Origin of the sequence: Kribbella monticola (assembly GCF_003261635.1) — a bacterium.
Classification (GTDB): Bacteria; Actinomycetota; Actinomycetes; order Propionibacteriales; family Kribbellaceae; genus Kribbella; species Kribbella monticola.
The window spans coordinates 340,737-393,965 of sequence record NZ_QFXK01000033.1; the positions used below are offsets into that span (position 1 = coordinate 340,737).

The 53,229-nt window shown below is 67.8% G+C and carries 61 protein-coding genes and 1 riboswitch (2 of these 62 running past the window's edge); of the genes, 36 read left to right on the forward strand and 25 right to left on the reverse strand.

Translation table 11 applies throughout. The features are described from left to right. On the forward strand, window positions 1-391 hold the final stretch of the coding sequence (locus DIZ26_RS24235; protein WP_112245270.1) for a trans-sulfuration enzyme family protein. 761 nt of this gene lie to the left of the window's left edge; only the last 391 of its 1,152 coding nucleotides appear in the window; the start codon falls outside the window, past its left edge; the stop codon is at window positions 389-391. Window positions 392-397: 6 nt separating this feature from the next. Here the strand turns inward: DIZ26_RS24235 and DIZ26_RS24240 are convergent, their stop codons facing one another. After that, a complete protein-coding gene (locus DIZ26_RS24240; RefSeq protein ID WP_112245272.1) occupies window positions 398-973 on the reverse strand; it encodes a ClpP family protease in 576 nt (191 codons plus the stop codon). Between the two features lie 123 nt (window positions 974-1,096). Here DIZ26_RS24240 and DIZ26_RS24245 point away from each other — a divergent pair, with 123 nt between their 5' ends. From DIZ26_RS24245 to DIZ26_RS24255, 3 genes are read left to right on the forward strand one after another with little or no spacing between them, the layout of a single operon-like run. Further along, on the forward strand, window positions 1,097-1,456 hold the full coding sequence (locus DIZ26_RS24245) for a helix-turn-helix domain-containing protein (protein WP_112245274.1): 360 nt from the start codon (window positions 1,097-1,099) through the stop codon (window positions 1,454-1,456). Next, entirely contained in the window at window positions 1,457-2,470 is a 1,014-nt protein-coding gene (locus DIZ26_RS24250) for a pyridoxal-phosphate dependent enzyme (RefSeq protein ID WP_112245276.1), read from the forward strand. 18 nt (window positions 2,471-2,488) lie between these two features. Then, on the forward strand, window positions 2,489-2,881 hold the full coding sequence (locus DIZ26_RS24255; RefSeq protein WP_112245278.1) for a GNAT family N-acetyltransferase: 393 nt from the start codon (window positions 2,489-2,491) through the stop codon (window positions 2,879-2,881). Here DIZ26_RS24255 and DIZ26_RS24260 read toward each other — a convergent pair. Then, window positions 2,868-3,746, reverse strand: a complete 879-nt coding sequence (locus DIZ26_RS24260) for a hypothetical protein (protein ID WP_112245280.1) — start codon at window positions 3,744-3,746, stop codon at window positions 2,868-2,870. The genes DIZ26_RS24255 and DIZ26_RS24260 overlap by 14 nt on opposite strands. 105 nt (window positions 3,747-3,851) lie before the next feature. On the opposite strand from DIZ26_RS24260, the gene DIZ26_RS24265 reads away from it, so the two are divergent. Beyond that, window positions 3,852-4,427, forward strand: coding sequence for a DUF4865 family protein (locus DIZ26_RS24265; RefSeq protein WP_112245282.1), 576 nt, complete (start codon window positions 3,852-3,854; stop codon window positions 4,425-4,427). A gap of 91 nt (window positions 4,428-4,518) precedes the next feature. Beyond that, entirely contained in the window at window positions 4,519-5,703 is a 1,185-nt protein-coding gene (locus DIZ26_RS24270) for an MFS transporter (RefSeq protein ID WP_232828562.1), read from the forward strand. Here DIZ26_RS24270 and DIZ26_RS24275 read toward each other — a convergent pair. Next, window positions 5,689-6,501, reverse strand: coding sequence for a hypothetical protein (locus DIZ26_RS24275; protein WP_112245286.1), 813 nt, complete (start codon window positions 6,499-6,501; stop codon window positions 5,689-5,691). The genes DIZ26_RS24270 and DIZ26_RS24275 overlap by 15 nt on opposite strands. Before the next feature lie 78 nt (window positions 6,502-6,579). Between DIZ26_RS24275 and DIZ26_RS24280 the strand changes: the two genes are divergently transcribed. Beyond that, a complete protein-coding gene (locus DIZ26_RS24280; RefSeq protein WP_232828563.1) occupies window positions 6,580-7,578 on the forward strand; it encodes a DMT family transporter in 999 nt (332 codons plus the stop codon). On the opposite strand, the gene DIZ26_RS24285 is transcribed toward DIZ26_RS24280, so the two are convergent. After that, window positions 7,503-8,207 (reverse strand): TetR/AcrR family transcriptional regulator, encoded by a 705-nt coding sequence (locus DIZ26_RS24285; protein ID WP_112245288.1) that lies wholly within the window; start codon window positions 8,205-8,207, stop codon window positions 7,503-7,505. The two genes, DIZ26_RS24280 and DIZ26_RS24285, sit on opposite strands and share 76 nt — an antisense overlap. 50 nt (window positions 8,208-8,257) lie before the next feature. Here DIZ26_RS24285 and DIZ26_RS24290 point away from each other — a divergent pair, with 50 nt between their 5' ends. Continuing rightward, the gene (locus DIZ26_RS24290) at window positions 8,258-9,169 is read left to right on the forward strand and encodes an SDR family oxidoreductase (RefSeq protein WP_112245290.1); all 912 of its coding nucleotides are present in this window, start codon (window positions 8,258-8,260) and stop codon (window positions 9,167-9,169) included. Here the strand turns inward: DIZ26_RS24290 and DIZ26_RS24295 are convergent. Continuing rightward, on the reverse strand, window positions 9,160-9,957 hold the full coding sequence (locus DIZ26_RS24295) for an MBL fold metallo-hydrolase (protein WP_112245504.1): 798 nt from the start codon (window positions 9,955-9,957) through the stop codon (window positions 9,160-9,162). The genes DIZ26_RS24290 and DIZ26_RS24295 overlap by 10 nt on opposite strands. Before the next feature lie 25 nt (window positions 9,958-9,982). Further along, entirely contained in the window at window positions 9,983-10,582 is a 600-nt protein-coding gene (locus DIZ26_RS24300) for a LysE/ArgO family amino acid transporter (protein ID WP_112245292.1), read from the reverse strand. 72 nt (window positions 10,583-10,654) lie between these two features. On the opposite strand from DIZ26_RS24300, the gene DIZ26_RS24305 reads away from it, so the two are divergent. After that, window positions 10,655-11,542 (forward strand): LysR family transcriptional regulator ArgP, encoded by an 888-nt coding sequence (locus DIZ26_RS24305; RefSeq protein WP_112245294.1) that lies wholly within the window; start codon window positions 10,655-10,657, stop codon window positions 11,540-11,542. On the opposite strand, the gene DIZ26_RS24310 is transcribed toward DIZ26_RS24305, so the two are convergent. Then, complete coding sequence (locus DIZ26_RS24310; protein WP_112245296.1) at window positions 11,493-12,704, reverse strand: FAD-dependent monooxygenase; 1,212 nt, start codon at window positions 12,702-12,704, stop codon at window positions 11,493-11,495. The genes DIZ26_RS24305 and DIZ26_RS24310 overlap by 50 nt on opposite strands. A 98-nt stretch (window positions 12,705-12,802) precedes the next feature. Between DIZ26_RS24310 and DIZ26_RS24315 the strand changes: the two genes are divergently transcribed. Then, window positions 12,803-13,390: a TetR/AcrR family transcriptional regulator gene (locus DIZ26_RS24315; RefSeq protein WP_112245298.1), complete on the forward strand. Its 588-nt coding sequence runs from the start codon at window positions 12,803-12,805 to the stop codon at window positions 13,388-13,390. 30 nt (window positions 13,391-13,420) lie between these two features. Next, window positions 13,421-13,618 (forward strand): hypothetical protein, encoded by a 198-nt coding sequence (locus DIZ26_RS24320; protein WP_112245299.1) that lies wholly within the window; start codon window positions 13,421-13,423, stop codon window positions 13,616-13,618. An 85-nt stretch (window positions 13,619-13,703) separates the two neighbouring features. On the opposite strand, the gene DIZ26_RS24325 is transcribed toward DIZ26_RS24320, so the two are convergent. Next, window positions 13,704-14,573, reverse strand: a complete 870-nt coding sequence (locus tag DIZ26_RS24325) for an SCO6745 family protein (protein WP_112245301.1) — start codon at window positions 14,571-14,573, stop codon at window positions 13,704-13,706. A 12-nt stretch (window positions 14,574-14,585) separates the two neighbouring features. Beyond that, entirely contained in the window at window positions 14,586-15,092 is a 507-nt protein-coding gene (locus DIZ26_RS24330) for a GNAT family N-acetyltransferase (protein WP_232828564.1), read from the reverse strand. A 72-nt stretch (window positions 15,093-15,164) separates the two neighbouring features. Between DIZ26_RS24330 and DIZ26_RS24335 the strand changes: the two genes are divergently transcribed. After that, window positions 15,165-16,289, forward strand: coding sequence for a calcium:proton antiporter (locus DIZ26_RS24335; RefSeq protein ID WP_112245303.1), 1,125 nt, complete (start codon window positions 15,165-15,167; stop codon window positions 16,287-16,289). On the opposite strand, the gene DIZ26_RS24340 is transcribed toward DIZ26_RS24335, so the two are convergent. Next, window positions 16,279-17,733: an ankyrin repeat domain-containing protein gene (locus tag DIZ26_RS24340; RefSeq protein WP_112245305.1), complete on the reverse strand. Its 1,455-nt coding sequence runs from the start codon at window positions 17,731-17,733 to the stop codon at window positions 16,279-16,281. The two genes, DIZ26_RS24335 and DIZ26_RS24340, sit on opposite strands and share 11 nt — an antisense overlap. A 196-nt stretch (window positions 17,734-17,929) precedes the next feature. Between DIZ26_RS24340 and DIZ26_RS24345 the strand changes: the two genes are divergently transcribed. From DIZ26_RS24345 to DIZ26_RS24360, 4 genes are all read left to right on the forward strand, one after another. Beyond that, the gene (locus DIZ26_RS24345) at window positions 17,930-18,964 is read left to right on the forward strand and encodes an amidohydrolase family protein (protein WP_112245307.1); all 1,035 of its coding nucleotides are present in this window, start codon (window positions 17,930-17,932) and stop codon (window positions 18,962-18,964) included. Between the two features lie 91 nt (window positions 18,965-19,055). Then, window positions 19,056-19,553, forward strand: a complete 498-nt coding sequence (locus DIZ26_RS24350; protein WP_198676254.1) for a hypothetical protein — start codon at window positions 19,056-19,058, stop codon at window positions 19,551-19,553. Between the two features lie 3 nt (window positions 19,554-19,556). Then, window positions 19,557-19,988 carry a thiol-disulfide oxidoreductase DCC family protein gene (locus DIZ26_RS24355; RefSeq protein WP_112245308.1) on the forward strand — a complete coding sequence of 144 codons (432 nt, stop codon included), beginning with the start codon at window positions 19,557-19,559 and terminating at the stop codon, window positions 19,986-19,988. Further along, a complete protein-coding gene (locus tag DIZ26_RS24360; protein WP_112245310.1) occupies window positions 19,960-20,628 on the forward strand; it encodes a TetR family transcriptional regulator in 669 nt (222 codons plus the stop codon). Before DIZ26_RS24355 ends, DIZ26_RS24360 begins: the two co-directional genes overlap by 29 nt. Here the strand turns inward: DIZ26_RS24360 and DIZ26_RS24365 are convergent, their stop codons facing one another. Beyond that, window positions 20,629-21,144 carry a DinB family protein gene (locus tag DIZ26_RS24365; protein ID WP_112245312.1) on the reverse strand — a complete coding sequence of 172 codons (516 nt, stop codon included), beginning with the start codon at window positions 21,142-21,144 and terminating at the stop codon, window positions 20,629-20,631. A 251-nt stretch (window positions 21,145-21,395) separates the two neighbouring features. Between DIZ26_RS24365 and DIZ26_RS24370 the strand changes: the two genes are divergently transcribed. Further along, window positions 21,396-23,111 carry a DEAD/DEAH box helicase gene (locus DIZ26_RS24370; RefSeq protein WP_232828565.1) on the forward strand — a complete coding sequence of 572 codons (1,716 nt, stop codon included), beginning with the start codon at window positions 21,396-21,398 and terminating at the stop codon, window positions 23,109-23,111. 93 nt (window positions 23,112-23,204) lie between these two features. Here DIZ26_RS24370 and DIZ26_RS24375 read toward each other — a convergent pair whose 3' ends face one another. Then, window positions 23,205-23,714, reverse strand: a complete 510-nt coding sequence (locus DIZ26_RS24375; RefSeq protein ID WP_112245314.1) for a hypothetical protein — start codon at window positions 23,712-23,714, stop codon at window positions 23,205-23,207. Between the two features lie 64 nt (window positions 23,715-23,778). Between DIZ26_RS24375 and DIZ26_RS24380 the strand changes: the two genes are divergently transcribed. The 3 genes from DIZ26_RS24380 to DIZ26_RS24390 all read left to right on the forward strand — a co-directional run bounded on the left by DIZ26_RS24380 (window position 23,779) and on the right by DIZ26_RS24390 (window position 26,550). Then, a complete protein-coding gene (locus tag DIZ26_RS24380; RefSeq protein WP_198676255.1) occupies window positions 23,779-24,702 on the forward strand; it encodes a phosphotriesterase family protein in 924 nt (307 codons plus the stop codon). Next, window positions 24,699-25,067, forward strand: coding sequence for a DUF1304 domain-containing protein (locus DIZ26_RS24385; protein WP_112245318.1), 369 nt, complete (start codon window positions 24,699-24,701; stop codon window positions 25,065-25,067). The genes DIZ26_RS24380 and DIZ26_RS24385 overlap by 4 nt, the downstream gene beginning before the upstream one ends. A gap of 79 nt (window positions 25,068-25,146) precedes the next feature. Further along, the gene (locus tag DIZ26_RS24390) at window positions 25,147-26,550 is read left to right on the forward strand and encodes an MFS transporter (protein ID WP_112245320.1); all 1,404 of its coding nucleotides are present in this window, start codon (window positions 25,147-25,149) and stop codon (window positions 26,548-26,550) included. A gap of 3 nt (window positions 26,551-26,553) precedes the next feature. On the opposite strand, the gene DIZ26_RS24395 is transcribed toward DIZ26_RS24390, so the two are convergent. Further along, window positions 26,554-27,192, reverse strand: coding sequence for a LysE family translocator (locus DIZ26_RS24395; protein ID WP_112245322.1), 639 nt, complete (start codon window positions 27,190-27,192; stop codon window positions 26,554-26,556). 126 nt (window positions 27,193-27,318) lie between these two features. Between DIZ26_RS24395 and DIZ26_RS24400 the strand changes: the two genes are divergently transcribed. The 6 genes from DIZ26_RS24400 to DIZ26_RS24425 all read left to right on the forward strand — a co-directional run bounded on the left by DIZ26_RS24400 (window position 27,319) and on the right by DIZ26_RS24425 (window position 31,467). Beyond that, window positions 27,319-27,942 (forward strand): hypothetical protein, encoded by a 624-nt coding sequence (locus DIZ26_RS24400; protein ID WP_157979801.1) that lies wholly within the window; start codon window positions 27,319-27,321, stop codon window positions 27,940-27,942. Window positions 27,943-28,050: 108 nt separating this feature from the next. Then, a riboswitch (cobalamin riboswitch) is annotated at window positions 28,051-28,117 on the forward strand. Window positions 28,118-28,170: 53 nt separating this feature from the next. After that, window positions 28,171-28,374 (forward strand): CbtB domain-containing protein, encoded by a 204-nt coding sequence (locus DIZ26_RS24405; RefSeq protein WP_112245326.1) that lies wholly within the window; start codon window positions 28,171-28,173, stop codon window positions 28,372-28,374. Window positions 28,375-28,440: 66 nt separating this feature from the next. Next, window positions 28,441-29,217, forward strand: coding sequence for a CbtA family protein (locus DIZ26_RS24410; protein WP_112245328.1), 777 nt, complete (start codon window positions 28,441-28,443; stop codon window positions 29,215-29,217). Further along, window positions 29,214-29,768: a histidine phosphatase family protein gene (locus DIZ26_RS24415; protein WP_112245330.1), complete on the forward strand. Its 555-nt coding sequence runs from the start codon at window positions 29,214-29,216 to the stop codon at window positions 29,766-29,768. Before DIZ26_RS24410 ends, DIZ26_RS24415 begins: the two co-directional genes overlap by 4 nt. A 77-nt stretch (window positions 29,769-29,845) precedes the next feature. Continuing rightward, complete coding sequence (locus DIZ26_RS24420) at window positions 29,846-31,093, forward strand: alpha/beta hydrolase (protein ID WP_112245332.1); 1,248 nt, start codon at window positions 29,846-29,848, stop codon at window positions 31,091-31,093. Beyond that, window positions 31,090-31,467 carry a hypothetical protein gene (locus DIZ26_RS24425; protein ID WP_112245334.1) on the forward strand — a complete coding sequence of 126 codons (378 nt, stop codon included), beginning with the start codon at window positions 31,090-31,092 and terminating at the stop codon, window positions 31,465-31,467. Before DIZ26_RS24420 ends, DIZ26_RS24425 begins: the two co-directional genes overlap by 4 nt. 61 nt (window positions 31,468-31,528) lie before the next feature. On the opposite strand, the gene DIZ26_RS24430 is transcribed toward DIZ26_RS24425, so the two are convergent. The 4 genes from DIZ26_RS24430 to DIZ26_RS24445 are packed head-to-tail and all read right to left on the reverse strand — an operon-like array spanning window position 31,529 to window position 34,202. Beyond that, window positions 31,529-31,906: a VOC family protein gene (locus tag DIZ26_RS24430; RefSeq protein ID WP_112245336.1), complete on the reverse strand. Its 378-nt coding sequence runs from the start codon at window positions 31,904-31,906 to the stop codon at window positions 31,529-31,531. A 21-nt stretch (window positions 31,907-31,927) separates the two neighbouring features. Then, window positions 31,928-32,602: a class I SAM-dependent methyltransferase gene (locus tag DIZ26_RS24435; protein WP_232828566.1), complete on the reverse strand. Its 675-nt coding sequence runs from the start codon at window positions 32,600-32,602 to the stop codon at window positions 31,928-31,930. A gap of 34 nt (window positions 32,603-32,636) precedes the next feature. Then, the gene (locus DIZ26_RS24440) at window positions 32,637-33,485 is read right to left on the reverse strand and encodes a fumarylacetoacetate hydrolase family protein (RefSeq protein WP_112245340.1); all 849 of its coding nucleotides are present in this window, start codon (window positions 33,483-33,485) and stop codon (window positions 32,637-32,639) included. 21 nt (window positions 33,486-33,506) lie between these two features. Then, entirely contained in the window at window positions 33,507-34,202 is a 696-nt protein-coding gene (locus DIZ26_RS24445; protein WP_112245342.1) for a GntR family transcriptional regulator, read from the reverse strand. 141 nt (window positions 34,203-34,343) lie between these two features. Here DIZ26_RS24445 and DIZ26_RS24450 point away from each other — a divergent pair, with 141 nt between their 5' ends. From DIZ26_RS24450 to DIZ26_RS24475, 6 genes are read left to right on the forward strand one after another with little or no spacing between them, the layout of a single operon-like run. Then, a complete protein-coding gene (locus DIZ26_RS24450) occupies window positions 34,344-35,438 on the forward strand; it encodes a sugar ABC transporter substrate-binding protein (RefSeq protein ID WP_112245344.1) in 1,095 nt (364 codons plus the stop codon). Window positions 35,439-35,458: 20 nt separating this feature from the next. After that, on the forward strand, window positions 35,459-36,571 hold the full coding sequence (locus DIZ26_RS24455; RefSeq protein WP_112245346.1) for a mandelate racemase/muconate lactonizing enzyme family protein: 1,113 nt from the start codon (window positions 35,459-35,461) through the stop codon (window positions 36,569-36,571). Then, on the forward strand, window positions 36,568-37,653 hold the full coding sequence (locus DIZ26_RS24460; RefSeq protein ID WP_198676256.1) for an ABC transporter permease: 1,086 nt from the start codon (window positions 36,568-36,570) through the stop codon (window positions 37,651-37,653). The genes DIZ26_RS24455 and DIZ26_RS24460 overlap by 4 nt, the downstream gene beginning before the upstream one ends. Then, the gene (locus tag DIZ26_RS24465; RefSeq protein ID WP_112245348.1) at window positions 37,650-38,657 is read left to right on the forward strand and encodes an ABC transporter permease; all 1,008 of its coding nucleotides are present in this window, start codon (window positions 37,650-37,652) and stop codon (window positions 38,655-38,657) included. Before DIZ26_RS24460 ends, DIZ26_RS24465 begins: the two co-directional genes overlap by 4 nt. Further along, complete coding sequence (locus tag DIZ26_RS24470) at window positions 38,654-40,168, forward strand: sugar ABC transporter ATP-binding protein (RefSeq protein ID WP_112245350.1); 1,515 nt, start codon at window positions 38,654-38,656, stop codon at window positions 40,166-40,168. Before DIZ26_RS24465 ends, DIZ26_RS24470 begins: the two co-directional genes overlap by 4 nt. Beyond that, window positions 40,165-41,013 (forward strand): amidohydrolase family protein, encoded by an 849-nt coding sequence (locus tag DIZ26_RS24475; protein ID WP_112245352.1) that lies wholly within the window; start codon window positions 40,165-40,167, stop codon window positions 41,011-41,013. Before DIZ26_RS24470 ends, DIZ26_RS24475 begins: the two co-directional genes overlap by 4 nt. A 79-nt stretch (window positions 41,014-41,092) precedes the next feature. Here DIZ26_RS24475 and DIZ26_RS24480 read toward each other — a convergent pair whose 3' ends face one another. The 3 genes from DIZ26_RS24480 to DIZ26_RS24490 form a co-directional block, all read right to left on the reverse strand. Then, window positions 41,093-41,731 carry a hypothetical protein gene (locus tag DIZ26_RS24480; RefSeq protein WP_112245354.1) on the reverse strand — a complete coding sequence of 213 codons (639 nt, stop codon included), beginning with the start codon at window positions 41,729-41,731 and terminating at the stop codon, window positions 41,093-41,095. Window positions 41,732-41,896: 165 nt separating this feature from the next. Next, window positions 41,897-42,952: a DNA polymerase IV gene (locus tag DIZ26_RS24485; RefSeq protein WP_112245356.1), complete on the reverse strand. Its 1,056-nt coding sequence runs from the start codon at window positions 42,950-42,952 to the stop codon at window positions 41,897-41,899. Window positions 42,953-42,992: 40 nt separating this feature from the next. Beyond that, window positions 42,993-43,454, reverse strand: a complete 462-nt coding sequence (locus DIZ26_RS24490) for a GNAT family N-acetyltransferase (protein WP_112245358.1) — start codon at window positions 43,452-43,454, stop codon at window positions 42,993-42,995. Window positions 43,455-43,683: 229 nt separating this feature from the next. On the opposite strand from DIZ26_RS24490, the gene DIZ26_RS24495 reads away from it, so the two are divergent. Further along, window positions 43,684-46,077 carry an immune inhibitor A domain-containing protein gene (locus DIZ26_RS24495; RefSeq protein ID WP_112245360.1) on the forward strand — a complete coding sequence of 798 codons (2,394 nt, stop codon included), beginning with the start codon at window positions 43,684-43,686 and terminating at the stop codon, window positions 46,075-46,077. Window positions 46,078-46,269: 192 nt separating this feature from the next. Then, on the forward strand, window positions 46,270-46,584 hold the full coding sequence (locus DIZ26_RS24500; protein ID WP_112245362.1) for a WhiB family transcriptional regulator: 315 nt from the start codon (window positions 46,270-46,272) through the stop codon (window positions 46,582-46,584). 30 nt (window positions 46,585-46,614) lie between these two features. On the opposite strand, the gene DIZ26_RS24505 is transcribed toward DIZ26_RS24500, so the two are convergent. Further along, window positions 46,615-47,022, reverse strand: a complete 408-nt coding sequence (locus tag DIZ26_RS24505; protein ID WP_112245364.1) for a nuclear transport factor 2 family protein — start codon at window positions 47,020-47,022, stop codon at window positions 46,615-46,617. Between the two features lie 79 nt (window positions 47,023-47,101). On the opposite strand from DIZ26_RS24505, the gene DIZ26_RS24510 reads away from it, so the two are divergent. Then, entirely contained in the window at window positions 47,102-48,823 is a 1,722-nt protein-coding gene (locus tag DIZ26_RS24510; RefSeq protein ID WP_112245366.1) for an AAA family ATPase, read from the forward strand. A gap of 31 nt (window positions 48,824-48,854) precedes the next feature. Here DIZ26_RS24510 and DIZ26_RS24515 read toward each other — a convergent pair whose 3' ends face one another. Further along, on the reverse strand, window positions 48,855-50,762 hold the full coding sequence (locus DIZ26_RS24515) for a penicillin-binding transpeptidase domain-containing protein (RefSeq protein WP_112245368.1): 1,908 nt from the start codon (window positions 50,760-50,762) through the stop codon (window positions 48,855-48,857). Window positions 50,763-50,835: 73 nt separating this feature from the next. Beyond that, on the reverse strand, window positions 50,836-51,603 hold the full coding sequence (locus tag DIZ26_RS24520) for a VOC family protein (RefSeq protein ID WP_112245370.1): 768 nt from the start codon (window positions 51,601-51,603) through the stop codon (window positions 50,836-50,838). Between the two features lie 126 nt (window positions 51,604-51,729). Between DIZ26_RS24520 and DIZ26_RS24525 the strand changes: the two genes are divergently transcribed. Beyond that, on the forward strand, window positions 51,730-52,053 hold the full coding sequence (locus DIZ26_RS24525) for an L-rhamnose mutarotase (protein WP_112245372.1): 324 nt from the start codon (window positions 51,730-51,732) through the stop codon (window positions 52,051-52,053). A gap of 19 nt (window positions 52,054-52,072) precedes the next feature. Here the strand turns inward: DIZ26_RS24525 and DIZ26_RS24530 are convergent, their stop codons facing one another. Next, complete coding sequence (locus tag DIZ26_RS24530) at window positions 52,073-52,786, reverse strand: pirin family protein (protein WP_112245374.1); 714 nt, start codon at window positions 52,784-52,786, stop codon at window positions 52,073-52,075. 15 nt (window positions 52,787-52,801) lie between these two features. After that, window positions 52,802-53,229, reverse strand: partial view of a DinB family protein gene (locus DIZ26_RS24535; RefSeq protein ID WP_112245376.1) — the 3' portion only. 88 nt of this gene lie beyond the right edge of the window; the window shows 428 of its 516 coding nt (coding positions 89-516); its start codon lies beyond the right edge, outside the window; its stop codon occupies window positions 52,802-52,804.

A 53,229-nucleotide genomic window follows, 5' to 3' on the forward strand; every position in this document is an offset into this window, starting at 1 on the left:
GACCTTGCCGGTTCGCGTGCGGGCGCAGCAGTCGGTGGCGTCCAAGGTTGCCGGTTGGCTGTGTGATCACCCGGCTGTGGACAAGGTGTTCTACCCGGGTCTGCCCGAGTGCGACCCAATGGGACTGGTCGGACGGCAGCAGGCCGGGCCGGGCGCAGTACTGGCGTTCACCACGAAGGAAGCGGCGCGGGTGGCGGCGTCGCTGCGGTTGATCACCCATGCGGTGTCGCTGGGTGGGGTGGACACGCTGATCCAGCACCCGGCTGGGCTGACGCATCGGCTCGTAGCGCCCGAGGCCCGGCCGGATCAGAACCTGCTGCGCCTCAGCGTCGGCCTGGAAGACGCGGAAGACCTGATCACCGACCTGGCCCAGGCACTGGACACCCCGTAGTACCGGTCAGCTCACAGGCACCGGCGCAGTGAGCACCTTGTCGACGATGCCGTACTCGAGTGCCTGGTCGGCGGTGAACCAGCGGTCGCGGTCGAAGTCGGTCTCGATCCGGTCCAACGGCTGGCCGGTGCGTTCGCTGATCAGCTTGGCGAGGTTCTGCCGGGCCAGGATCGCCTGTTCGGCCTGGATCTTGATGTCGGTCGCGGTACCGCCCATGCCGCCGGTCGGCTGGTGCATCATGATCCGCGCGTGCGGCAGGGAGAAGCGCTTGCCGGGGGCGCCGCAGGTCAGCAGCACCTGGCCCATCGACGCGACCAGACCCATCGCGTACGTCGCCACGTCGTTGCTGATGAAGCTCATCGTGTCGTAGATCGCCAGCCCGGCCGAGACCGAGCCGCCCGGCGAGTTGATGTAGAGCGAGATGTCCGCCTTCGGGTCCTCGGCGTTCAGCAGCAGGAGCTGGGCGCAGAGGGCGTTCGCGTTCTCGTCCTTGATCTCGTCGCCGAGCACGAGGATCCGCTGCCAGAGCAGCCGCTGGTAGATGTGGTTGTCGAGGGCATTCGGAAGGTTCGTCTCGCTCATACTCTCCAGCGTGGCCTCGGCGGGCGCGGGAGTCGCGGGAATCTGCCCGTGGCAGATCTGCCCACCGCAGACCTGCCGGGGATGGCACACTCGGTACAGGACCAGAGACCAGGAGGGCCAGACGTGTTGCTACGCCAGGTGATCGGGAACGTCTTCCGCCGGCTGCGGCGCGAGCGGGGGATCACCCTGCGCGAGCTCGCCGAGCAGGCCCAGGTGTCGGTGCCGTACCTCTCCGAGATCGAGCGCGGCCGCAAGGAGCCTTCGTCGGAGATCCTGGCGGCCATCTGCCGGGCGCTGGACCTGGAGCTGGCCGACCTGCTGCACGAGGTCCAGTACGACCTGGCCACGGTCGCCCGTACTGCGCTGCCGATTCGCTTGCAGACCGCGGCGATCCAGGTGCGCGAGTCGGAGTCGGTCCGCGTCTCCTCGTCCGTGTCGAACTCGTACTCCACCACCGCGCAGGCGTTCGCACTGGTCGCCTAGGTGCTCTGGTACCACCACGCTGCCGCCCGGGACTGGCGGTGCGCGGCCGCGCCTACCGAAGTACAGGCGTTTCATCAGGGTCTGGCCGGTTATGCGCCGACGCCGTTGACCGACGTGCCGTCGTTCGCGGCTGAGTTAGGCGTCGGCCGGGTCCTGGTGAAGGACGAGTCCGAGCGATTCGGGCTAGGAGCCTTCAAGGCGCTCGGAGCGTGGTGGGCGATCCACTGTGCAGTCGAAGAACACGACGGACCTCTGGAGTTCGTGACTGCCACCGATGGCAACCACGGTCGCGCAGTAGCGAGGATGGCTGCGATGCTCGGCCTGCCGGCTCATGTGTTCGTGCCGGACGTCATCAGCGACCGCGCTGTCGACGCCATCCGGGCAGAAGGCGCGACGGTCACGGTCGTACCTGAGTCGTACGACGCTGCGGTGGCTGCCGCAGCCGCCTCCGCAACGGGTAGCCGGGTGCTCATCCAGGACGCGGCCTGGCCGGGGTACGAGGTTGTGCCGCAGCGCATCGTCGACGGCTACTCGACCTTGTTCCGGGAGATCGACGTGGAGCCGGATCTCGTCGTGGTGCCGATGGGAGTCGGCTCTGTCGCGCAGGCGGCAGTGACGCACTACCGAAGCGGCGCGACAGCGTCCGTAGTACTGGGTGTAGAGCCTTCGCGTGCCGCGTGTGTCACCGAGAGCCTGCTGTCAGGCGAACTCGTCTCTGTGAGCACAAGCACCACTGTGATGGCCGGCCTCAACTGCGGTACGCCGTCCAGCCTCGCGTGGCCCGTACTACGTGCAGGGCTAAGCGCGGCGGTAACGGTCGAGGAGGACGGAGCGCTGAGTGCCGAGCGAGACCTTGGGGCAGCAGGAATCTCGTCAGGCCCCAGTGGAGCCGCCACCTTGGCCGGCCTCCGTGCGGCGTTGGCTGCGGATCACCGTGAAGAGCTGGGGATCACTGCAGCCAGCACTGTCGTTTTGATCAGCACCGAAACCTCACCTGGACACGTCACGAGCTGACCAGGCAGGCTCGTAACCGTGGAGATCAGAGTTCGGTTTGCTGTGGACGACCGCGAGCTGTCGCGATTGCATGCGCTCGCGTTCGGGTCCGCCGTCGAGGTGCAGCCGTGGGGCGCTCGGCTCGAACGGCACGCTCTCACATGGGTCGGTGCCTTCGACAACGACTTGCTGGTCGGGTTCGTCCAGGTGTGCTGGGACGGCGGTGCCCACGCGTTCGTGCTCGACACTGCTGTGCATCCGGAGTACGGCCGCCAGGGCATCGGCAAGCGGCTGGTGTGGGCCGCCGCCGCGGAGGCGAGGGCCGCGGGATGCCAGTGGCTGCACGTGGACTTCGAGCCGCACCTCGCCGACTTCTACCTCAAGGCCTGCGGCTTCTCGCCCACCGACGCCGGACTGCTCAAGCTGCGGTGAGTGCGGTCAGCCGTTCTGTCGAGGCGCACGAGATCAGGCATCGCTCCTTGGCGTCGCCGAGCAGGTCGGCAGTCCAGCGGGTGAAGCCGCCGTCGCCGAGCTCGGCTCCAGCCTGGCCGATGCCGAGCGCGATGCCGGCGTAGTAGTTCGACCCCTTGGTCCGCTCCCGATCCTCCAGGAAGTCCACCTTCAGCTGTGGCCGTACGGTGTCGTCGATGCGCTCTCGTACGGCGGTCGGCGCCAGCGTGGTGAACCTGAGCTCCGCCCGGTCGCCGAGGACATCGGCCCAGAAACCGAGGTGATCGAGCAGCATCTCGGCCTGCGCCCGGCCGGACCCGGTGTCCCGGGTGCTCGACACCAGCACGAACAGCTCGAAGTGCGCGGACATCCCCGGTGCGTCGAACGACTGGGCCCGCACGACCCGCTGGCACGCGGCCAGATCTACCCGCGCCTGGCCGGCCTTCCGGCGTACGGCGGCTTCGATCGCGAGCTCGTTGGTGGGGTCGCTGGCCACCTCCGTACCGCGGTTGGTCGTCACCACCTTGTTCTGGTCGACCGTCGCGATGGCTGAGCACGTTCCGAGTGGGGTCAGCGGCGACAGTTCGACGCCGGCGATCTTGTCCGGCAGCCGGTCCCACAGCATCGCCTGGGTCTTCACCAACTGCCGCGGGTCGACAGTGGACGGCTGGACGAAGCGGTCCTGGCGCCAGCGCTGCATGACCCGGGCCGGCGTCACCTTGGCGGCCCTTGCGCGGCTCACGTCCAGGAGGGCGCTCTGTAGCTCCGACTGGCTCAGACCGTCGACCAGCGCCTCACGGCTTCCCGCCGGTAGCCGCCGCCAGATCCGCTCGGTCACGTCACTCATCACCCAAGCTTGCCGGGCATCGCTGCTCTCCGCCTGCTATTTCTTGCCTTCTCGGGCTCTGTACCTACTAGTATGTATGGCAACGCCTGATGCAGAGGAGTGGCCATGTACGCGATGCAGTACGAGATCAATCTGCCGACCGACTACGACATGGGGATCATCCGGCACCGGGTGGAGACGCTGGGAAACCGTACGGACGACTTCGACGGTCTGGGGATCAAGGCGTATCTGGTCCAGGACCGGGCGAACGGCGCGATGGTGAACCAGTACGCGCCCTTCTACCTGTGGAACGATCCGGCCGGGATGAGCAGATTCCTGTGGGGAGGCGGATTCTTCACCGGCATCTGCAACTCCTTCGGGCGGCCTCTCGTTTCGCACTGGACCGGTGTGGAGGTCCGGCCGGGCGAGGCGGTCGACCGGCCGGCGCTGGCGGCGACGAAGCAGGTTCAGATGCTGCCGCCCGATGTGGATCCGGCCGAGCCGGTGGCGGCCGCGCTCTCGCTGTTGGAGAAGACCGTGGGTCTGGAGGGCGTCCACAGTTCGGCGATCGCGGTGGATCCGAGTCGGTGGGAGCTCGTGCATTTCACCTTGTGGAGCGGCGAACCGGGCATCGTGCCGGGCACGCGGTACCAGGTGCTGCACTTGTCCACACCCGGCACGAAAACTCTTTTGAGCCGGTGACTTCGCGGATATCTTCTAAGGCATGAGATATCCGAGCCCGCACCTTTGACGCCCTGACCGCCTGACTCTTCGCGTCGTCGCCTATGCGGCGTTGCAGGACTTCATCCCGTTGTATCCGCTGTACCAGTTGCTGTTCACGGATCACGGGCTGTCGGCATCGCAAGTGTCGACGCTGTTCATCATCTGGTCGACGACCTCGTTCCTGTTCGAGGTGCCGTCCGGCGCCTGGGCGGACACGTTCTCGCGCCGCAAACTGCTGATGCTCGGTTCAGCGCTGAGTGGCCTCGGCTACGCCAGCTGGATCGTGCTGCCCACGTACGCCGGGTTCGCGCTCGGCTTCGTCCTCTGGGGCATCAGTTCCGCGCTGATCTCGGGAACCTTCGAAGCATTCGTGTACGACGAGTTGGCCGCGCGTGGGCGCACCGGCAGCTACGCCGGGCTGATCGGCCGGACCAAGGCGGCCGCGCTGGTCATGAATCTGGCGGCAACCGCGCTGGCAGCTCCGCTGTTCAAGCTCGGTGGGTATGCCCTGGCGGGCGCCGTCAGCGTGCTCAGCTGTGTCGCCCAGCTGTTGGTCGCACTGTCATTACCCGAGGCGGCGCCCGTCGCCACGGCCGACGAAACGGAGGAGGTGGAGTCTGGAGCCAGTGCCCTTGGAAGGTACCGGTTGATGCTGGTCTCGGGATTGTCCGAGGCGGGGAGCAGCCGGACGGTTCGCAAGGCCGTTGCCCTGGTCGCGTTGCTGGCCGGATTCCTGGCGTTCGACGAGTACTTTCCCTTGCTGGCCAGGGATGTCGGAGCGTCGACGACGCTGGTGCCGTTGCTGATCGCCGGCACGGTGGCCGCGCAGGCGATCGGCGGTGCGCTCGCGGGAGCGGCGTACAAGTTGCGGGCATCGGTGTTCGCCGTGGGGCTGGCGGCGACCGCTGGGTTGATTGCCTGGGGGTCGCTGAGTGGGACGGCGCTCGGGTTCGTGCCGATCGCGGTCGGCTACGGGGTGATGCAGTTGGTCATCATCGTTGCCGAGGCGCGGTTGCAGGACGCGATCACCGGACCGGCCCGGGCGACGGTGATCTCGGTGTCGGGACTGTTCGCCGAGGTGTTCGCGGTGGCGGTGTACGCCGGGTTCGCGGTCGGGTCGGTGTGGTTCACGCTGCCGGTGCTGGTTGCCGGTCTGACCGTCCCGGTGGTGCTCACCGCCTTTCTGACCCCGTTCGCCCTGCCGGCACCAGCTGGTGAGGATGCGGAAGTCGGTGGGGTCTCAGAGCGCGAGTAGGGCGGTGAGGGATCGGGTCATGCGCTGGACGAAGCGGGTGCGGATGGTGTCGTCGGTGAGTTCGAGGGACAGGAAGGGGTTGAGGTCTTCGAGTTCGACCAGGAGGAGTTCGCCGGTCGCGGTCCGGCAAGCGTCCACGCGCTGGATGCCGTGGTCGATCGCGTTCCAGTCGACGAACCGTTGGGCGAAGGCCCGGTCGGCGTCGGTGGGTTCATAGCGTTCGAGTTCCCAGCGCTTGGCGGGATCCGGTGCGTACAAGGCGTACTGGAGATCGTGATCGACGAAGTAGAACGAGACCTCGTAGCGGAAGTCGATCAAGGGCTGGGCGAGCATGCCGTCCAGCGAAAGGGTGGTGAGTTCGTCGCGGGAGACCTTCCGTAGTCCGATCGAGTCGGAGCCCAGCTTCGGCTTGACGACATAGGTGGTTGCCTCAGGCAATGAGTCTGGTGCGCAGTCGGTCGTCGGAATGACCGGATAGCCGGCCTCGCTCAGGTCCACGAGGTACTGCTTGCCGATCATGTCTGCCTTGCCGGTCAGCTGGGTGAACACGCGAGTACCGCGGTCGATCGCGGCTGCCCGGAACTCGCCGTACGCGCTTTGGTAGTGGATCGCCGGTCCGCTGTTGCGTACGACGACGGCGTCGAAGGCGTCCATCAGCGAGGCGGCGTCGAGCGGGTGGCAGAGCGCGAGGTCGAAGTGTTCGCGGAGTCGGCCGGTGAGGTAGACGTCCTCGTCGCCGTACCGCCTGCCGTTGGCGGGGTAGGTGAGGTCGGTGACGTACAGGATCTTCGCGCGCATACGAGCCTCCGGTGCGGTGGACGGTCGAGGAGTGATTATTCGGTGTCGGCCGAAGCGATGGGCGCATACGGTCGGCTGGTGATCAGGACTGAGAAGCGGCAAGGTCTGCTGGCTGCGGGTGCGGCGGCTGTGACGGTGGTGCTCTGGGCCTCGGCTTTCGTGGCGATCAGGCATGTCGGTGCGGAGTTCTCGGCCGGTGCACTGTCACTCGGGCGACTGCTGGTCGGCAGCCTGGTGCTCGGCCTGTTCGTCTTCGTCCGGCCGGGCGGCTCGGGCGACCGTCTGGCCGGCCCGGCTTCCCGACGGCCGCGGATTCGCCGTACGCCGCAATGGCCGGTCAAGAGCGACTGGAAGCTGCTGCTTGTTTGTGGGCTGTTGTGGTTCGGGGTCTACAACGTCGCGCTGAACGCGGCCGAGCAGCGGCTCGATGCCGGTACGGCGGCCATGCTGGTGAACATCGGCCCGCTGTTGATCGCGTTGCTCGCCGGGCTCCTGCTCGGCGAGGGGTTTCCGCGCCAGTTGGTGATCGGCAGCATTGCCGCCTTCGCGGGTGTGGTCGTGATCGGCACGTCGTCGTCGGACGGCAAGGCGGAGACCTGGGGCGTGGTCCTCTGTTTGGTCGCCGCGATCGCTTACGCGATCGGGGTGGTGGCGCAGAAGCCGTTGCTCGGTCGGCTTCCGGCGCTCGAGGTGACCTGGCTGGCCTGCACGATCGGCGCCTTGGCCTGCCTGCCCTTCGCCCCGGCGTTGATTCGGGAAGTCGGTGCTGCTCAGCCGTCGGCGATCTGGTGGGTCGTGTTCCTGGGCGCCTTCCCGACGGCGCTGGCGTTCACGACCTGGGCCTATGCGCTGGCCAGGACGAGCGCGGGGAAGATGGGCGCGACGACGTACCTCGTACCGCCGTTGGCGATCTTCCTCGGTTGGCTGCTCCTCGGCGAGACGCCGGCGCCATTGGCCTTCGCAGGTGGCGCGTTGTGTCTGTGCGGGGTCGCGGTGTCCCGCTACAAGCCGAAGCGCGTGGCGATGCCGTCGACGAACACGCTCAACCCTGTCTCGAAGCCGTCGTCGAACTCGTAATGCAACCCGTCCGCGCCGAGGGCCCCGACGATCCTCGCCAGCGTCGGAGCCTGGCCGGGCTGGAGTTTGCTGACTCGCTCCAGTAGGTCGGGCGCGAGTTCGAAGGTGTCCGCGCGGACCGACGCCTCACCGAGGGTGAAGCCGTGGATGAAGTCGATCAACGTGTTGACGGCTTCGAAGATCTGCCGAGGTGGCAGGCCGGCTCGATCGAGAGCGCGGTAGAACGGCTCGACCGTCACCACGACCACCTCCGACACGGCTGCGGTGTCTGCCAACACCTGCAGCGCCAGATTCGGATGGGCCCGCAAGGCGTTCCGGTAGGCGTGCGCCGCACGCGTCAGCTCGGTTCGCCAGTCCACGTCGTCGTCCGGTGCAGTGGCGTTGTCCATGCCGGCGAAGACGAGTTCGGCCAGGCCTGCGAAGACTGCCGCCTTGTTCGGGAGGTGGTGGTAGAGCGACATCGGGTTCACGCCGAGGGCGGCAGCGAGGCGGCGCATCGTCATCGCCTCAAGTCCCTCGTCGTCGACGATCCGCAGCGCGGCCTCGAGGATCGCCTGCCGGCTCAACCGCTCCTCGCCCGCCCGCGGCCGTCCCGAACGCCCGGCACCCGGCTTGTCCGCATTAACCATACGTCGTATGGTAGCGAAATCGTACAGCGTATGGATGATTGGGAGGCGAGATGAAGACGTTGGTGGGGAAGGTCGCGTTGGTGGCGGGCGGCACGCGGGCGGCTGGGCGCGGGGTGGCGGTGGAGTTGGGCGCGGCGGGCGCGACGGTGTACGTGACCGGCCGGAGCACCCGGGCGGAGCGGTCGGAGATGGATCGGCCCGAGACGATCGAGAAGACGGCCGAGCTCGTCGACGCGGCCGGCGGGCGAGGGATCGCCGTACGGGTTGATCACACGGATCCGGAGCAGGTTCGGGCGCTGGTCGAGCGGATCGAGCAGGAGCAGGGTGAGCTGCACATCCTGGTGAACGACATCTGGGGTCAGACCGGTGAACGCGACTGGGACAAAACCGTCTGGGAGTCGTCACTCGACAGCGGACTCCGGCTGCTGCGGTTAGGCGTCGAGACGCACGCGATCACCAGCCACTTCGCGTTGCCTCTGCTGCTCAAGACGCCGGGTGGGCTGATTGTCGAGATGACCGACGGCACCGACGAGTACAACGCGTCCCGCTATCGCGTCTCGTTCTTCTACGACGTCGCGAAGGGCGCGGTCAGCCGGATGGCGTTCGCGCTGGCGCACGAGGTCGGTCCGCGCGGCGCGACGGCCGTCCTGCTCACGCCGGGCTGGTTGCGGTCGGAGGCGATGCTCGACGGCTTCGGCGTCACCGAGGAGAACTGGCGGGACGCGACGAAGAGCATCCCGCACTTCGCCATCTCGGAAAGCCCTTCGTACGTCGGACGCGCGGTCGCCGCCCTCGCCGCGGATCCGGACCTCGCCCGCTGGAACGGCAAATCCACCTCCAGCGGCGAACTCGCGAAGCTCTACGGCTTCACCGACCTCGACGGCAGCCAGCCGGACGCCTGGCGCTACCTCGTCGAAGTACAAGAGCCCGGGAAGCCGGCCGACACCACCGGCTACCGCTGACCCAGCCGACAGGTGAGAGCGGACAGGTTCAGCACAGGCCCACTACCAGTCAAAGCGGTCTGGGGATGGGCGGCGGCGATGGGAAGGCCGGTGGCGGCGGCAAGGGTCAGTACGTCGTGGCGCGAGGTGACGGCGACAGCGGGGTCGCGTTCGTAGACATAGGTGAGCTCGGGCCAGCGAGCCTGGGCGGGGTGGACCAGAACGTCTCCGCCGAGGATTGCGACGTCGGTGACGACGCATTGGTGGCCAGGAGTGTGTCCAGGGGTCAGGTGCAACCGGAACTCACCCAGAGCGCAGGAGCCCGACACTGCGCGCAGTTGGCCGGCAGTGGCGATCGGTTTCAGATAGCGCTCGTACGTCGGTCCGTCGCCGAGGTGGTCCAGCTCCGCCTGCTGCACCACGTACGTCGCGTTCGCAAAGCGCGGCCGGTCGGACGAGGTCGTGTTCCAGCCCGCGTGGTCCAGGTGGACGTGGGTCAGGATCACTGTGTCGATCTCGTCGGCACCAACGCCAGCATCGGCGAGCAGCGTCGGCAGCCTGCCCCTAGTACCGAGCCACTGCGCGGCCTCACTACCGGCAGGACCGATTCCTGTGTCGACCAGAACCGCGCCGCGCTCCGAGGTCACCAGGTAGCTGTGGAAGTGCAGCAGCCACCCACCGTCGGCGGCCACGTTCCCTGGCAGGTTCGCTGCCGTCCATGCCTGGTGTTCGGCGGACCAGCCCGGCAGCGCCCTCTGCACGGGTTCCGGAAACACAGCAACGGCATCGCACAGCACGGTGACGTCCACCTCCACAGTGTGCTGCGACAGCCGGTCAAGCAGGGATGACCATCCAGGTCGCGAGTGTCGCCATCACCAGTGCGATTCCGCCGTCCAGGAACTGCCAGGCGCGCGGACGGGCGAAGATCGGCCCCAGCTTCCGAGCGAGAAACCCCAGCGCGAAGAACCACCCGAAGCTGGCCGCGACCGCACCGAGTCCGTAGAGCCACCGCCCGTCGGCGCCGCGCTGGTTGGCCAGCGACCCGAGCAGTACGACGGTGTCGAGGTACACATGCGGATTGAGATACGTGAACCCCAGACAAGTCAGTACTACGCTCCGCAGCGCGGCCGGTGCATGGTCTGCGGGCTTCATCGCCTTCGGTTGGAACGCCCGCCGTGCGGCGATCGCCGCGTAGGTGAAGAGAAAGGCAGCACCGCCGTACTTCGCGATGTTCAGGGCCAGTGGGCTGCTCTCGATCAGCGCGCCGAGGCCCGCGATGCCGCCCGAGATGAGCAACGCGTCCGAGAGTGCGCAGGTCAGCACCACCGGCAGGATGTGCTCGCGACGCAGCCCCTGCCGCAGTACGAAGGCGTTCTGCGCTCCGATCGCGACGATCAGGGAAAGCGACGTGGCAAAGCCGGCTAGCAGGGGCATGCCTCGACGGTAGGTGCGCGAACGCGAACAAACCAGCTAAAGATTCTTCAGCAGGATTAGCATGGCTTCATCATGCAGATCGACTCGGCACAGCTCGACACCTTCGCCGCGGTGATCGACGAGGGCAGCTTCGAAGCGGCGGCCCGGCGGCTGCGGATCACGCCGTCCGCGGTGAGCCAGCGGATCAAGGCGCTGGAGAGCCGACTCGGTCAGGTCTTGATCCAGCGGACCAAGCCGACCCGCAATACGGAGGCGGGTGAAGCGCTGTTGCGGCTGGCCCGGCAGGTGGACCTGTTGGAGGTCGAGGCCATCGCCTCGGCCAAGGGGAAGGTCGAGGGGCTTCGGCTGCCGGTTGCCGTGAACGCGGACTCGCTGAACGGCTGGTTCCTGCCAGCCCTGCTCGACGTGCCGCCGGAGTTGGTGACCGCCTTCGACCTGCGCCAGGAGGACCAGGATCATTCGGCCGAGTTGCTCCGCAACGGCACCGTGCTCGCGGCGGTGACGGCCGACCCGCGGCCGGTGCAGGGCTGTCGCGTGCGAGCGCTGGGGAAGATGCGGTACCTGTCGATCGCCACGCCCGAGTTCGCCGAGCGCTGGCTGACCGGGCGGCCGCTCGCCGAGGCGCTCGCGGCCGCTCCGATGATGGCCTTCAATTCCAAGGACAAGCTGCAGGAACGGCTGGTCCGCAAGGTGACCCGGCGCCGCCTCGATCCACCGGTCCACTCGATCCCCGCCTCGGGGCCGTTCGTGCGGGCGATCCGGCTCGGCCTCGGCTGGGGCATGATCGAGGAGGAGGCCGTCGAGGCGGACCTGGCCGCCGGCCGCCTGGTAGAAGTTGCCCCCGGCAAGCATGTCGACGTACCGCTGTACTGGCAGCACTGGAAGCTCGACTCCGCCGTGCTGGAGGCACTCACCGCTGCCGTACTGCGGGCTGCCGCGGCGGGGCTGCGTAGTCCCTGAGGTCGACCTTGTTGCCGACCTTCAACGGCAGTTCCTCGATCATCTTGCGCCAGGGCAGGTAGGGCAGCAGCCGGAAGTTCAGGTTCCGGAACGCCGCGAACCAGCGGCTGGCCGGGATGAACCACTTCGCCCCGTCCACTCCTTGCTTCTGGCAGGCCTCGACGAACTCGCGCATCACCTCGTCGTACTCGCTGAACGCCCGGACGTGATCGCCGTCCGCCGCGTGGAGTTCGCCGGCCAGCACGTAGGCGCCGACGATGCCGAGGCTGGTGCCCATGCCGGACAGCGGTGAGGCGCAGTACCCGGCGTCGCCCACCAGGGCGATCCGGCCGGTGGAGTAGCTGTCCAGCTTGATCTGGCTGACCGAGTCGAAATAGAAGTCGGGTGCTCTCCGCATCCCTGCCAGCAGGGTCGGCACCTCCCAGCCTTCGCCTTCGAAGGTCTGGGTCACGATCTGCTTTTGAGCCGCCAAGTTGCGGCGGTCGTAGTCGAGTGGTTCGGAGGCGAAGTAGAAGAGGGCCTTGGCTTCACTGTTTCCCCGTGCGCTGTACATGCCGGCGGTCTTGCCGGGCGAGTTGATCAACCGGCCGATGTGGTCCAGGCCGAGGTGGTTCTCGACGGTGGCGACCGAGGCGTAGAAGCCGAGATGGTGGATGAAGTCCCGCTCGTCCCCGAAGGCGAGTGCGCGCACCTTCGAGTGCAGGCCGTCCGCCCCGACGACCAGGTCGAACCGGCGAGGTGCACCGCGCTCGAAGGTCACGTCGACACCCATCGCGTCCTGGCTGATCGTGGCGATCGAGTCGTCGAAGACGTACTCCACCCGAGCCCGCGTCGCGTCGTACAGGATCTCGACCAGGTCGCCGCGCAGGATCTCGAGCTCGCCGCTGATCGCGCTGGCGGGTGACGTCGCGATCGTCTTGCCGGCCTTGTTGACGTAGGCCATGTCGCCCATGTGGGTGGCCCGCGCCTCGACCTCGGCCAGCAGCCCCATCCGCTCCAGCACCTTCAGCGAGGCGCCGCGGAAGTCGACCGCGTACCCACCGGGCCGGGGAGCAGGTGCCCGCTCAACCACCGTCACGTCGAACCCGTACCGCTCCAGCCAGAACGCCAGCGCCGGGCCGGCCACGCTCGCGCCGGAGATCAACACCGTCTGCTTGGTCATCTCGAAGCTCCTCACACTTTGTCGGTGCTCACGACTGTACGACAGTCTTAGACAAACGTGCAAGACGTTCGTATCAGACAACCGATAAGCTGGCGGACATGGGAAATCGCGAGGCTTTGATCGAAGGCGCCAAGACGTGCCTGATGGAGAAGGGCTACCACCGCACGACCGCCCGGGACATCGCCACCGCGGCCGGCGTCAGCCTGGCCGCGATCGGCTACCACTTCGGGTCGAAGGACGAGCTGATGAACGAGGCGATGCGCGCGGCCCTGGACGAGTGGGGCGCAGAAGTCGGTACGGCGATGGCGGCCGGGCTCGGCGCCGACGCGACTGCCCAGGAGCGCTTCGTGGAGACGTGGCGGCTGGCCGTGAGCACGCTGTCGACGCCGAGCACCCGGGCGCTGTGGGTCACTCAGTTCGAGCTGCTCAGTGCGGGCGCCCATCAGTCGGAGCTGCTGAAGGAGCTCGCGAACTTCCAAGGAGAAGCACGCGAGGGAGTCGCCACGCTGTTCGGGGTTGTAGGGCCGGACACGCCGCAGGACGAGGTGCAGTTGGTGGGGTCGTTTCTGCAAGCGCTGCTGCTCGGCGTTGTCGTGCAGTGGTTGTTCGACCCCGCCAAGGCTCCCAGCGGCGAGGACCTGGCCAAAGCCCTGGAGCTGGTCTCCGCTCGAGTCCAGGAGCGCTAGTGTCAGCAGGGTCTGCCGAAGGGGACTGGGATGAAGAAGGCCGTACTGATCGCGCTCGGCGTGCTGTTGACCGTCGCCGGAGTGGTGTGGGCACTGCAGGGGCTCGGGTACGTCGGTGGGAGTTCGATGACCGGCAAGAGCTTCTGGGCGATCGTCGGCCCGCTCGTCGCAGCGCTGGGCGTCTCACTCCTCTACGTAACCTTGCGCGGCCCCCAGCGACGCCGCTAGTGCCGCTGCGACCCCGCTAGTGCCGCAGCGACGCCCTGTCGTCTTCCCAGCGGTTGAGGAAGTGGTTGATCAGCGCGCCACGCCGCTAGTGGGGTAGCTCGTCTTTGTCCCAGCGCATTGCCATCGGGTTGTCGGCCGGGACCAAGCCTGACGCCATGATCGCGCCGCTGATCGGGCGGACCAGACGGTCGAGTTCCTCGGTCGCGGCGTCGCCGAGCTTCGCCCAGCCCTGCTCAGCCAGCGCGTCAGTGGTGTCCTCCACCTGCCGGCGCAGTGCCCAGCCCTTCTCGGTCAGCGTGCCGTCAGCCGCCAGTAGTCCGCGGCTCCTGAGGTCCTCTTCAGCCTCCGCCCATTCCTCGTCGCTCCAGCGTCGACTGGCCTGGTAGACCGCCTTGGACGGACCGCCTGCCGCAGAGATGGTGACGTTCGCCTGGCAGGGGCTCAGTCCTGCAGTAACCAGCGCGGACACGTGCCCGTCCCCACGCGACTCCCTGAGGATCGTGGTCGCGTGCCACAGAACCAGGTGTGGCTCGTCGGGCCAGTCCAGCGCGGCGTTGGCCGCGGCGATCGGCCGGCCGCCGAGCGGTGCCACCTCGGCGGCTCGGCGCGCCAGCTCCGCAGTACGGCGTAGGGGCGTGCTCGTCTCGGGCAGCATTCGGCGTACTGCGTCGTCGACGGCCTGCAGCCGGGTTGCCACCAGTTGCTCGGGTGTGGCGAAGCTCCAGGCGTCGGGAATCGCTCTGGCGACCATCGAGGGGTGGAAGTTGTAGAAGACTGCGGTGACGAGGTCAGGGCCGACCGGGCCGAGGGGAGCGGCTCGGCAGGCGAAGTAGCTCATCCACCCGCCGCGCAGACCGAGTGCGTCGGTGGCCTGCCGGGTCTCCGGGGCGAAGTAGGTGATCGCGTGGTACGGCTCGAGAACTTTCCACATCCGGCGTGCGCGGGTCTGCGACATAGGTCGAGTTAATCAAAGGCTCCGGTGCATGACGTGCAGACCGACGTAACCATGGGCCGGGTGCAGGAACGCCTCGGGCACTGTGCCGATGATTTTGAAGCCCAGGTCCTGCCACAGCTTGACCGCGCGCTCGTTGGTCTCCACCACCGCGTTGAACTGGATCGACCGGAACCCGGAGGCGGCCGCCCAGTCGATCATGTCCTGGCAGAGCGCCCGGCCGACGCCGCGGCCGCGCCGCGAGGAGTCGACCATGAAGCTCGCGCTGGCGACGTGCGAACCGGGACCGGGCCGGTTCGGGTACATGTTGGCACTGCCGAGAACGGTGCCGTCGGCATCGACCGCGACCGTGGTCCGGCTCAGCGCCGATCCCGACGGCGACATCCACAGGGCGCGCGCCTGGTCGAAGGTCAGCTCCGGGTCGTAGGCGTAGGTCTCCTGCGCGGTGACGATCTCGCGGAAGAACGGCCAGATCGCCGGCCAGTCGTCCGTGACCGCATCTCTCAGCTTCAACGTCTCCATGATGCGAAAAGCATCACCCCGGCGGCGGCGGATGCCAACTGAATTGCCGCCCGCCCAATAGACTCGCTGGGGATGACAGACACGGTTGTCCATGGGTTGCCGCGCTGGAGTCTGGCCGTGCCCCCGCTCGCTCTCGTCGTACTGGTGCTGTCCTGGGGTCGGGACCTCGGCGTCCTGCTGCTGATCGTGGTCTGCGCCGGTCTCGGTGCCGCCGTGATCGCGGCCGTTCATCATGCCGAGGTGGTCGCGCACCGGGTCGGTGAACCGTTCGGCACGCTGATCCTCGCGCTCGCGGTGACCATCATCGAGGTCGCGCTGATTGTCACGCTGATGGCCTCGGGCGGTGACAAGGCCGCCTCCCTGGCGCGGGACACGGTGTTCGCCGCGGTGATGATCACTTGCAACGGCATCCTCGGTCTCGCGCTGGTCGCCGGGTCGCTGCGGCACAAGTCGCAGGCGTTCCGGGTGCATGCGTCCGGGAGTGCGCTCGCGGTGATGACCGCACTGGTGACGCTGAGCCTGGTGCTGCCCACCTTCACAACCAGTACGCCGGGAGCCACGTTCAGCTCAGCACAGCTCGCCTTCGCCGGGGTGGCGTCGCTGGTGATGTACGGCGTGTTCGTGTTCGTCCAGACCATTCGGCACCGCGACTACTTCCTTCCTGTCGCTACTGAAGAGGCCACGATCCAGGCAGACGGCGATGACGAGGACGCCGGTGTGGTGCACGCTGCAGCTCCTAGTGGGCGGGTGGCGCTGACCAGCCTCGGTCTGCTGTTCGTCTGCTTGATCGCCGTGGTGGGGTTGGCGAAGACGGTGTCGCCGAAGCTGGAGTCGGCGGTCGAGTCCGCTGGTGCGCCGCTGGCGGTCGTCGGCGTGGTGATCGCGCTGCTGGTGCTACTGCCGGAGACGGTCGCCGCAGTACGGGCTGCACTGCGGGACCGCCTCCAGACCAGCCTGAACCTCGCGCTCGGTTCGGCGCTGGCGAGCATCGGACTGACCATCCCTGCGATCGCGGTGGCATCGATCTGGCTCGACGGACCGCTCGTGCTCGGGTTGGGCAGTAAGGAACTCGTGCTGTTCATCCTGACCGTCGTGGTGAGCATGCTGACCCTCGCGACCGGGCGTGCCACGTTGCTCCAGGGCGCAGTTCACCTGATGATCTTCGGGTCTTTCCTGTTCCTCACAGTCAGCCCGTGATCGATTTCTCCAGCGTGTCGAGGTAGTCCACGACGTCCTGGTGGTGGCTGTGCTGGGCCCAGCCGCGCGGGGTGGCGTGGTACTGCGGATCCTCGACCGTCGGATCCGCACCGAGCTCGATCAGCTTGCGCACGGTGTCGAGATGGCCGTTCACCGCAGCCAGGTGCAACGGTGTCCTGAACCGGCTGACGTTGAGGTCGAAGCCCAGCTTCTGAAGGGGTTCCAGAGCGTGGGTCGCGCCGATCTCGGCGACCCGGAGCGGCAGCATCGGGTTGCGCGCCACGGCGCGGGCGGCGAGATCCGGATCCGCGTCGACGCGGTCGCCACGCAGTACGGCGGCGTAGAGCTCGTTCACGTCGTCGAGTGGGGCTGCGCCCTTGGCCAGCAGGAGTTCGGCGATCTCGGTGTGCCCTTGGATCGCGGCCAGTTCGTAGGCGCGATGACCGCCGAAGCCGGGGTGTTCCGTACCGCGGCCGTCCGGGTCGATGCCTTGCGCCAGGACGAGTTCGACCCGATGGAGTAGTCCTTCGTGTGAGGCGAAGACCAGTTCGTCCTCGAGGAGTTGGCGCGGAGTCGGATGGGCCGTCGTCATCCGCTCGTGCCACGGCCCACCGTCGCCCTGGCCGAGCCCGAACTCCAGCAGCAGTTCGAGATGCGCATCGTCGTACGGCGGTGGACAGCCGGGACCGCAGTTGTACATGGTCTGGCTGTCGTTGGGGTCTGCACCGGCTTCGAGCAGCAGCCGCGCGAGTTCCAGCCGGTTCTGGTGTGGGGGCTGGTCGTTCTCGCCGCGGCCGAAAGCCCCGGTGAGCGCTGTGAACGGTGACGGCAACCCTTGCCAGAGGTAGCCGGCGTTCGGGTCTGCGCCGTTGTCCAGCAGGAGTTTCGCGACCTTCACCCGGTCATCGGCCTCGAGCCGCGAGTAGGTGAGATAGACCAACGGCTCCCAGCGGTAGGGACCGCCTTCCCGCGCCGCCGCTGCCGGATCGGCGGCCAGCGCGGCAGCGACCACGTCCGGCTCCGCAGCGATCACCATCGTATAGATGTTGCTCAGGGCAACTTCTGGGAACTCGGCGAGCAGCTGTCGGGCGGTGGTCTGCCGGGCGGAATCGTCTTGCCCGTAATGCAACGTGGCCAGTTTGAGGAATTCGTCGGCGCGCTGCTCCGGAGTGTCCAGCGGGCCGCCGATCGACTGGCGGTGCGGCGATCGGCTGTAGCGGTCGACGAGTTCGAGGTGGTGCACGAGCCGGGCCCAGCTGGCGAAACCGTAGCTCCGGGCGAGCACCAACTGTGCTCCGGCGAGATTGCCGACGTCGGCCGGGGAGAACTCGGCGGCCAGCGCGAGTGCCTCGGGATCGGCTGCCTGGACCTGCTTGAGCAGGGTCTTGGCCTGCTTCTTGAGGTGTTCGAGGCTCGGGTCGTTCGGGAGATTTCGGGTCGGCATGGCGACCTCCTCTCTACGTGCCTGCTGTCCGCGTCGTCAGGCGAGAAAGGAGGTGGGTAGTACCGCACAACCTTGATTTCAGGTGGGCTGAGCCCTTCCCGCGGACCGGTGGCACCCTGCGTGCCTGCGCACGACTGTACTCCGGCCCGTCGGCAGTTGTCAGTCCCTGAACCCTTTGCGAGGCACGATGCCGGGTATGACGCGCTGGATGTTCGACGGAATCGGTCTACCGGCCGGGGAGCCGGTCCACCTCGAAGCCGGAACCGGTGATCCTGGCGTGCTGCCGGGCCGATTCGCCCTTCCAGGGTTGGTGGATTCGCATTGTCACCTGACAGTCGGGCTCGGCGAGCGCGGCCTGGTGCCGCTCGGCGAACGCGCTGCCCGGACGATGCTGGACGAACTCGGGCAGGCCGGCGTCCGGGCAGTACGCGATGTCGGTGGTGATCGGTCGATCACGTTGAAGCTGGCGGCGAGTCCGGAGGACGGGAAGCCGTTGATCCTTGCCGCCGGCCGGTTCTTCGCCCCTGAGGGATCGTATTTTCCAGGTCTGTACGAGCCGGTGCCCGCTGAGCGCCTGATCGCTGCGGTCGAGGCCGAGCTGGACGACGGCGCCACCTGGATCAAGTTGGTCGCCGACTTCCCGCCCGTCGGCCCGGACGGTCCGATCCGGGGCAGCGCGATGACTCCCAACTACGAGATCGACGCCGTCAAGGAGATGATCGCGGCGGTGCATGCACGTGGTGCCCGGGTTGCGGCGCACGTCCAGACGGACCTGGTCGGCGAGCTGGTCCGGGTCGGCGTCGACTCGGTCGAGCACGGCGAGGTGATCACCGCCGAAGACCTCGCAGTACTGGGTGCTCGTGGTGGCGGCTGGACGCCGACGCTGTCCGCCTACGGCCCGCCTGATCCGAACGACACCCCGGAGCGGCTCGAGCGGCGCCGGCGACGGGAGGAGCACATGGCGGCGATGCTTCCGCTGGCGCGACAGTACGGCGTACGGGTGCTCACCGGGTCCGACGTGTTCGGCACTGTCGCCAGTGAGATCGAGCAGCTCGTGAAGTACGGGCTGACCGTGACTGAGGCGCTGGAGGCGGCCACTACGTCAGCCGGCGAGTTCCTCGGGCTGGCGGGCACTGAGGATGTCGTCACGTACGACGCCGATCCTCGCGAACACCCCGAGATCCTCGGCGCACCGGCGGCCGTCGTACTGCGGGGCACGCGCGTCCGCTGAGCTCGGCGCGCACTGAGACGTGGGTCACCGCGATCGTCTCTTGAACATGTTCAAAAACTGGCTCTACGATCATCGTGACCAAGAGTTGAACATGTTCAAGAGTGAGGATGTGGGTGCGATGACAGTGCTGGCCTATCTGGTCTACCTGGCGATCTCGGTGCCGCTGACGATCTGGGTGGCGCGGACGCTGAGCCACAACGGGCGGGTGTTCCTGGTCGACGTGTTCGACGGCAACGACGACTTCGCCGACGCGGTGAACCGGCTGCTGGTGGTCGGCTTCTACCTGGTCAACCTCGGGTTCGTCACGCTGTTCCTGCGCAGCCGGGACACGGTGGCCGACGCCCGCGGCGCGATCGAGCAACTGAGTATGAAACTCGGCACGGTGCTGGTCGTGCTCGGCGTCCTGCACCTGCTGAACGTGTGGATCTTCAATGCGATCCGCCGCCGCAGTCAGCAGGTGGAGATGACCACGCCGCCGGTCCCGCCGAACAACGTCATCGCGCAGGGCCCGCCGCAGGACGGCCCGTTCCAGCCAGTGCCGGGCATGCCGTTCACCGGGAGCCGGCCTCCGATGCCGAGCGGTTACTGAGCCATGCAGGAGCTAGTGGTGCTGTACGACGCGCAGTGTGGGCTGTGCCGGCGGTTCAAGGAATGGCTGGCCGCGCAGCGCCCAGCTCGGAACGGCCGGGGTGGTGTGGTTCAGCTCGGGTTTGTCGCGGCGGGGTCGGCAGACGCGAGAAGGCTGTACCCGGCCCTGGACCATGCAGCCACACTGCGCGAGGTGACAGTGGTCGCCGACGACGGTTCGGTGTACGTCGGCGACCGGGCGTGGATCGTGTGCCTCTGGGCGACTGCGGAGCACCGGCACACCGCCGTACGGCTGTCGCGACCCGCGCTGCGGCCAGTGGCCAAGGCGATGGTGCAGGCCGCTGCTGGGCTGCGGAGCTGGACCAGTGTGCGGAGTGCTCGGCAGGGAGGTGACTACGCTGACGGATGTGACGGACAGTGCGACCGCCAAGGGTGAGCAGACCCGTGAGCTGATCCTGTCGACCGCGCTGCGGCTGTTCCGCGAGCAGGGGTACGGCAAGACCACCATGCGAGTGATCGCCGCCGAGGCGGGCGTCTCGGTGGGCAACGCGTACTACTACTACAGCTCCAAAGAACACCTCATGCAGGCGTACTACGACCACCTGCAGGCCCAGCACCGCGAAGCCACCACGGACATCCTCGCGGTGGAGAAGACGTTCACCAAGCGGCTGGGCGGAGTGCTACACAGCTGGCTGGAGGTGTCCGCGCCGTACCACGAGTTCGCCGGCACCTTCTTCAAGAATGCGGCCGAGCCGAAGAGCCCGCTGTCGCCGTTCAGCGAGGAGTCCCGCCCCGCCAGGGAGGCCAGTGTCGAGGTCTTCCGGCGGGTGGTCGAGGGATCGGACCTGAAGCTCGCCCCGGACCTGAAGGCAGAGCTGCCCGAGCTGCTGTGGCTCATGCAGATGGGCATCGTCTTGTTCTGGGTGCACGACGACAGCGACGGGCTCAGTCGAACGAAGGCGCTCATCGACCGCTCTGTACCGCTCGTGGACAAACTGCTCCGGCTGACCCGCATCCCCGGCGTCCGCGGCGTCACCAACGACATCGTCGGCTTGGTCCGCTCGGTCAAGCCTTAGTCATTCGCCGGTCAGGCCGTCGGTGCGTTCGCGGAGCAGGTCGGCGTGGCCGTTGTGGCGGGCATACTCCTCGATCAGGTGGATGTAGAGGTAGCGCACGGAGTACTGCTGGTCGCCCTTCGGTCGCCGGAACGTGTCGTCGAGGGAGTAGCCGGCGACCACCTCGTCGGAGAGCCGGATCGTCTCGCGCAGGTCGGCCAGGTCGTCCTCGGCGCGCGCCGGATCGACCAGATCGAAGTCGCCGTCGGGGTGCTCGTGCGTCCACAACGCCAACTCGACCGGGCGGCCGGCCAGGCAGAGCTGGAACCAGTACCGCTCGACCTCGGCCAGGTGGCGGGCCAGCCCGAGCAGGGTCATCGTCGACGGCTCGATCTTCGCTTGCACAAGTTGCTCGCCGGTGAGCCCGGAGGTCTTCCACAAGAAGGTGCCGCGCTGGAAGTCGAGGAACCCCTGCAGGAGTTCGCGTTCCCCCGCGGAGGTGGGTGGGTCCGCCCGGAAATCGGCATCGGTAGGCATCGGCCGAAGATACCCACGGCGGTGACTCTCTGCCAATGGTCCGCCGGTGCCGTACACTGAATGTGACGGCCCGCCCAGTTCTGCCTCGGGCCGATCCAGTGCATACGCTGCGCTAGCAGTCGACCACCACGCGCCGCGGCCACCTGGCTGCGCCGGGCAGGACGACCCCCGAGCTTTTGGAGTACTTCATGGCGGCCAGCCGCCCCAGTAGCACCACGCCCACTTCTGTCCCTTCTACTTTCGCACGGCCCGTGCGCGCCCAGGGTGAGGCCCCGGCGCGTCCCCGCCGCCGGCGCCGTACCGGTGCCGCAAGCAACAACCCCGGCAACACTCAGCAGAGCACCGGCTCGCGCCAGAGTGCCGAGTCGCGTCAGAGCAGCGGCGCGCGGCAGCTTGCCGAGAGCAAGCAGGTGGAGACCTTCGTCGAAACCGCCGCGACGCCGGTCGACGAGAACGTAACCTTCGACGAGCTCGGCGTACCGCCCGGCCTGGTCAAGGCGCTGGCCGCGGCCGGCATCCTCAAGCCGTTCCCGATCCAGGCGGCGACGCTGCCGGACTCGCTGGCCGGCAAGGACGTTCTCGGTCGCGGCCGGACCGGTTCCGGCAAGACCTACGCGTTCGTCCTGCCGGTGCTCGCCCGGCTCACCACCAGCACCAGCAAGCGCCGGCCGAACCACCCGCGCGCGCTGATCCTGGCGCCGACCCGCGAGCTCGCGACCCAGATCCAGGCCTCGATCACGCCGCTGACCGACGCGCTCGACCTGCGCACGATGACCATCTTCGGTGGCGTCGGCGCCGGCCCGCAGATCAGTGCGCTGCGGCGCGGCGTCGACATCGTGATCGCCTGCCCCGGCCGGCTCGAGGACCACGTCAAGACCGGGCACGCCAAGCTCGACCAGGTCGAGATCACCGTGCTCGACGAGGCGGACCACATGGCCGACCTGGGCTTCCTGCCCGCAGTACGGCGAATCCTCGAAGCGACTCCGGGTGACGCGCAGCGGTTGCTGTTCTCCGCCACGCTGGACGCCGGCGTCGACGTACTGGTCAAGCGGTTCATGAAGTCACCGGTGACGCACAGCGTCGACTCGGCACAGTCGCCGGTCGCCAAGATGACCCACCACGTGCTGCACGTCCAGGCCGACACCCGGTTGCCGGTGCTCGTCGACCTGACCGCCGCACCTGGCCGCACGCTCGTCTTCACCAGGACGAAGTACGGCGCGAAGTCGCTCACGAAGAAGCTCATCGCGCAGGGTGTTCCGGCCGTCGAGCTGCACGGCAACCTGTCCCAAGGCGCCCGGACCCGGAACCTGGAGGCCTTCTCCGACGGTTCCGCCAAGACGCTGGTCGCGACCGACATCGCGGCGCGTGGCATCCACGTCGACGACGTCACGCTGGTGATCCACGCTGACCCGCCGATCGAGCACAAGGCGTACCTGCACCGCTCCGGCCGTACTGCGCGCGCCGGCGCCGAGGGCACGGTCGTCACGCTGATGACCGACGAGCAGGTCCGTGATGTGCGCGACCTGACTCGCAAGGCCGGCATCGCAGCGACGGTGACCAAGCTCCGCGTCGGCGACCCGCTGCTCGCCAAGCTGGCTCCCGGCGAACGCACCTTCGTCGAGCCGACGCTGAGGGTCGTCGAGGACGACTCGGTACGCCGTACTGGCGGTGGCGCTGGTGGCGGTCGAGGTGCTGGTGGTGGTCGGGGTCGCGCCGGCGGTCGCGGTCGCGGTGCAGCCGGTGGTCGTGGTGCAGGTACTGGTCGCGGCGCAGCCGGTGGCGCGAGCTCCGGCCAGTCCAGCCGGGGTGCGAGCACCGGCGGCGCCAAGACCCGCTCCAAGGGCCGCGGCGGTTCAGCAGCGCCGAAGACCTACAGCACCACCACGCCCGGCGCGAACAGTCGCCCGGCAGGTGCCGCAGCCTTCTCCGCAGGCACCCGCGCCGGCGGGTCCCGCCGAGCCCGCTAGCAACAAGCGCGATGAGCTCGCTCGCAACAAGCCGAGCGAGCTCACCGTGAGCAGCATCTGAAAGGGCCCGGTCGATCTGACCGGGCCCTTTCGTCATCGTCCGAGTCTTCGCCGCCAGTCACGCCAGTGTTCGCGAGACTCGCGCACCTGGGACACCTTCCGCACGATGCCGACGATGAAGGCCACTCCGCCGAGGACCGCAATCCCGAGGAAGAGCGTCGGGAGCACGCTGTTTGCGTCGTCGCCATGGCGGTGGCCGATGTCGGTCGCGAGCTGGGTGAGCTCGAACCCGTCCGTGCCGTCGATCTGACCGTCCGCCGCCAGCTTCATGGCGTGCTCGACGATCTCCTGCCGTTCGGCGACGGTGAACCCTTCGACCGGCGTACCGGCACACGCCAGCTCGGCGCCGGTCTTGCGGTCGACGATGAGCATCGTCGGCCTGCACGCGGGCAGATGCCCGGCCGTCGACTGCTCGGTGACGACGACGTCATAACTCAACTGATTGGCCGACTTCGCCACCCCGGCCCCGACCAACCCGAACACCGCGGCGAGCGCACCCCCTACCAGGAGCCACCCGGTAGTCCGCCTTCGCCGCAGATCCATCCCCGGAGCGTCTCACCAAATCCAGCCTGCTGACGAGCACTATCGGTCGGTGACAATGGTGACCATGAAGGTTCGGACGGTGTTGGGGGACTTGGCGGCTGGGGAGTTGGGGGTTACCGACTCGCATGATCATTTGTTCTTTCGGAGTGCGTTGTTGCCTGGGCAGGAGCTTGCTGATGCTGAGGCTGCCTTGCAGGAGGCGAAGGACTTCGTAGCGGCGGGTGGGCGGACCATCGTGCAGTGGACGCCGTACGGGTTGGGGCGTGGGGCGGAGTGGTTGCCGAAGATTGCGGCGGCCGCTGGGGTGCATGTTGTTGCCGCGACCGGGTTTCATCGGGCGGAGCATTACCCGGTCGAGGTTGTCGAGGACATGAGGCCGCGGTTGGCGGAGGTCTTCGTTCGGGAGTTGACGGAGGGGATCGGCGAGACCGGGGTGAAGGCCGGGATGATCAAGGTCGCCGGCGGGTTCCACGTACTCGATCAGCATGCGCGGCTCACTCTCGACGCTGCGGCTGAGGCGCATCATGCGACCGGGGCGCCGATCGGGATTCACCACGAGCTGGGGAGCGGCCCGGACGCAGTACTGGAGTTGCTGGTTGATCAGCGGGGCGTGCCGCCGACGAGTGTGATTCTCGGGCATCTGAACCGGTTTCCGGATCACGAGTTGCATCTGGAATTGGCTGCTCGCGGAGCGTTCCTGGCGTTCGACGGGCCGTCGCGAGTGAACAACGCGACCGATCCGCACCTGTTCGAGTGCTTGGCCGCGCTGGTCGACGGCGGGTACGCCGGTCAGTTGCTGCTCGGCGGCGATACGACGACGGCGAGGGCGCGGGCTGCGACCGGTGAAGGGCCCGGGATGCCGTACCTGCTCACCGGGCTCCGGCCGCGGTTGATCCGCCGGTTCGGGCCGGAGGTCGTCGACAGGCTGTTCATCGAGAACCCGGCTTCCGCTTTCGCGGCGCCCTGGGGCGGTACGGTTCGCTCGTGAATACGATCGCGCAGATCTTCGTCGGCCTGGCCGGCGCCTTCCACCTGGCCGTCTTCGTGATGGAGAGCCTGCTGTTCACCAAGCCGAGCACCTACCGGCGCTTCCTCGTGCCGAACGAGACCGAGGCGGCGATCGCCCGGCCGTGGGCGTTCAACCAGGGCTTCTACAACCTGTTCCTGGCCCTCGGTGCGCTCGGCGGCCTGATCGCGGGTGGCGACAAAGGGCATGCGATCGCCTTGTTCGCCTGCGCGTGCATGGCCGGAGCCGGCCTGGTCCTGGTCGCCTCGAACCGGAAGATGGTCCGCTCGGCTGTCCTGCAGGCAGGACCGCCGATCATCGCCCTGGTCCTCGCCGCCGTCCTCTGATCCTCAAAACACCAGAACTTCAAGCGCACTTGAAGCAAAGCTTGACCTCAAGTGCACTTGAACATCGAAGCTTCTCAGCATGACCACGACAGCCGAAGTCCCTACCGACCAAAGCGATGCCGCCGCCGATCAGCGCGGCTCCGGCAAGCCACCAGGCGTACTGGCGCCGCAGTACCGGGCTCTCACGATCGGCATGGTCGCGCTGATCACGCTGGTCGCGTTCGAGGCGCTCGCGGTCACCACCGCGATGCCGACGGTCGCCCAAGCGCTGGACGGATTGCCCTTGTACGCCTTGGCTTTCGGCGGTCCGCTGGCATCCGGCGTCGTCGCCATGGTGGTGTCCGGCACCTGGAGCGATCTCAAGGGCCCGGCGCGCCCGCTCTGGCACGGCACCGGCTGGTTCCTGGCCGGACTGATCATCGCCGGACTCGCGCCGTCGATGGAGGTTCTCGTCGTCGGCCGCATCATCCAGGGCTTCGGCGGGGGCCTGCTGACCGTTGCCCTGTACGTCGTGGTCGGTCACCTCTACCCGGCAGAACTCCGGCCCAAGATCTTCGCTGCTTTCGCGACCGGCTGGGTCGTGCCGTCCCTGGTCGGTCCCGCGATCGCCGGCCTGATCGTCGAACACGCCAGCTGGCGGATCGTGTTCCTCGCAGTACCGGCGATGGCGATCCCTGCCGCGCTGGTGATGCGGCCGGGTCTCGCCCACGCGGGGACCGTGACCGATCGGCCGGATCAGAAGCTCTGGAACAAGCGCGCGCTGTGGGCGATCGCCGCCGCCGTCGGTGTCGGCATGCTCAGCTACGGCGGACAGCAGCACGGCGTCCTGCAGGTTGTTCTGTTGATCGTCGGACTGGCCGGGGTCGCCGGGTTCGCGCCGAAGTTGCTGCCGCGCGGGACGTTCAGGTTGGCGCAGGGCCTTCCCTCGGTGATCGCATTGCGGGGATTGGTGGCTGCGGCCGGCTTCGGTGCCGAGGTCTTCCTGCCGCTCATGCTGACGCGTGAACGGGGACTGTCGCCGGCGTTCGCCGGACTGGTGCTGACCGTCAGCGCACTCAGCTGGACCTCTGCCTCCTGGTACCGCGGCCGGCCGCGGCAACCGTTCTCGCACGCGGTGTTCCTGCAGGCCGGGATGATCTCGATCGTCCTCGGGATCGCCACCGCCACGCTGACCTTGAGCCCCCACGTGCCGGTACTTGTCGGTGTGCTCGGCTGGGGCCTGACCGGACTCGGGATGGGCACCGTGTTCCCGACGGTCTCGGTGCTGATCCTGGAATACTCCAGTCTCGAGGAGCAGGGCGCGAACAGCTCGGCCCTGTCGCTCAGCGATTCGTTGGCCACGGCAACTGTGCTGGCCGTCGGCGGTTCACTCTTCGCCGCCATCGAGCCCCATTGGCCGATCCCCGCCTACCTGACCGCCTTCGGCCTGCCGGCAGTGCTCGCCCTCGTCGGTGTCGTCGCCGCCCGCCGTACGGCGCGGTAGGCGCTACTCCTTCGAGCCGGTGACCGCGATGCTGGCGCCCAGGCCGATGATCATCAGGCCGCCCGTGCCGCCGACGAGTTCGAGGCGGCGCGGGGAGCTGGCGAACCACTCCCGCGCGGTACCGGCGAGCAAGGCCCACAGGCCGTCGGAGCAGAGCGCGATGGTGATGAAGATCAGCCCGAGGAGCAGGATCTGCAGGGTCGCGGAGCCGGCTTCCTTGTCGACGAACTGGGGCAGCACGGCGGCGAAGAAGACCGCGGTCTTCGCGTTCGTGACGCCGACCAGGAAGCCCTGCCGCAGTACACGCTTGGTGTTGCCGGCCTTGACGCCGCTGGCCAGTGCCGCGGCGAGGGACTTGCGGGTGCGGACCGCGTGGACGCCGAGATAGATCAGGTACGCCGCGCCGGCCAGCTTCACGACGGTCAGCACGACCGCACTGGCGGCGATCAGCGTGCCGAGGCCGAGTGAGACGGCGACCAGCATGACGGAGGCGCCCGCGGTGTTGCCGAGCATGGTCAGCACCGCCTCACGCCGGCCGACGGCGAGCGCCCGGCCGACGATGAACAGCACGCTTGGCCCGGGCACGATGATGATGACCAGGGCGGTGATCGCGAAGGCGATCAGATGATGAGCGGACGGCATCCCCCAACTGTAAGCTCCGTCAGTCCAGGACGCAGCTGGATTCCAGCAGTCTCGAAACGCTTTTCCGGTCTAGTCCGGCATGACAGCGTGATGGTCCCGATCCGCCGAACTCCAAGGGACTTCACCATGCCTATGCACACCCGGCGTTCCGTCCTGGGCTTTGTCGCCGCCTCCTTCGTCGCTCCGGCCGTCTTGTCGACCGAGCCGGCCAGCGCCTCCGGCACGCTCACCTTCGGGCAGTACGCCGACCAATGGACCATGATCAACCAGGCTCAGCCGAGTACGTCGTACTGGGCCTACGACCGCGATCGGGCCAAGGTCGGCCTCGAGTACGGCTCGACACCCGTCTGGCGATCCGTCTTCCGGATCGACGTCGCCCAGCTGGCCGGCGCGCTGATCGACGACGCAGCCTTCGCGATCACCCTCGATCACACGCCGACCGGTAGTCCGACGCCGGTCGACCTGTGGACGACCGAAGCGATCGATCCCGGGTCGCCGGTCACCTGGGACAACTTCGCCGGGTCCTGGCTCAGCCGGGTCGGTACGGCGTTCGGCAGCGCCTGGACCGCCGGCGGCCAGCCGGACCAGGAGCTGCGGTTCTCCGGTCTGGCCGCCGTCGTCCAGCGGACCGTCGACAAGCAGGAGCGGTACGTGACGCTCGGACTCCGGGCGCCGGAGGAGACCAGCAAGACCCAGTGGAAGAAGTTCTACGCCGAGACCGCCCGCCTCGTGGTCACCTACCAGCGCTGAGCCCGAAGCCTTGGTCCAGGTGGGAAAGATCACCCGCCACACCGGGTTCCGTTGACCGTGACGGAACGCGACGGCTACGGTTCGGGGGACAACCTGCGGTGCCATGAGGGAAACCGGTGAAAGTCCGGTACGGCCGCGCCACTGTGAGCGAGCTCCGGCTCGTGAGTCAGGACGCTCGGGCACCAGCAGCCTTTCGAAGGGGACGCGCACTTCCCTAGGAGGTTCCAGATGACCGCACCTGTTTCCACTTCATCGGTCGCCGTACCGGCTCTTTCGCCGCGGCTGCTGGCGTTCGCCCTGCTCACCGTCGGCCTCGCGCTGATGCTGGCCTACCTGGTGGCGTTCGACCAGGGCGCGCTGTCCCACTCGGGCATGTACCTGCACGAGCTGATGCACGACGGCCGTCACCTGCTCGGCGTTCCCTGCCACTAGCAGTCCTGTCTTCACTTCTCACCACACCTCGGTCCTGACCAGGGCCTTCGGAAAGACAGGTCTGCCATGCGCACCTTCGGATCTCTGCTGGTGCGCGGACTGATCGTCGGACTCTTCGCCGGCCTGCTGGCCGGAACCTTCGCCTTCGTCACGGGCGAGCCGCGGATCGACTCCGCGATCGCGATCGAAGAGGCCAACGCGTCCGCGCACTCCCACGACGCCGGCTCCGGCTCGGGCCACCACGAGCACGCGGCCGAGGAAGAACCCCTCGTCAGCCGTGACGGACAGCGCTTCGGCCTCTTCCTCGCCGCGTCCCTGTACGGCGTGGCGCTGGGCGGCATCTTCGCCGTCGGCTTCACCCTGCTCCGCCGTCGGCTGCGGACCAGCAGCGACTCGTACGCCGCCCTCGGGCTGGCCGCCGCGGGGTACGCCGGCATCGTCCTCGTGCCGTTCTTCAAGTACCCGCCGAATCCACCGGCGGTCGGCGATCCCGACACGATCACCCAGCGAACGGTGACCTACCTGCTCACGCTGGTGATCGGGCTGCTCGCGGTCTGGGCCGGCGTCGCGGCGTCCCGCTGGGTGCAGCGGTTCGGCGACCTGCCGTGGATCCGGTTGGCCGGTGGCGGCGCCGCCTTGGTGTTGACTGTCGTCGTGGCCTATCTGATCCTGCCGAAGATCAACGAGGTGCCTGACACCTTCCCGGCGACGCTGCTGTGGCAGTTCCGGCTCGCCTCCCTCGGAACCCAGACGGTCCTGTGGACGCTGCTCGGCATCGGGTTCGCCGCGGCGATCGACCGCCGTACGCCGGTGGCCGCTGCGCCGAAGGTGGTTGCCGCTTGACCGCGCTGACCCTGGTCGCCCACGCGCTCACCCCGGCGTTGCGAGGACTAGTCCTCGGTGGCCCGGCCGAGCCGGACGCGACGAGCCTCGCAGCGGCTCGCGAGTTGAAGCTGGACGCGGACGAGGCGTACGCCGGACCGGAACCCGCTGCGGTGAAGACCGCGGAAGCGTTCGGCCTGACCGCGCGGATCGAGCCGGCACTCCGCGATCGCGAGTACGGCGACTGGTCCGGGCGGAGTCTGGAAGAGCTGCTGTCGGCGGAGCCCCAGCAAGTCGCCGGCTGGCTTGAACACCCGCACACCGCCCCGCCCGGCGGTGAGAGCGCCAACGACGTGCTCACGCGGGTCGCCGACTGGTTGGGCGACCTGGCGGGAGCTGGAGCCGACGACCGCCGGAATGTGGTCGCGGTGGTGCACCCGGCCGTCGTACGGGCTGCTGTGCTGTATGTGCTCGACGCGCCGGTGGAATCGCTCCGGCACGTCGACGTGCGGCCGCTCTCGGTGATCCGGTTGTCCGCTCACGGCGGGTCATGGTCACTCGTCTTCGGATAATCAGGACTTCCCGTCAGGGACTTCCGATGTCAGACTGCGGGGACCCTAGGGTCACCGGATGCTGACGGGGAGTCGCGATGGCGGACGAGTTCGAGCTGCTGGTCCGGCGGGTGCAGGAGCTGCCCGCCGAAGTAGCGGCGTACGAGGTGCGTTCGTACTTCGATTCGCTCGCGCCCGGCGATGCTTCGCGACTCGCGGAGACGCGGCCGGACGAGGTCGGCTCGCTCGACGGGGCGCCGGCTGCGCTTCGGTACCGCGCGAACCATCTGCGGCTGGTCGACGCTCGCGATCGGCTGCGAGACGCTGGTCCTCTCGCGGAGCATGAGCGGAAGCGGCTGGAGACCCTCGACGAGCTGTTGACACCGGTGGCGCACGCCGAGGTAGATGCCTCGGGCAAGGTTGTCGAAGTGCTCCGGGATCGGCAGTTCCTCTCACTTCAGCCGGAAGGGCAGGGGCGGGCGGTCGAGGTGCTGGGGGAGCTCGATCGGGCGCGCAACGTCGCCGTACTGGTTCCCGGGATGGGGAACAGCCTGGAAACGCTGCGTGGGCAGGTGGATCGGGCCGATCTGATCCGGCACGAGGCCGGACCCGGGACGGCCGCGGTGCTGTGGCTCGACTACGACTCGCCGCAAGGGCTGCGGGAGGCGGCGAGCAAGCGGGCGGCGATCCAGGCCGGACCGGCCCTGCGGCGGTTCATGGCCGGGCTGGAGACGGAGAGGTTGCCAGAGGCAAGTGTCACGCTGGTCGGGCACAGCTACGGAAGCGATGTGGTCGGCCAGGGGATGTTGCAAGGCGTCCGGGTGGATCGGGTCGTGCTCACCGGCAGCCCGGGAATCACCAAATTCGTCAACCAGGCTTCGGATTTCGTGCCACCTCCGACCAGACTGTACGTCGAACGCGCGCCCGGCGACTACGTGTCCTACAGCGAGTGGCACGGGCCGGACCCGGCCACCTTCCCGGATGCGATCCGGATGGCGACGAACGACGAGACGGTCTCGGTGCACTGGCACAACGAGTACTACCGGCAGAACAGCGAGGCGTTACGCAACATCGGCCGCGTCGTGCGCGGCGACCTCGCACACATCACCACCACCGACACCACGCGCGCGCATGAGTCCAAGCTCGCGCTCGGCATCTCCTGGGCCGACCCGTTGAACAACGCGGCCGCAGTCGCCAGCAAGGTGTATGACGGAGTCGTGTCCCTCACCAAACGCAACCACACCTCAGCCGCTGGGGTCGCGACAGACGGCAGCCGCCCGAGCCCGGTCGTTCGGGGGACGGCTGTTCCTGGGGCTGGGCGGCGGAGTGAAGGGCAGGGGCGATGACGCTGACGGAAGCGCGCGAGGTGCTCCGGACGGAGTTGCTGGCGGTGGCGGCAGCCGTCGTACCGGGGCAGACTCCGGTCGTCACTCACGACCCCGGGCCCGTCAATCCCGGTGCGCTCTTCGACGGGCGAGGCCCCGCGACCATCTGCTCGATCACCGTCGAGACAGGCGAGCCGACCGCTCAACCGGATCCCGACGCTGCCGTCTCCGCGGCTGCGGCCGCCCTCGCCGACCGAGGCTGGACGACCTCGGTCGCAACAGAAGACGGCCACCATCGCGTCTCGGCCTCTCGGGACGGCTACGCGATCGCCGTCCACGCCTGGCCCACCGACTGGCGGATCACCTTCACCGGCGACACCCCAGCCATCGGCTAGCGCAAACCGCGAGGCAGCCCGCGGTGGGCCGCGCGCTCGCGACCACCCGCGAGCGGCGGGGCTAGCTGGTCGCGGCGCGTTCGGCGGCGCTGCGGAGGACGCAGAACTCGTGCTCTTCCGGGTCGAGCATGACGACGAAACCGGTGCCGTCCGGATTGCGGTGGTCGTGGGCGATGGTGGCGCCGAGGGCGAGCAGACGCTCGACCTCCTCGTCGCGCGGCACGTCGGGTTCGAGGTCGAGGTGGACGCGGTTCTTCGCGGCCTTGGTGTCGTTGTTCTGCTCGAACAGCAGCGTGACCGAGTCCGTCACGACCGCGGCGTACGGGTCGCCGGGGTTGTCGTCGTCGGGCCGGTCGACGCCGAACACTTCGAGCCAGAATCCGGCCAGCTGGTAAGGATCGCGGGCATCGAACGTGACAGTGCGTACTTTGGAGGTCATTCGCCGAGCTTCCTGTAGGGATCAGCTTTCCGCCACCGAATTGTCCGGTTTGACGAAGAACAGGCAGGCACCGGGGCGTTCGGCGTCCAAACCGGTGTGGAAGCTGGAGTGGACCGTGAAGCCGGCCGCGGTGCCGACGGCGGAGAGCTCCTCCGGCGTACGGCGGTAGACGTTCAGCGACATCGGGTGGCCGCCGTAGCCCGAGGTCTTGTGCGTGCTTCCGGTGCCGACGTGGAAGCCGACGAGCAGTTGGCCCCCTGGGCGCAGCACGCGACAGAACTCGGCGAAAGCCGTCGTCAGAGCGTCCGCCGGGAGATGGACCGTGGACCACCAGGAGACGATGCCGGCCAGCTCGCCGTCCGGGAGGTCCAGCGCTGTCATCGAGCCGACCTCGAAGCGCAAGCCGGGAAAGTCCCGGCGAGCGGTCTCGATCATGCCCGGCGAAAGGTCGATGCCGAAGGCGGACACTCCGAGCGACTGCAGTAGCGCGGTCACCCGCCCCGGCCCGCAGCCGACGTCGAGCACCTCACCGTCCGCGCCGACCAGTGAGCCGAAGTACGTCAGGAGCGGGACCTCCGACGGACCGCCGCTGACGACCAGTTTCGCGTAGTCGGCAGCGACGGTGTCGTAGGAGACCCGGACGGCATCCATGTACGTGTCGTCCGGAGCTGCGGTGTTGCCGAAGGAGATAGTCACCCGGCCGAGGCTAGAGCCCGGCTAGGACACTTTTCTAAGCCTTGCCGAGAGCCTGCTTCTGCTTGCCGAGGCCGTCGATCTCGCACTCGACGACGTCGCCCGGCGAGAGGTACGGGAACCGGCCCGACAAGGCGACACCTTCCGGCGTACCGGTGTTGAGCAGGTCGCCCGGATCCAGCGTCATGTACTGCGACAGGTCGCGGATCAGCGCTGCGACCGAGAAGATCATGTCGCGGGTGTTCGAGTCCTGCCGGACCTCACCGTTGACCCAGGACCTCAGCCCGAGGTTGAACGGGTCCACCTCGTCAGCCGGGACCAACGAAGGGCCGAGCGGGTTGAAGGTCTCGCAGCACTTGCCCTTCGACCACTGGCCGCCGGACACCTCGAGCTGGAAGGCGCGCTCCGACACGTCGTTGGAGACCGTGTAGCCCGCGATGCAGGCGAGTGCCTCCTCGTCGGTCTCGACGTAACGGGCGGTCTTGCCGATCACGACCGCGAGCTCGACCTCCCAGTCCGTCTTGGTGCTGCCACGCGGAACCAGTACCTCGTCGTACGGGCCGACGACCGTGTTCGGGTGCTTGAAGAAGACGATCGGGTTGGCCGGTGGTTCGGAGCCCGATTCGGCGGCGTGGGCCGCGTAGTTCTGGCCGATGCAGACGACCGCGGCCGGCCTGGCGATCGGGGCGCCGATCCGCAGGCCGTCGACGGAGGCCGGCGTCAGCGAGCCGTCGGCGAGTGCCGCCCGGACGCGGGCGATGCCGTCCGAGGCGAGGAACGCGCCGTCGATGTCGGCGGTGACGGAGCTCAGGTCGTAGACGGTGCCATCGGCGTCGCGCACGTACGGGCGCTCCTCACCGACCGCGCCGAGGCGCAGCAGTTCCACAGACTTCTCCCTAGGGAATCTTCACTCTTTGTCGAACACGGGACGCAGGCGCGCCCGTGAGGCTTCGATGTGCGACCGCATCGCCGCGGCTGCTTCCTCCGGCTCGCCTTTGCGGACCGCCGCCACGACCGTCTTGTGCTCGCGCAACGCCTTGGTGGCGATCCCGCCGCCGTAGTACAGGCGGAACAGGTGCAGGTGGCAGTGGGTGCGCGCGAAGGACTGCCGGGCGGTGTCGTTGCCGGACAATTCCAGTACGAGGTCGTGGAAGCGCTGGTCGTGGGCGGCCATCGCCTTGTAGCTGTCGTAGTCGGGACGGTCCGGTACGTCGGTGTAGCTGAGCATCTCGTTCTTCAGGCGGGCGAGGTCCTCGGCGCCGGCCCGCTCGGCGGCGCGGGCCGCTGCCCATGGCTCGATGTGCAGCCGGTACTCGAAGAGGTCCTCGAACTCCGCCCGGGTCAGCCGGGAGGAGACCCGGTACCCGCGCAGTGGCTCCTTGATCACCAGGCCGTCGGACTCCAGCCGGGCCAGCGACTCCCTGATCGGAGTCTGCGAGATGCCCAGCTCCCGGGTCAGCGCGTCGATGTTCAGCCGGGTCCCCGGCTCGACGACGCTGTCCATGATCAGGCCCTTGACCGTCTCGTAGACGTCGTCACTCAGCACCTGGCGTTGGGGCAGGCGGCTGAGCTGTCCCGCCAGACCCGCATGAGCATCTGTCACAGTCACTCCTCCCGAAGCCCCATCATGCCGGTTCCCACCGTCGGTGTCGCAGTCGTTACCGCGGCAGGTCTTGACGCGCACCAGTGTGAACCGGCAGCATCACGTAAGCAATATCCTATAGGATCCTTGAGGAGCCAGTCCATGAACGTCCCGTCGCTCTACCGTAGGACAGCCGCCGGGCTGGTCATCGTTGCACTCGCCGCCACCGGATGCAGCACCAAGAGCTCGAGCGACAACTCCGGCGGAACCACCGGCAACGACGCCTCGACCGGTACGTCGAGTGGTCCGGTCACGCTCAAGGACGGCTCCAAGGTGAAGCTGGCGCTGATCCCAGGTGGGGCGCACCCCTACTTCCAGCCGTGGAAGGCGACCGCCGAGCAGGACAAGACCGAGTTCAAGCTGGCCGACGCCACCTTCAACGAGACCGGCGAGTGGGACCAGGGCAAGCAGAACAACGTGATCAACTCGCTCGCGGCGCAGGGGTACAACGCGTTCGGCATCTTCGGCGTGTCGCCGACCGACATCAACTCGACCTTCGAGGACCTGAAGTCCAAGGGGTTCGTGGTCGGCTCGCTGGCGTCCTGCCCGGCCGGCGACACCGACTCGGCCGACTTCTGCCTGTCCACGGACGTCGAGGCGGCGGCGTACAAGGCGGCCAAGGCGGCCATCGACGCGATGGGCGGCGAGGGCGCGCTGGTGCACCTGACCGGCAACAATGTCGACTCCAACACCCAGCGCCGGATCGCCGGCGTCCGCAAGGCGATCGCCGAGACGAACGGCAAGGTCACCGAACTGTCGGTGATCACCGACATCGACACGGACCTGCAGACCGCGCAGAAGGCAGTCGCCGACCTGCTCGCCTCCAAGGGCAAGGAGATCAAGGGGATCGTCACCACGGCGTACAACCCGGCGGTCGCCGCCGCCGACGGGGTCGCCACCAGCAAGCTGCCGATCAAGGTGGTCGCGATCGACGACGACGCCAAGATCCTGTCGGCGATCAAGAGCGGCGGAGTGGCCGCGACGGTGACCCAGAACCCGGTCGGCCAGGCGTACGTCGGTGGCTGGCTGCTCGCCCTGCTCGGCTCGAAGCAGTGCACGATGAAGACGCCCGGCGTGACCGTCGATTCCGGTTCCTTCATCGTCACCAAGGCCAACGTGGACACCTACGACAACGAGCGGAAGGCGAAGACGGTCGAACTGCAGAAGGAATTCGCGAGCAAGCTCAGCTGCCAGTAATCCGACCGTCCCTGCTTGCTATGAACGGACCGATCAGCTTGCCCAAGACAACCATCACCCGCGCCGAGGCTTTCCTGGTGGACCTCGAGGTGGAGACTGTCCGGACCGATGCGGTCCAGGCGTTCCTCAAGCAGGAAACGGTTTTCGTCGAACTGGAGACCACCGAGGGCCTGACCGGACTCGGCTACTCGTACACGATCGGGACCGGCGGCAGTGCAGTACTGGCGATGTTGCGCGATCACCTGCTGCCGCGCCTGGTGGGTGCGGACGCCCGCAACATCGAGGGGATCTGGTTCGACCTGTTCGCATCCACTCGGGCGACCACGGTCGGCGCCATCACCTCGCTGGCGCTGGCCGCGGTCGACACGGCCTTGTGGGACCTGCGGTGCCTGCGAGCCGATGAACCCCTGTGGCGGCTGGCCGGTGGCTATCGCCGGAACGTGCCCCTCTACGACACCGAGGGCGGTTGGTTGCATCTGACAACGGATCAGCTGGTGGCCGGAGCGCTCGCGTCGCAGAAGGCCGGCTGGCCGGGCGTGAAGCTGAAGGTCGGCAAGCCGCGCGTACACGAGGACGTCGAGCGACTGACCGCCGTACGGGATGCCGTCGGGTCTTCGCTGGACATCATGGTCGACGCCAATCAGTCGATGACGTACGCCGAGGCCAAGCGCCGGGCGCGTGCTTTCGAACCGATCGATCTGACCTGGTTCGAGGAGCCGCTGCCGGCCGACGATCTGACCGGGCATGTCCGGCTGGCCGAGTCGACGTCGATCCCGATCGCGGTCGGCGAGTCGCTGTACTCGATCTCGCAGTTCCGCGAGTACGTCGCGTCGGGTGCCGCCGGGATCGTCCAGGTCGACGTGGCCCGGGTCGGCGGGATCACCCCGTGGCTGAAAGTCGCTCACCTGGCCGAGACCTTCAACCTCCAGGTCTGCCCGCACTTCCTGATGGAACTCCACGTCAGCCTGACCGCCGCAGTACCGAACGGCCGGTACGTCGAGCACATCCCGCAGTTGCGCGCGATCACCCGGACCGAGATGGAGATCGCCGACGGGCATGCGGTCGCGCCGGACGAGCCGGGCCTCGGCATCGACTGGGACCGCGATGCCATCGACGACCGGCGGGTCTCATGAGCGCGCCCGTCTCCGAGACCGCCACCGCGGCGCTGCAGGAGCCGGACGCCCCGATCGAGGCACCGCAGGGCGGCCGGACGCCCTGGTGGGCAAACCAGCGGATCGGCCTGCTGATCCTGGTCGTCGCTCTGTCCGCCCTCTTCGGCGTACTGCGACCAGCCTTCTTCAACCAACAGCTGGTCGTCTTCCCGCTGTTGCGTGACATCGCGATGTTCACCGTCGTCGGGCTGGCTCAGCTGTGTGTGCTGTCGATCGGCCACATGAATCTCGCGGTCGGCCGGATGGCCGCCTTCTCGATGATGATCACCGGCATCTCGTACGACCTGTGGCACTTCAGCCTGTACGCCGGGTTGCTGGTCGGCCTCGTCGCCGGGGCGGCGATCGGTGCGCTCGCGGGCTGGGTGATCGCGCGGACCGGCGTGAACTCGTTCGTCGTCACGCTCGCCCTGGACTTCCTGCTGCTCGGCCTGATCCCGCTGGTCTACACGGCCTTGACCGACAACGCGGCCTTTGTGACGAAGCCTCCTGGCATGCGGGAACTGCGCAACTACTCGCTGGGTGATGTCTGCATCGGCAACCTCTGTGGCTCGCCGGCCGTGCCGCAACTGACCCTGTTCGCGGTGATCGCGATGGCCGTGGTCGGCTGGATCTACAGCCGGACCAAGCTCGGCCGCGAACTGTTGATGACGGGGACATCGGTGAAGGCCGCCGAGCTGTCCGGTATTCCTACCGCCCGCCGCGTGATCACAGCGCACGCGATGTCCGGCTGCCTGGCCGCGCTGGCCGGTTTCATGCTGGCCGTCAGCACCGGCTCGATCAAGGCGACCATCGGCGAGGAGTTCATGCTGCCCTCGTTCCTCGGGCCGATCCTGGGCGGCACCTTGCTGGCCGGCGGATTCATCTCGGTCTGGGGCACCCTGCTCGGGGCCGCGCTCAGCTCGGTGATTCGCAAGGGCCTCGATCTGCTCGGCGTCGGGCTGGAGAGCCTGAACATCTACCTGGGCCTGATCCTCCTCGTCGCGTTGTCCACCGATCGGATCCGAACAGTGCTGTCCGACCGGCAGGGGGTGCGAAAACGATGAAGAGGTTCGCTGTGCGGTTCGCCCGCACGACCGAGATGACTCTGCTGGCGATCTGCGTGGTGTTCTTCGTCGGGCTGGTGATCGCCTCCGGCGGTGACCTGCTCGCTGCGAATTCGCTGCGAGTGCTGTTGCAGTTCCTGGCCGTGCCGGTCCTGATCGGGTTGGCTCAGATGGTGGTTCTGGCGGTGGGACAACTCAACCTGGCCGTCGGCGCGATCGGTGGAGTCGCCGCGGTCTCGATGGGCGTGCTGATGGCCGAGCACGGAGTACCTGTTGTCGTGGCACTGTTGATCGGCTTCCTGCTGGCCACGGTCACCGGGCTGGTGAACGGGCTGCTCGTCGTACTGACCCGGATCAACGGCTTCATCGTCACGCTCGCGACGATGACAGTCCTGCTTGGCGTTCAGTACCGCGTGGTCGGCACCCGCACGGTCGACGACTATCCGCAGAGTGTGAAGAGCTTCGGCTCGCACGCCGTGTTCGGGGTGCTGCCGCTGATCTTCCTGGTCGCTCTGGTGGTCGCGGCTCTGCTCGCGGTGATGCTCCGGCGTACGGTGCCGGGTCGGCAGTTGCTCGCATCGGGCGGGAATCCCATCGCTGCAAGGCTTTCCGGGATCTCGAACGACCGGTCCGTGATCATCGCGCACACCCTGTCCGGCGCGATCCTCGGTGTGGCGGCGATCCTGACGGTCGCGTCCTCGCCGGGAGTCAACAAGAGCATCGGTGGCGACTGGTTGCTGCCGAGCTTCGCTGCGCCGATCATCGGTGGGGCGTTGCTCACTGGTGGATCTGCCGTCGTGCTCGGCACCGTCCTGGCCGCTTTCATCGTGCGCTTCGTCGACACGGCCCGCGCCGAGTTCTCGCTCGAGCCGAGCTGGGTGAACTTCGTGGTCGGCGCTGTGGTGCTCGGATCGGTGGTGCTCGGGCAACTGCGGAGCCGCCGGCAGGAACGCCGTACGGTCGTGAAAGCGCCCGACGCGGCGGTTGCCGGAGGTGTGTTATGACGCTGTTCCTGGCGGACAAGGTCGACAAGCTGTTCCCCGGCGTACGCGCGCTCGATGGGGTGACGCTGAAGCTCGAAGCCGGGTCGGTGCACGCCCTGCTCGGTGAGAACGGCGCTGGGAAGTCCACGCTGATCAAGGTGATCACCGGGTTGTACAAGCCGGATGGTGGGCGCCTGGTCCTCGACGGTTCGGAGGTGCAGTTCGGGTCGCCGCACGAGTCGGCTTCGGCCGGGATCGGCGTGGTGCACCAGGAGCGGAACCTGATCCCCGGGTTCACGGTCGGCGAGAACATCCTGTTGCAGAAGCTGCCGACCTCGCGCGGCCTGGTCGATCGGAGCGCCATTCGTACCGAGGCGGCGCGCTGGCTGGCCGAACTGGATCTCGATCTCGACCCGGATCAGCCGGTGACCGAACTGTCGGTCGCGCAGGCACAACTGGTCGAGATCGCGAAGGCGCTCTCGGTGGAGAGCCGGGTGCTGTTGCTGGACGAGCCGACCGCCTCGATCACGCCGAACGAGGCCGAGCGGCTGTTCCGGGTGGTGGCGAAGCTGAAGAACGACGGCCGCGCGGTGCTCTTCGTCAGCCACAAGCTCGAAGAGGTCTTCCAGATCTGCGACACCGTGACGGTACTGCGCGACGGCGCCTCGGTGCTCGAGTCCGGTCCACTGGGGGACCTGACTCGCGACCAGGTCGTCGACCTGATGGTCGGGCGCGTGCACGAGGCGCTCGCGCTGCCGCCGCGTACGGTTCCCGCGGCCGACCCGTTGCTGGAGTTGTCCGGTGTCGGTACTGCGACCGGCCACGCGGACGTGGATCTCAGCGTCCGGCCGGGAGAGATCGTCGGGCTCTACGGGCTCGTCGGTGCTGGTCGGAGCGAGCTCGCCAAGGCGTTGCTCGGACTGGACCGGATCACGGCCGGTGAGGTTCGGGTGCGCGGGCAGGCGGTGCGGATCCGGAATGTGCGCGACGCCCTGCGCAACCACAAGATCGGCTACGTCACGGAGAACCGCAAGGAAGAGGGCGTCTTCCTGGAACAGTCGGTCAGCCGCAACATCGCGGTGACCGTCTGGGACCGGCTACGGAAGGCTCTCGGCTATGTGCCGGCGAAGGCCGAAGCGGCGATGGTCGCGGAGTACGTCGAACAGCTCGGCATCCGGATCGCCTCGCCTGCCCAGCTGGCCGGCACGTTGTCCGGCGGGAACCAGCAGAAGGTGTCGCTGGCGAAGTGGCTGGCGGCGAAGACGGAGATCCTGATCATCGACGAGCCGACCGTCGGCATCGACGTACGGACCAAGGACGCCTTCCATACGCTGATCTGGGATCTGGCGGCGAACGGCCTGGCGATCCTGCTGATCACGTCGGATCTGCCGGAGATGATCACCCTGGCCGACCGGGTCGTGGTGATGCGGGATCATCGCGTCCAGGGTGAAGTGCTGAACGACCACGACTACGACACGATGAGCCAACGGGTGATCCGGCTCATCCACGCAGAAGGGACCACCGCGGCATGAGCGTGACCGGGCGGGTTGACGCGCATCACCACCTGTGGGATCTCACGGTTCGTGAGCAGGCCTGGATGGTGGGGCCGGAGCTGGAGCCGATCCGGCGGAACTTCACGGTCGACGAGCTGGCGCCGTTGACGGCTGCGGCGGGAGTGTCGGCCACTGTGGTGGTGCAGACGGTCAGCGTGCCGGCGGAGACGCCGGAGTTGCTTTCGATTGCTGATGGCAACGATCTGATCGCGGGCGTGGTCGGCTGGGTCGATCTCACCGCGGCTGGGGTCGCGGACGCACTGGCCGGGTTGCAGGAACGCGCGAACGGCTCCTGGCTGAAGGGGATCCGGCACCAGGTCCACGACGAGGCAGATCCACGGTGGCTCTGCCGGGACGACGTACGCGCCGGCTTGAAGGCGGTTGCCGAGGCCGGCCTGGTTTACGACCTGCTGACCAAGACGCCCCACCTCCCGGCTGCGGTCGAGACAGCGGCCGCCTTGCCCGAGCTGACGTTCGTCCTCGACCACATCTCGAAGCCGGTCATCGGTGCCGATCCTGAGCCCTGGGCAACAGAACTGCGATCGCTCGCCGCCCTCCCGAATGTCTTCTGCAAACTCTCCGGCATGGTCACCGAAGCTTCCTGGACCGACTGGAAGGTCTCAGACCTCAAGCCGTACGCCGACATCGTGTTCGACGCGTTCGGCCCCGACCGAGTCATGTTCGGCTCCGACTGGCCGGTCTGCCTCCTGGCAGCGTCCTACTCCGAGGTGGTCGAGACCGCCGAATCCCTCACCGCCGACCTGACCCCCGCAGAGCAGACCGCCATCTTCACCAACACAGCCCGCCGTACCTACAAGCTCTAGCCACAAGCCCCCCGTACCGCGACCTCCCCCAAGTCGCGGCCCCCCGACCTGTGACCGAGCTGTAGATCCCCCGGCTCAGCTACGGCAGGCGGACGTAGTCGCGGGTGGCTGTGTTGACGATCCCCTCGAGGCCGGCACGGTCCTGCGCGCGGCCGCCGGCGCTCATCTCGATGTCGGCGGTGCCGGCGCCGAACGCGTCGGTGAAGCGCTCGACCACCAGGCGGGTGCTGCTGCCGTCGGTGTAGGAGTAGACCAGCGTCGTGTAGTGGAACACGACGCCCTCGAAGGACGGGTTCGTGGCCTTCATGCTGCCGTTCGTCTGGGAGATCAGCTTGTAGCCCTTGACCCCCCGCAGCGCCGCCTTCTTGCTCGCGACGGCGGCCGGCAACGAACGTTCGCCCGAGACCACACCGTTGACGCGCAGGTTCCACAGCTTGTTCGTGCTGGTGAACTTCGCCTCGAACGTCGACAGCTTCACCATGTTCCAGCCCTTCGGCGCCAAGATGACGACGCCGAGCTCGGTCTTCGGATCACCCCAGGACTGGTGGACGTACTTCACCTGCGCCGGCGTGAGTGCCGGAACAGCAGCCTGGGCCTGAGCGACAGTCTTGGTAGCGGTGTTTCCGGTGCTGGCGACGGCTGCGGTGGCGAGGCCGCCACCGGCCAGTACTGCGACAGCGGCGGCGAGGCCGGCGGTGCGGCCGAGGTCGAGCTTCATGGTGTTCCCCCTGCGGAATCTTCGGCAACCCTCTTGGTTGCGAAAGCTTGGATGCCTTGCCCGCAACGAAAGTTCGACAAATTCCGGCAGCAACTTTCCGGTCGCGCCCGGCGTCAGATGCTCTTCCGAACCCGGCAAGGTCGTTGCCCGAAGCAACGCAAGCCGTCAGGCTCGGGTGAACTCCACGCGCACCCCGAGGAGACGGACCGGGCGGCGGAACTCGAACTTCGCCAGTACGTCGAGCGCTGCCGCGGCGACCACCTCGGGGTCCTGGGTGCTCTCCTTGAGCTTGCGGCTCTTGATCGGCGTGTAGAACGAGATGAAGCGGACCTTCACGTGCACCCGCTGGACCGACCGCCCCTCGGCGACCACCTCGCGGGTCAACGCCAGCGTCATCTCGCGCACCTTGTCCGCGATCTCGACCGGATCCGAGAGATCCGACGGATAGGTCACCTCATGACTGCGCGACACCGGCTCACGCGGTACGTCGGTCACCTCGGTGTCGCCCAGACCCCGCCCGAGCGCGAGATACCACGAACCCATCTTCGGCCCGAACCGCTTCCGCAGTACGTCGGCATCGGCGGCCGCCAACTCGGCCACCGTATGCAACCCGAGCTCGGCGAGATTCGCCGACATCCGGCTCCCGATTCCCCACAGCTCACGCACCGGGCGGTGGTTCATCACGTCGGCCCAGTTCTCCGCGGTCAACCGGAAGAGCGCGACGTCGTCGAGCGCCGGCGGCCCGTCCGGTTTCGCGAACCCGGTCGCCAGCTTCGCGCGAACCTTGTTGTCACCGATCCCGATCGAGCAGGTCAGCCCGGTCCTCGCCAGCACCGCCGCACGCAACTTCGAGGCGAGCTGCTCGGGATCGTCGACGGACGCACCGACGAAACACTCGTCCCAGCCCCACACCTCGACCACCACCGGGAACTCCCGCAGCGTGTCCATCACCTCGGCCGACGCCGCGTCGTACGCCGCGGGATCTGTCGGCAGGAACACCGCCTGCGGGCACTTCCGCGCAGCCGCCTTCAACGGCATCCCCGAATGCACGCCGAACGCACGAGCCTCGTACGACGCCGTCGCGACCACCTGCCGCGCCTGACTCGGATCGCCCGAGCCGCCGACCACCACCGGCAGCCCGCGGAGCTCCGGCCGGCGGCGTACTTCGACCGCGGCGATGAACTGGTCCATGTCCACGTGCAGGACCCACCAGCGGCTCATACCTCAGAGGTACCACAGCCGCCCGACAGGTCTCGGGACGTCAGAGCACCTTGCGCATCTGCTGCGAGACCACGACGTACCCGAGTGAGTCGTACAGGGAGATCGCCGTGGCGTTGTCGCCGAAGACGTTGAGGTCCAGCCGGTCGAACCCGCGGCTGCGGCACTCCTCCTCGCCGGCCAGCATGATCGCGCGACCGTACCCGTGCCCGCGCTGGTCCTCGCGCACCTCGATGTCGTAGATGAACGGGACCGGCTTGCGGGCGTGGATCCACAGGTCGCCGACCACGGTGCCGTCATCGGCGTAGGCCGACCAGAGCAGATGACCCTCGGTCGCCAGTCCGTCGGGCAGCAACTGCCGCAGTTCCTTGTGCGACTGTTCGAGCGCCTGCTCGGGGGTCAGCGCCCGCGCGGGCCCGATCGCGGCCGCGTAGCCGACGCCGATGCGCTCTTTCCAGCTCTCGAACTCTGCCTCGGTCATCGGCCGCAAGGTGACGGTGCTCATCGGGCGACGATAACCGCAGGGATGGTTCAGATGGAGGTTTCGTTGCAGTCGGATCGCAGATTCGGCGCGAAGGGTGGCTCAAGGGTTATCCCGCGGCGACGAGCCTTCCGGTCGCCCCCTGTGCTCACCTAGTGTCTTAGCGTCTCCGGTAGATGGTTGCCTTCGGCCACCTCCTGCCGGAGACGCTGCTGCGCCGGGGGAGCTCGGCGGAACCCGATGAGGAGGAACCGTGCGCCTGAAGCCCGCACGTACGACGGCCCTCGGAGTGCTCGGCGTCGCTCTGGTGGCCGGGCTGGGCCAGTTGCCCCAGTCCGTCGCGACTCCGGCGCCTGCCGACGGCACCGCGACGACCGGTCCCGCCGCCGTGAAGGCCGGGCCCGACGAACTGCCGAACCCGCTCGAGGACAAGCGGCGCGACCTACGGCAGGAGGCGATGACCGATGTCCTGACCGGCGCCGCCAAGGTCGAGAAGCGCGGTACCAGCCGGGTCGTCAGGGTCGGTACGGAGATCGCCGCGCCGGCCGCCCGCGATGTCCGGGGCAAGCTGCAGAGCGCCCGGATCGGCAAGAACCAGTACGTCGAACTCGCGCGCGAGAAGACCGACAAGATCTTCGTCATCCTGGCCGAGTTCGGCAACCAGCGACACCCGGACTTCCCAGACAAGGACACCGATCCGAACACGCCCGGCCCGTCGACGTACGACGGCCCGGTGCACAACGCGATCCCCGCGCCGGACCGGACCAAGGACAACTCGACCGTCTGGCAGGCCGACTACTCCCCGGCGCACTACCGGGACCTGTACTTCGGCAAGGGCGACTCGGTGAAGACGTACTACGAGAAGCAGTCGTCCGGCCGCTACTCCGTCGACGGCACCGTCTCGGACTGGGTCAAAGTGCCCTACAACGAGGCCCGCTACGGCCGCAGCAACGGCACCCCGTGCGCCGACAACATCTGCTCCAACACCTGGAACCTGATCGCCGACGCGGTGAACCAGTGGGTCGCGGACCAGCAGAAGGCCGGCAAGACCGACGACCAGATCAAGGCGACGCTGAAGTCCTACGACCAGTGGGACCGCTACGACTACGACGGTGACGGCGACTTCAACGAGCCGGACGGCTACATCGACCACTTCCAGATCGTGCACGCCGGAGGCGACCAGGCCAACGGCGATCCGCACCAGGGCGAGGACGCGATCTGGTCACACCGCTGGTACGCGTTCCAGAACAACTCCAGCGGCCCGTCGGCGAACAAGCTCGGCGGGGTCCAGATCGGTTCGACCGGCCTGTGGATCGGCGACTACACGATCCAGCCGGAGAACGGCGGGATGAGCGTCTTCGCACACGAGTACGGTCACGACCTCGGACTGCCGGACCACTACGACACCTCCGGCCGGCCGAGCCAGAACCCGGTCAACTGGTGGAGCGTGATGGCGCAGAACCGGGCCGGCGCGAAGGGTGACGTCGGCATCGGCCTCAAGCCGCAGGACATGGGCACCTGGGACAAGCTGCAGCTCGGCTGGCTCGACTACGAGACGGTGAAGGCCGGACAGACCCGGACGATCGACCTCGGCCCGCACGAGTTCAACACGAAGAAGGCCCAGGGCGTGGTCGTGGTGCTGCCCAAGAAGAAGGTCACCACTCAACTCGCCAAGCCGGTCACCGGCGCCAAGTCGTGGTGGAGCGGTACCGGCGACAAGCTCAACAACACGCTCAGCCGCAAGGTGACACTGCCGGCCGGGAAGTCGTCGCTGACCTTCCAGGCGAACTGGAAGATCGAGGACTGCGGCCCCGACCCGTGCGACTACGCGTACGTCGAGGTGAACGACGGCTCCGGCTGGAAGGCCGTTGCCGGCAGCATCACCAAGTCCGCCGAGGCGAACGGGATCGACGGCGACAGCCAGGGCTGGAAGCCGGCCGAGTTCGATCTGTCCGCATTCGCGGGGAAGACGGTCGACCTGCGGTTCCGGTACGCGACGGACGCCGCAACGCACGGGCTCGGATTCTTCGCCGACGACATCAAGCTCACCGCCGGTGGGCAGACCCTGGTCGACGACGGGGCCGAGAACGGCGCGAACGGCTGGACGGCGACCGGCTTCCAGACCGCCGGCGAATCGGTCACCAACGAGTACGACAACTTCTACCTGGCGTCGAACTACACGTACAGCTCGTTCAACAAGTACCTCAAGTACGGGCCGTACAGCTTCGTCGGTACACCGCGGCCGGACTGGGTGGAGCACTTCCCGTACGAGGACGGCCTGCTCGTCTCGTACTGGGACACCTCGCAGAACAACAACGAGACCGCGGTGCACCCCGGCGAGGGGCAGTGGCTGCCGATCGACGCGAACCCGGCGTTGCGGGTGAACTTGAAGGGCGCGTTCTGGAAGACGTCGGTGCAGAGCTACGACTCGACCTTCGGGTTGCAGAAGTCCGACTCGTTCAGCCTCACGGTCAACGGGCAGAAGAACTACATCCGGGGCGCCGACGCTGTACCGGTCTTCGATGACCGCAAGGACTTCTGGTCGGCCGACGTTCCGTCGTACGGCGTGAAGGTGCCGCACGTCGGGGTGAAGATCCGGGTGGTGACCCAGCAGGGCACGTCGATGCGGATCCTGATCAGCAAGTGAGCTGATCCGCGAGAGGGCCCGGAGCACCTTGCTCCGGGCCCTTCTGCCGTTGCCCGTCACGGTCGGTGAGAACGGCGTACGGAGGTTTGCAGGCGGGTACCAGAAGAGAACTCGCGGTTCGGCCAACAGCCGCGGAGATTCGCCGATCAGTCCGAGGTGTTCGTCGATGGCCCAGCTTTTCCGGACCCGCCCATGAACCGGCGCAAACCGCCGGCCGGAGCGGTCACGAAGGCGCCGGACGGCCTGCCGTACCCACTCATCGAGAACTGGGAGTGGCAGGACTACGCCGCCTGCAAAGACGTCAATCCCGAGTTGTTCTTCGCCGCAGAATCCGAGCGCGGCCTGCGCAAACATGCCCGTGAGCTGCTCGCCAAGTCACTGTGCGGCACCTGCCCGGTGCAGCGCGAGTGCCGCCGGCATGCCGAGCTTGTCGGCGAGATGTACGGCGTCTGGGGCGGCACCACCGAAGAGGAACGCGAACCGGCCCTGCACGCCCGCTCGCGCTGAATCCTCCTCGCGCTGAGTCCCCGAAGACTCTCAGGACATCCTCAACCGGTCGAGCCCTGCTGCTCCGAGCTCGACCAGATGCTCCCGGCCCGTGGGTGCTTCGTACGGCTCCGGCCAGAAGTCGGTGATCCGAGCGATCACGCCGTCCGGTACCTCGAAGTACACGAGGCCCACCAGCTCCTCGTCACCCACCGTGAAGTTCATCGACGCGGCTGCCGTGTTCTCATCCGCGATCAGCCGCGTCACGGTGATCTGCCAGTCGCCGGGATACTCCCGGTTGAACTGCACGAACCGGTCGCGCCCGGTGATCCGCTCCCCGGTCTGCGGCAGCTCGTACACCACGTCCTCGGCGACGAGCTGCCCGAAACCGTCCCAGTCCCGCGCGATCATCCGGTCGAAGTACGCCCGGACGACGGCCCGGGTCTGCTCGCTGGTCATGCGGCGACCGTAGACCGCCGCGTCGACATTTCCGGATGAGAAGATGCTCGAGGTCTTTCCTCGGAGTGGAGAAGGTGGCATGGCGGAGCAGTCGGCGGGGTTGCTGGGGCGGCGACGGGCTCGGGGGTTGTGGGTACGCGGTGCCAAGCAGCTCGGTTTCGCCAAGACCGGTGAGAAGGCCGAGCCGGTGGACAAGCCGGCCGCGCTCGACACCTTCACCCGGGCACTGGAGCTGGATCCGGGGATGACGGACGCGTGGCTCGGCTTTCACGCGGCAGGCGGCGACCACGACACCGCACTCGACAAGCTGGTCGCCGGACTCGGCCGCTTCGGCGAGGAGCGCGACGCGGACAAGCGCCGGCTGAGCTCGACCTTCCAGGCCGGCTGGTGGTTCACCCACACCCTGGAGACGACGGACCACGTCTGGCACGCCGAGGCACTCCGCCGGCTCGCGGCAGGCGACGCAGACGGTACTGCGAAAGCCGTCGCCGAGGTCATCGAGGACACCCGCCGGCACTTCCTCCTGAGCGCGGTCGCGATGCTCCGCAAGCAGTACGAGGTCGCCATCGCCGAGTTGCGTCAGGTGCCGCCGGACGGCCACCTGGGTGTCGAAGCGATGCTCCGGCTCGGTATGGCGCTGGCCACCGTCGAGCAGTGGAGCGAAGCCGAGACCGTACTGCGGCAAGCCGCCGGCCAGCATCTCAACAATCTCGTCCAGATCGACGCGGAGTACTACCTCGGCTTCGTCTACCGGGGGACCGGCCGCGAGGAGAACGCGCTCCGCCAGTTCGAGTGGGTCTACGAGCGCAACAACGCACACCGCCAGGTCGCCGAAGCACTCGCGAACTCGGACCTGAAACTCGACACCCGCCCGGCACCCCGCAGTACGGGACCGGTGGTGCCGCAGGTCCGTCGCGGCGAACCGACCCGGCCGACGCTGCACCGCCAGCCCGACTGGGGTGCGGTCCAGGGCATCCTCAACGAACTCGACCGCAACGTCGGGATGGAGGACGTCAAGCGGCAGGTGTCGGCGGTCGCCGCCCAGGTCCGGGCCGGCCTGATGCGCGCCGAACGAGGACTGCCCACGGCCAAGCTCGGCGGCCACCTGATCTTCGCCGGCCCACCCGGTACCGGCAAGACCACCGTCGCCCGCGTGGTGGCCCGCCTGTACTGCGCACTCGGGTTGCTCGCCGCGGACACGGTGATCGAGACCGACCGGTCCGGCCTGGTCGGGAACTTCATCGGTCAGACGGCGACGAAGACCAACGAGGTGGTCGACTCGGCGCTCGACGGGGTGCTGTTCATCGACGAGGCGTACGCGCTGAAGAAGAAGGGCCTCAGCACCAACGACTTCGGTCCCGAGGCGATCGACACGCTGCTGAAGCGGATGGAGGACGACCGCGACCGGCTGGTCGTCATCGTCGCCGGGTACTCCGAGCCGATGGCGGAGTTCCTCGAGGCGAACCCGGGACTGCGGAGCCGGTTCTCGACGCGGATCGACTTTCCCCGCTACACCTCGGAGCAGCTGCGCGAGATCGCGGTCAGGTTGGCGCACAACAGCGGCGATCACCTCACCGAGGACAGCCTGGCGGCGCTGACCGGCGTACTGGACCAGGTCTGTTCCGACGGCCGGATCGACGAACTCGGCAACGCCCGCTTCATCCGGACGCTGCTGGAGTCGGCCGGGAAGCACCGCGACCTGCGGCTGTTCCAGTCGCCGGGGCACCCGACCGACCTCGATCTGATCACGCTCACCACACCCGACCTGACCGCAGCCAGCAGCGAGATCCTCAGCTTCTGACGCTTCGCCGAGGCCCTCGCCGGCCTTGGCGCTACTTGAAGCGGGAGAGGAAGTTCTGCACGATCGGGCCGGCCGCCTTGCCACCCGAGATGCCGCCCTCGACGATGACGGCGAAGGCGACGTCACCGCGGAAGCCGACCATCCAGCCGTTGGTGATCACCTTGCCGTTCGAGACGACTTCCGCAGTACCGGTCTTGGCGGAGACCACGCCGCTGCCGCCCAGCGCGTGTGCCGTACCGCCGGTGACGGTACTGCGCATCATCGCCCGCAGCGCCGCGACAGTTGCCGGGGGCAACGGTGCGGCGGCGGGACCGGCCGGGTCCTTGCCGGGCACCAGTACCGGCTTCATCGCGGTACCGTTCTTCACCGCGGCGCCGACCAGCGACATCGCCAGCGGGCTCGCCGTGACAGTGCCCTGGCCGATCATCGAGGCCGCCTCGGCGACGTCGTCCTTCGGCGCCGGAACCTCACCGCCGTACGCGGGAATCGACAGCTTGAGCTCCTGGCCGATGCCGAACATCGCCGCCGTCTTGGTCATCCGGTCGGCCGGCAGCCGGCCGTGCTGGGAGATGAACGCGGTGTTGCAGGACTGGTTGAACGCCCGCTCCATCGTGCCGTTGCCGTACGGCGCGAGCGCGTCGTAGTTCTTGAAGGTCTTGCCGAAGACGTTGATGGTGTTCGTGCACGGCAGCACGGTGTTCTTGGTCATGCCGGTGCCGAGCAGAGCCGCCGAGGTGATGATCTTGAAGGTAGACCCCGGCGCGTAGTGCCCCTGGAACGCGCGGTTGTAGTTCGTCGCGGTCGGGCCGTTACCGGCGGCCAAGATCTGGCCGGTGGACGCCTGTACGGCGACCAGCGAGGCGGGCAGCTTGCTCGTCGCCAGGGCGGCTTCGGCGAAGCGCTGCAGGTTGGTGTCGAGGGTCGTCTTCACGGCGACACCAGGCTTGGCCTGCTGCTTGAAGACCTCCTTGATCGCCATCTTGGTCTTGCCGTCCCGCAGCGTGACCGTGCCACCCGGCGTACCGGCCAGTTGCTGCTGGTATGCGAACTGCAGCCCGGTGGTGCCGACCTGGTCCGAACTGGACGCCGTCGGACCCGCATTCTTCAACGTCTCGGCGGTCGCCGTCTTCATGGTGCCGATCACGGACCGGCCGAAGGTCGAACTTTCCGGCAGCGAGGCTGTGCCGCCCATGGTCAGGACGCCGGGCAACTTGCCGACCGTGTTGCGGAGCTTGTCCCATTCCTCGGCGCGGATCGTGATCGCATCCACGAACTGGCCGGTTGGCAAGCCCTTCGCCCGCTTCCACAGCCGGGTGCCGTCGACGTCGAGGTTCTTGGTGAAGGCGGCGTACGTCGCGGCGGTGGCCACGTTGCCGGAGGCAACCCCGACGATGACGACCGGCCGGTTCGTGGTCAGCGGCTTGCCGGTGCGGTCGAGGATCGAGGCGCGCGGCGGGACGGTACGGACCCGCTTGAGGTAGTTCGCCTCGCCCAGACCTGGGTAGATGGTGTCGCCCGACGCCTTGATCTTCCAGGCGTCGCCCGTCTTGACCGCGGTCGCCGTACTGGTCCACTTCATCGTGCCGATACCGCGCAGGATCGCCTCGACGGCGAGCTCCTGGGTGCAGTTGGAGTCGTTGGAACAGTTCGGGTCGCCCTGCGGCGTCACCGTCACGGACTGGGCGACCAGAGCCGTGTCCACACTGTCCAGCCGTGGGCCGAACGTCGTCGGCGCGTCGGTCAGCGCGGCCGCCTCGTCCGGCTTGCCGTCCGGCGCCCACGCCTTGACCCAGGCGTCCGCGAAGGCCTTGACCGCTGCCGCGGAAGCCTGCTTCTCGTTGTTCGGGTCAGGTTTCCCGCCGCTGTTCGACTTGCTGTCGGAACAGCCGGCGGTGATCAGGACGGCACTCAGGCAGACGATCGCAGCAGTTCGCTTCACGCTCTCAACTCTCGCATGTCATCGGGTACACACTGCAGACAAGGGACCAGCGTGCCATGCGAAGAAAAATGGATCAGCCGAGCTGGATCACCGCGAAGCGGGCACCCTCGGGATCGGAAAGCACCGCCATCCTGCCGAAATCCGTGTCCAGCGGCTCCCCGCCGAGCGTGCCGCCGCGCTCGACGACCTGGGCGATGGTGGTGTCCACGTCACCGGTCGCGAAGTACGGCAACCAGTGCGGAGGCGTGTCCTTCGGCATGTCCGGGTGGAGCTCGCCAGTCCCCGCGACCGGGCGGTCGCCGACGTACAGGGCGGCGTACTGCGTGTCGTACCCGCCCACCTCCTCCGCCCGGTAGCCGAACAGGGCGAGGTAGAACTTCTTGGCGATCGCGTGGTCCCGGCTGAGCGCCTCGCTCCAGACCAGCGAGCCGGGCGTCGAGCGTTGCTCGGTGCCGACATGGTCCGCGGCCTGCCAAAGACCGAAAATCGCGCCGTTCGGATCGGCCGCGATCGCCATCCGGCCCTGCATCGCGATATCGCAGGGCCCCACGAGCTTTCGGCCGCCCTCGGCTCGTACGGCCTCCAGCGTCTGCTCGACCTGGTCTGTCGCCAGGTAGGTGGTCCAGCGGCTTTCGCGGTGTTCCCGGCCCGGCTGCTTGGGCCCGATTCCGCCGACATCCTCGCCGGCGAGGCTGCAGACGAAGTACTCCGTGGAGTTCCGGTGCTCGCAGGTCCAGCCGAACAGGCCGGCGTAGAACTCCGCGGCAGCAGCGGGATCGTCGGCGGCCAGGTCCACCCAATTCGGCGTACCGGGCGGCCAGGGTGTGTTCCGCTCCACCATCAAACCCTCCGGGAATCCGTTTGCCGGGCAGCCCCACACCCTGCCAGGGAGCACCGGCCACGTCGAGACGCCCGAGGAGTGATCGGATAACGGTTCGATCACTCCCGGCGTATATCCTGCTGCGTTGTGACTCGCCTAGCACTGCACAGCCGGCTGATTCCCGGCACCGAAGAGGCCTACGAACTCGAGCACGCCAGAGTCTGGCCCGAACTCATCACGGTGATGAACCGCGCCGGCATCCGCGACTGGAGCATCTGGCGCAGCGGCCGCGACCTGTTCCACCTCGTCGAATGCGACGACTACGAGGCCGCAGTAGCCCAACTCGCGAACGACCCCGTCGACCAACGCTGGCAAACCCACATGAGCCAGTTCGTCGAATCCTTCGCGAAGAACGCCGACGGCACCCACCCCCTCAACCACGTCTGGACAATGTCAGAACAGACGGACTAGGTAGGACGGTCCGGCGTGCTTAGGGACGCATCTCCCACACCAGGATCTCCGCGCCTTCCGGGCCTGCCGTGGCTCGTGGGCCGTCGGAGGCGATGAGGCGGGCGGCGTCGGAGGTGTTGAGTTCGCCTGCGGCTTCGAGGGTGATGGTGCCTAGGGCAACGAAGAGGTGGACGTAAGGGGCCGTCGGCAACTCGACCGTCGCGCCGGGGGTGAGGCGGGCGGCGTACAGGCCGGCGCCGCGTTGGTTGATGTGGATGGCTGTGGTGCCGGCGTGTTTGGGGAGACCTGAGGCGATCGGGACGAGTTCGCCGGTGGACAGGGCGTCGTAGACCTCCGCCTGCTGGTACGACGGGGGTAGGTCGACCTCGTCGGGACGGACCCACATCTGGACGTAGCGCACCGGTTCGCCGGCGTCATTCTTCTCCGAGTGCTGGATTCCGCTACCCGCGCTCATCCGCTGGGCGAGGCCGGGGTAGACGATCCCGTTGTGGCCCTCAGAATCCTGGTGGACCAGAGCGCCGCGCAGTACCCAGGTGACGATTTCCAGGTCCTGATGGGGATGCGTGTCGAATCCGGTGCCGGGGGCAACTATCTCGTCGTTGTGCACGAGGAGCAGGCCGAAGCCGACGTTCGCGGGATCGTAGTACGGGCCGAAGGAGAACGAATGGTGCGAGTGGAGCCACTCGTTCTCGGTCCGGAACCGGTCAGCGGCCCGGCGGATGTCCACACTCATGCGCACCAGTGTGGCTCAGTAGTAGCCCTTCTCGCCGTCGAGGAGTTCGCGGATCGTGTCCAGATGGCCGACGTGCCGGGCGGTCTCCTCGACCATGTGGAGCACCATCCAGCGCAGCGTCGCCTTGGCCGCGCCGAAGTCGGGATGCTTGCCGACCTCGTCCAGCGGATGCGCGGCAATGATCTTGTTCGACTCGGCGCACTGCTGCTCGAACTCGTCCAGCAGCCGGGCAAGCGGTACGTCGCCCGGCATCATGTCGAGATCCTCCGGCTCCTCCTGGAACTGCGGGTTGCCCTCGAACGACTCGCCCAGGAACAGCACGTTGAACCAGCAGTGCTCGGTCCACCGCATGTGCGACACGAGTCCCGCCATCGTCATCAACGGCGAACTCGGCAGCACCACCCGCTGCTCGTCGGCCGCGGCCAGCCCCTCGCACTTCCACC

What these genes read in the sequence shown, in the direction of transcription:
- DIZ26_RS24240 (WP_112245272.1), bottom strand. Translation starts at nt 973, where the DNA reads ATGAGCGAGACGAACCTTCCGAATGCCCTCGACAACCACATCTACCAG.
- DIZ26_RS24260 (WP_112245280.1), bottom strand. Translation starts at nt 3,746, where the DNA reads ATGAGTGACGTGACCGAGCGGATCTGGCGGCGGCTACCGGCGGGAAGC.
- DIZ26_RS24265 (WP_112245282.1), top strand. Translation starts at nt 3,852, where the DNA reads ATGTACGCGATGCAGTACGAGATCAATCTGCCGACCGACTACGACATG.
- DIZ26_RS24275 (WP_112245286.1), bottom strand. Translation starts at nt 6,501, where the DNA reads ATGCGCGCGAAGATCCTGTACGTCACCGACCTCACCTACCCCGCCAAC.
- DIZ26_RS24285 (WP_112245288.1), bottom strand. Translation starts at nt 8,207, where the DNA reads ATGGTTAATGCGGACAAGCCGGGTGCCGGGCGTTCGGGACGGCCGCGG.
- DIZ26_RS24290 (WP_112245290.1), top strand. Translation starts at nt 8,258, where the DNA reads ATGAAGACGTTGGTGGGGAAGGTCGCGTTGGTGGCGGGCGGCACGCGG.
- DIZ26_RS24300 (WP_112245292.1), bottom strand. Translation starts at nt 10,582, where the DNA reads ATGCCCCTGCTAGCCGGCTTTGCCACGTCGCTTTCCCTGATCGTCGCG.
- DIZ26_RS24305 (WP_112245294.1), top strand. Translation starts at nt 10,655, where the DNA reads ATGCAGATCGACTCGGCACAGCTCGACACCTTCGCCGCGGTGATCGAC.
- DIZ26_RS24310 (WP_112245296.1), bottom strand. Translation starts at nt 12,704, where the DNA reads ATGACCAAGCAGACGGTGTTGATCTCCGGCGCGAGCGTGGCCGGCCCG.
- DIZ26_RS24315 (WP_112245298.1), top strand. Translation starts at nt 12,803, where the DNA reads ATGGGAAATCGCGAGGCTTTGATCGAAGGCGCCAAGACGTGCCTGATG.
- DIZ26_RS24320 (WP_112245299.1), top strand. Translation starts at nt 13,421, where the DNA reads ATGAAGAAGGCCGTACTGATCGCGCTCGGCGTGCTGTTGACCGTCGCC.
- DIZ26_RS24325 (WP_112245301.1), bottom strand. Translation starts at nt 14,573, where the DNA reads ATGTCGCAGACCCGCGCACGCCGGATGTGGAAAGTTCTCGAGCCGTAC.
- DIZ26_RS24330 (WP_232828564.1), bottom strand. Translation starts at nt 15,092, where the DNA reads ATGGAGACGTTGAAGCTGAGAGATGCGGTCACGGACGACTGGCCGGCG.
- DIZ26_RS24335 (WP_112245303.1), top strand. Translation starts at nt 15,165, where the DNA reads ATGACAGACACGGTTGTCCATGGGTTGCCGCGCTGGAGTCTGGCCGTG.
- DIZ26_RS24340 (WP_112245305.1), bottom strand. Translation starts at nt 17,733, where the DNA reads ATGCCGACCCGAAATCTCCCGAACGACCCGAGCCTCGAACACCTCAAG.
- DIZ26_RS24345 (WP_112245307.1), top strand. Translation starts at nt 17,930, where the DNA reads ATGACGCGCTGGATGTTCGACGGAATCGGTCTACCGGCCGGGGAGCCG.
- DIZ26_RS24350 (WP_198676254.1), top strand. Translation starts at nt 19,056, where the DNA reads ATGTTCAAGAGTGAGGATGTGGGTGCGATGACAGTGCTGGCCTATCTG.
- DIZ26_RS24355 (WP_112245308.1), top strand. Translation starts at nt 19,557, where the DNA reads ATGCAGGAGCTAGTGGTGCTGTACGACGCGCAGTGTGGGCTGTGCCGG.
- DIZ26_RS24365 (WP_112245312.1), bottom strand. Translation starts at nt 21,144, where the DNA reads ATGCCTACCGATGCCGATTTCCGGGCGGACCCACCCACCTCCGCGGGG.
- DIZ26_RS24375 (WP_112245314.1), bottom strand. Translation starts at nt 23,714, where the DNA reads ATGGATCTGCGGCGAAGGCGGACTACCGGGTGGCTCCTGGTAGGGGGT.
- DIZ26_RS24380 (WP_198676255.1), top strand. Translation starts at nt 23,779, where the DNA reads ATGAAGGTTCGGACGGTGTTGGGGGACTTGGCGGCTGGGGAGTTGGGG.
- DIZ26_RS24390 (WP_112245320.1), top strand. Translation starts at nt 25,147, where the DNA reads ATGACCACGACAGCCGAAGTCCCTACCGACCAAAGCGATGCCGCCGCC.
- DIZ26_RS24395 (WP_112245322.1), bottom strand. Translation starts at nt 27,192, where the DNA reads ATGCCGTCCGCTCATCATCTGATCGCCTTCGCGATCACCGCCCTGGTC.
- DIZ26_RS24400 (WP_157979801.1), top strand. Translation starts at nt 27,319, where the DNA reads ATGCCTATGCACACCCGGCGTTCCGTCCTGGGCTTTGTCGCCGCCTCC.
- DIZ26_RS24405 (WP_112245326.1), top strand. Translation starts at nt 28,171, where the DNA reads ATGACCGCACCTGTTTCCACTTCATCGGTCGCCGTACCGGCTCTTTCG.
- DIZ26_RS24410 (WP_112245328.1), top strand. Translation starts at nt 28,441, where the DNA reads ATGCGCACCTTCGGATCTCTGCTGGTGCGCGGACTGATCGTCGGACTC.
- DIZ26_RS24420 (WP_112245332.1), top strand. Translation starts at nt 29,846, where the DNA reads ATGGCGGACGAGTTCGAGCTGCTGGTCCGGCGGGTGCAGGAGCTGCCC.
- DIZ26_RS24425 (WP_112245334.1), top strand. Translation starts at nt 31,090, where the DNA reads ATGACGCTGACGGAAGCGCGCGAGGTGCTCCGGACGGAGTTGCTGGCG.
- DIZ26_RS24430 (WP_112245336.1), bottom strand. Translation starts at nt 31,906, where the DNA reads ATGACCTCCAAAGTACGCACTGTCACGTTCGATGCCCGCGATCCTTAC.
- DIZ26_RS24450 (WP_112245344.1), top strand. Translation starts at nt 34,344, where the DNA reads ATGAACGTCCCGTCGCTCTACCGTAGGACAGCCGCCGGGCTGGTCATC.
- DIZ26_RS24455 (WP_112245346.1), top strand. Translation starts at nt 35,459, where the DNA reads ATGAACGGACCGATCAGCTTGCCCAAGACAACCATCACCCGCGCCGAG.
- DIZ26_RS24460 (WP_198676256.1), top strand. Translation starts at nt 36,568, where the DNA reads ATGAGCGCGCCCGTCTCCGAGACCGCCACCGCGGCGCTGCAGGAGCCG.
- DIZ26_RS24465 (WP_112245348.1), top strand. Translation starts at nt 37,650, where the DNA reads ATGAAGAGGTTCGCTGTGCGGTTCGCCCGCACGACCGAGATGACTCTG.
- DIZ26_RS24470 (WP_112245350.1), top strand. Translation starts at nt 38,654, where the DNA reads ATGACGCTGTTCCTGGCGGACAAGGTCGACAAGCTGTTCCCCGGCGTA.
- DIZ26_RS24475 (WP_112245352.1), top strand. Translation starts at nt 40,165, where the DNA reads ATGAGCGTGACCGGGCGGGTTGACGCGCATCACCACCTGTGGGATCTC.
- DIZ26_RS24480 (WP_112245354.1), bottom strand. Translation starts at nt 41,731, where the DNA reads ATGAAGCTCGACCTCGGCCGCACCGCCGGCCTCGCCGCCGCTGTCGCA.
- DIZ26_RS24485 (WP_112245356.1), bottom strand. Translation starts at nt 42,952, where the DNA reads ATGAGCCGCTGGTGGGTCCTGCACGTGGACATGGACCAGTTCATCGCC.
- DIZ26_RS24490 (WP_112245358.1), bottom strand. Translation starts at nt 43,454, where the DNA reads ATGAGCACCGTCACCTTGCGGCCGATGACCGAGGCAGAGTTCGAGAGC.
- DIZ26_RS24500 (WP_112245362.1), top strand. Translation starts at nt 46,270, where the DNA reads ATGAACCGGCGCAAACCGCCGGCCGGAGCGGTCACGAAGGCGCCGGAC.
- DIZ26_RS24505 (WP_112245364.1), bottom strand. Translation starts at nt 47,022, where the DNA reads ATGACCAGCGAGCAGACCCGGGCCGTCGTCCGGGCGTACTTCGACCGG.
- DIZ26_RS24510 (WP_112245366.1), top strand. Translation starts at nt 47,102, where the DNA reads ATGGCGGAGCAGTCGGCGGGGTTGCTGGGGCGGCGACGGGCTCGGGGG.
- DIZ26_RS24520 (WP_112245370.1), bottom strand. Translation starts at nt 51,603, where the DNA reads ATGGTGGAGCGGAACACACCCTGGCCGCCCGGTACGCCGAATTGGGTG.
- DIZ26_RS24530 (WP_112245374.1), bottom strand. Translation starts at nt 52,786, where the DNA reads ATGAGTGTGGACATCCGCCGGGCCGCTGACCGGTTCCGGACCGAGAAC.